Source organism: Ralstonia flaminis, assembly GCF_958415495.1.
GTDB lineage: Bacteria > Pseudomonadota > Gammaproteobacteria > Burkholderiales > Burkholderiaceae > Ralstonia > Ralstonia flaminis.
In genome coordinates, this window is the sequence record NZ_CATZLL010000001.1 from 1 (window position 1) to 57,369 (window position 57,369).

General features: G+C 62.6%; 54 protein-coding genes (1 of these 54 only partly in view). 24 read left to right on the top strand and 30 right to left on the bottom strand.

Going from position 1 to position 57,369, the window contains the following annotated elements; all coding sequences use genetic code 11:
* A partial coding sequence (locus R2N11_RS00005) for a VgrG-related protein (RefSeq protein WP_488281384.1) occupies positions 1-797 on the top strand: 797 nt, incomplete at its 5' end.
* Positions 781-1,410 (top strand): hypothetical protein, encoded by a 630-nt coding sequence (locus R2N11_RS00010; protein WP_316679710.1) that lies wholly within the window; start codon positions 781-783, stop codon positions 1,408-1,410. The genes R2N11_RS00005 and R2N11_RS00010, both read left to right, overlap by 17 nt.
* 53 nt (positions 1,411-1,463) lie before the next feature.
* Here the strand turns inward: R2N11_RS00010 and R2N11_RS00015 are convergent, their stop codons facing one another.
* Entirely contained in the window at positions 1,464-3,779 is a 2,316-nt protein-coding gene (locus tag R2N11_RS00015) for an AAA family ATPase (RefSeq protein ID WP_199030244.1), read from the bottom strand.
* A gap of 544 nt (positions 3,780-4,323) precedes the next feature.
* Here R2N11_RS00015 and R2N11_RS00020 point away from each other — a divergent pair.
* From R2N11_RS00020 to hemP, 5 genes are all read left to right on the top strand, one after another.
* Complete coding sequence (locus tag R2N11_RS00020) at positions 4,324-4,980, top strand: energy transducer TonB (protein WP_199030245.1); 657 nt, start codon at positions 4,324-4,326, stop codon at positions 4,978-4,980.
* A 45-nt stretch (positions 4,981-5,025) separates the two neighbouring features.
* The gene (locus R2N11_RS00025; protein ID WP_316679711.1) at positions 5,026-5,754 is read left to right on the top strand and encodes a MotA/TolQ/ExbB proton channel family protein; all 729 of its coding nucleotides are present in this window, start codon (positions 5,026-5,028) and stop codon (positions 5,752-5,754) included.
* A 23-nt stretch (positions 5,755-5,777) separates the two neighbouring features.
* Positions 5,778-6,191, top strand: a complete 414-nt coding sequence (locus R2N11_RS00030) for an ExbD/TolR family protein (RefSeq protein WP_199030247.1) — start codon at positions 5,778-5,780, stop codon at positions 6,189-6,191.
* 140 nt (positions 6,192-6,331) lie between these two features.
* Positions 6,332-8,347 (top strand): BCCT family transporter, encoded by a 2,016-nt coding sequence (locus R2N11_RS00035; protein ID WP_316679712.1) that lies wholly within the window; start codon positions 6,332-6,334, stop codon positions 8,345-8,347.
* Positions 8,348-8,516: 169 nt separating this feature from the next.
* On the top strand, positions 8,517-8,792 hold the full coding sequence (hemP, locus tag R2N11_RS00040) for a hemin uptake protein HemP (RefSeq protein ID WP_316679713.1): 276 nt from the start codon (positions 8,517-8,519) through the stop codon (positions 8,790-8,792).
* A 224-nt stretch (positions 8,793-9,016) separates the two neighbouring features.
* Here hemP and R2N11_RS00045 read toward each other — a convergent pair whose 3' ends face one another.
* The 4 genes from R2N11_RS00045 to R2N11_RS00060 all read right to left on the bottom strand — a co-directional run bounded on the left by R2N11_RS00045 (position 9,017) and on the right by R2N11_RS00060 (position 11,297).
* A complete protein-coding gene (locus tag R2N11_RS00045) occupies positions 9,017-9,430 on the bottom strand; it encodes a GlcG/HbpS family heme-binding protein (protein ID WP_199030250.1) in 414 nt (137 codons plus the stop codon).
* A 387-nt stretch (positions 9,431-9,817) separates the two neighbouring features.
* On the bottom strand, positions 9,818-10,144 hold the full coding sequence (locus R2N11_RS00050; protein ID WP_316679714.1) for a hypothetical protein: 327 nt from the start codon (positions 10,142-10,144) through the stop codon (positions 9,818-9,820).
* A gap of 152 nt (positions 10,145-10,296) precedes the next feature.
* Positions 10,297-10,536 carry a hypothetical protein gene (locus tag R2N11_RS00055; RefSeq protein WP_199030252.1) on the bottom strand — a complete coding sequence of 80 codons (240 nt, stop codon included), beginning with the start codon at positions 10,534-10,536 and terminating at the stop codon, positions 10,297-10,299.
* Between the two features lie 263 nt (positions 10,537-10,799).
* The gene (locus tag R2N11_RS00060) at positions 10,800-11,297 is read right to left on the bottom strand and encodes a phasin family protein (protein ID WP_316679715.1); all 498 of its coding nucleotides are present in this window, start codon (positions 11,295-11,297) and stop codon (positions 10,800-10,802) included.
* 253 nt (positions 11,298-11,550) lie between these two features.
* Between R2N11_RS00060 and R2N11_RS00065 the strand changes: the two genes are divergently transcribed.
* From R2N11_RS00065 to R2N11_RS00080, 4 genes are all read left to right on the top strand, one after another.
* Positions 11,551-11,733, top strand: a complete 183-nt coding sequence (locus R2N11_RS00065) for a CsbD family protein (RefSeq protein WP_048932735.1) — start codon at positions 11,551-11,553, stop codon at positions 11,731-11,733.
* A 149-nt stretch (positions 11,734-11,882) separates the two neighbouring features.
* Positions 11,883-12,083 (top strand): YMGG-like glycine zipper-containing protein, encoded by a 201-nt coding sequence (locus R2N11_RS00070; RefSeq protein ID WP_199030253.1) that lies wholly within the window; start codon positions 11,883-11,885, stop codon positions 12,081-12,083.
* 156 nt (positions 12,084-12,239) lie between these two features.
* On the top strand, positions 12,240-13,202 hold the full coding sequence (gene nodI, locus R2N11_RS00075) for a nodulation factor ABC transporter ATP-binding protein NodI (protein WP_316679716.1): 963 nt from the start codon (positions 12,240-12,242) through the stop codon (positions 13,200-13,202).
* A 40-nt stretch (positions 13,203-13,242) separates the two neighbouring features.
* Entirely contained in the window at positions 13,243-14,064 is an 822-nt protein-coding gene (locus tag R2N11_RS00080; RefSeq protein WP_199030255.1) for an ABC transporter permease, read from the top strand.
* Positions 14,065-14,138: 74 nt separating this feature from the next.
* Here R2N11_RS00080 and purF read toward each other — a convergent pair whose 3' ends face one another.
* From purF to R2N11_RS00190, 22 genes are all read right to left on the bottom strand, one after another.
* A complete protein-coding gene (gene purF / locus R2N11_RS00085; RefSeq protein ID WP_316679717.1) occupies positions 14,139-15,674 on the bottom strand; it encodes an amidophosphoribosyltransferase in 1,536 nt (511 codons plus the stop codon).
* 97 nt (positions 15,675-15,771) lie between these two features.
* A complete protein-coding gene (locus R2N11_RS00090; protein ID WP_316679718.1) occupies positions 15,772-16,269 on the bottom strand; it encodes a CvpA family protein in 498 nt (165 codons plus the stop codon).
* 81 nt (positions 16,270-16,350) lie between these two features.
* Complete coding sequence (locus tag R2N11_RS00095; protein ID WP_316679719.1) at positions 16,351-17,229, bottom strand: SPOR domain-containing protein; 879 nt, start codon at positions 17,227-17,229, stop codon at positions 16,351-16,353.
* A 103-nt stretch (positions 17,230-17,332) separates the two neighbouring features.
* Positions 17,333-18,643 carry a bifunctional tetrahydrofolate synthase/dihydrofolate synthase gene (gene folC, locus R2N11_RS00100; protein WP_316679720.1) on the bottom strand — a complete coding sequence of 437 codons (1,311 nt, stop codon included), beginning with the start codon at positions 18,641-18,643 and terminating at the stop codon, positions 17,333-17,335.
* Between the two features lie 95 nt (positions 18,644-18,738).
* The gene (gene accD, locus R2N11_RS00105) at positions 18,739-19,611 is read right to left on the bottom strand and encodes an acetyl-CoA carboxylase, carboxyltransferase subunit beta (RefSeq protein WP_316679721.1); all 873 of its coding nucleotides are present in this window, start codon (positions 19,609-19,611) and stop codon (positions 18,739-18,741) included.
* A gap of 37 nt (positions 19,612-19,648) precedes the next feature.
* Positions 19,649-20,446, bottom strand: coding sequence for a tryptophan synthase subunit alpha (gene trpA / locus R2N11_RS00110; protein ID WP_316679722.1), 798 nt, complete (start codon positions 20,444-20,446; stop codon positions 19,649-19,651).
* 15 nt (positions 20,447-20,461) lie between these two features.
* The gene (locus R2N11_RS00115) at positions 20,462-21,280 is read right to left on the bottom strand and encodes a DNA-methyltransferase (protein ID WP_316679723.1); all 819 of its coding nucleotides are present in this window, start codon (positions 21,278-21,280) and stop codon (positions 20,462-20,464) included.
* A 16-nt stretch (positions 21,281-21,296) separates the two neighbouring features.
* Positions 21,297-22,490 carry a tryptophan synthase subunit beta gene (gene trpB, locus R2N11_RS00120; RefSeq protein WP_316679724.1) on the bottom strand — a complete coding sequence of 398 codons (1,194 nt, stop codon included), beginning with the start codon at positions 22,488-22,490 and terminating at the stop codon, positions 21,297-21,299.
* A gap of 94 nt (positions 22,491-22,584) precedes the next feature.
* Positions 22,585-23,286, bottom strand: coding sequence for a phosphoribosylanthranilate isomerase (locus tag R2N11_RS00125; protein WP_316679725.1), 702 nt, complete (start codon positions 23,284-23,286; stop codon positions 22,585-22,587).
* A gap of 14 nt (positions 23,287-23,300) precedes the next feature.
* Positions 23,301-24,125 (bottom strand): tRNA pseudouridine(38-40) synthase TruA, encoded by an 825-nt coding sequence (truA, locus tag R2N11_RS00130; RefSeq protein ID WP_316679726.1) that lies wholly within the window; start codon positions 24,123-24,125, stop codon positions 23,301-23,303.
* 82 nt (positions 24,126-24,207) lie between these two features.
* Positions 24,208-27,135, bottom strand: coding sequence for a FimV/HubP family polar landmark-like protein TapV (tapV, locus tag R2N11_RS00135; protein WP_316679727.1), 2,928 nt, complete (start codon positions 27,133-27,135; stop codon positions 24,208-24,210).
* Positions 27,136-27,536: 401 nt separating this feature from the next.
* Positions 27,537-28,640, bottom strand: coding sequence for an aspartate-semialdehyde dehydrogenase (gene asd, locus R2N11_RS00140; protein WP_316679728.1), 1,104 nt, complete (start codon positions 28,638-28,640; stop codon positions 27,537-27,539).
* A 333-nt stretch (positions 28,641-28,973) separates the two neighbouring features.
* A complete protein-coding gene (leuB, locus tag R2N11_RS00145) occupies positions 28,974-30,044 on the bottom strand; it encodes a 3-isopropylmalate dehydrogenase (RefSeq protein ID WP_316679729.1) in 1,071 nt (356 codons plus the stop codon).
* A gap of 29 nt (positions 30,045-30,073) precedes the next feature.
* The gene (gene leuD / locus R2N11_RS00150; protein WP_316679730.1) at positions 30,074-30,724 is read right to left on the bottom strand and encodes a 3-isopropylmalate dehydratase small subunit; all 651 of its coding nucleotides are present in this window, start codon (positions 30,722-30,724) and stop codon (positions 30,074-30,076) included.
* Between the two features lie 24 nt (positions 30,725-30,748).
* Entirely contained in the window at positions 30,749-32,158 is a 1,410-nt protein-coding gene (leuC, locus tag R2N11_RS00155; RefSeq protein ID WP_316679731.1) for a 3-isopropylmalate dehydratase large subunit, read from the bottom strand.
* Positions 32,159-32,383: 225 nt separating this feature from the next.
* Positions 32,384-33,685 (bottom strand): citrate synthase, encoded by a 1,302-nt coding sequence (gltA, locus tag R2N11_RS00160; protein ID WP_316679732.1) that lies wholly within the window; start codon positions 33,683-33,685, stop codon positions 32,384-32,386.
* 121 nt (positions 33,686-33,806) lie between these two features.
* Complete coding sequence (locus tag R2N11_RS00165; RefSeq protein WP_199030269.1) at positions 33,807-34,094, bottom strand: FAD assembly factor SdhE; 288 nt, start codon at positions 34,092-34,094, stop codon at positions 33,807-33,809.
* Between the two features lie 58 nt (positions 34,095-34,152).
* Positions 34,153-34,854 (bottom strand): succinate dehydrogenase iron-sulfur subunit, encoded by a 702-nt coding sequence (locus R2N11_RS00170; RefSeq protein WP_199030270.1) that lies wholly within the window; start codon positions 34,852-34,854, stop codon positions 34,153-34,155.
* Between the two features lie 18 nt (positions 34,855-34,872).
* Positions 34,873-36,651 (bottom strand): succinate dehydrogenase flavoprotein subunit, encoded by a 1,779-nt coding sequence (gene sdhA / locus R2N11_RS00175; RefSeq protein ID WP_199030271.1) that lies wholly within the window; start codon positions 36,649-36,651, stop codon positions 34,873-34,875.
* Between the two features lie 3 nt (positions 36,652-36,654).
* Positions 36,655-37,020: a succinate dehydrogenase, hydrophobic membrane anchor protein gene (gene sdhD / locus R2N11_RS00180; RefSeq protein WP_252684109.1), complete on the bottom strand. Its 366-nt coding sequence runs from the start codon at positions 37,018-37,020 to the stop codon at positions 36,655-36,657.
* Positions 37,021-37,030: 10 nt separating this feature from the next.
* Positions 37,031-37,441 carry a succinate dehydrogenase, cytochrome b556 subunit gene (gene sdhC / locus R2N11_RS00185; RefSeq protein ID WP_199030272.1) on the bottom strand — a complete coding sequence of 137 codons (411 nt, stop codon included), beginning with the start codon at positions 37,439-37,441 and terminating at the stop codon, positions 37,031-37,033.
* A 257-nt stretch (positions 37,442-37,698) separates the two neighbouring features.
* Positions 37,699-38,511: a GntR family transcriptional regulator gene (locus R2N11_RS00190; protein WP_199030273.1), complete on the bottom strand. Its 813-nt coding sequence runs from the start codon at positions 38,509-38,511 to the stop codon at positions 37,699-37,701.
* 355 nt (positions 38,512-38,866) lie between these two features.
* On the opposite strand from R2N11_RS00190, the gene R2N11_RS00195 reads away from it, so the two are divergent.
* The 10 genes from R2N11_RS00195 (at position 38,867) to R2N11_RS00240 (ending at position 51,445) form a co-directional block, all read left to right on the top strand.
* Positions 38,867-39,856 carry a malate dehydrogenase gene (locus tag R2N11_RS00195; RefSeq protein WP_021194926.1) on the top strand — a complete coding sequence of 330 codons (990 nt, stop codon included), beginning with the start codon at positions 38,867-38,869 and terminating at the stop codon, positions 39,854-39,856.
* Positions 39,857-39,967: 111 nt separating this feature from the next.
* A complete protein-coding gene (locus R2N11_RS00200; RefSeq protein WP_199033054.1) occupies positions 39,968-40,948 on the top strand; it encodes an HpcH/HpaI aldolase/citrate lyase family protein in 981 nt (326 codons plus the stop codon).
* 13 nt (positions 40,949-40,961) lie between these two features.
* Positions 40,962-41,858, top strand: coding sequence for a methylisocitrate lyase (gene prpB, locus R2N11_RS00205; RefSeq protein ID WP_199033055.1), 897 nt, complete (start codon positions 40,962-40,964; stop codon positions 41,856-41,858).
* A 257-nt stretch (positions 41,859-42,115) separates the two neighbouring features.
* Positions 42,116-42,661, top strand: coding sequence for a hypothetical protein (locus R2N11_RS00210; protein WP_199033056.1), 546 nt, complete (start codon positions 42,116-42,118; stop codon positions 42,659-42,661).
* A 35-nt stretch (positions 42,662-42,696) separates the two neighbouring features.
* Entirely contained in the window at positions 42,697-44,148 is a 1,452-nt protein-coding gene (locus tag R2N11_RS00215; protein WP_316679733.1) for a bifunctional 2-methylcitrate dehydratase/aconitate hydratase, read from the top strand.
* A 76-nt stretch (positions 44,149-44,224) separates the two neighbouring features.
* A complete protein-coding gene (gene acnA, locus R2N11_RS00220; protein ID WP_316679734.1) occupies positions 44,225-46,930 on the top strand; it encodes an aconitate hydratase AcnA in 2,706 nt (901 codons plus the stop codon).
* 190 nt (positions 46,931-47,120) lie between these two features.
* On the top strand, positions 47,121-47,408 hold the full coding sequence (locus tag R2N11_RS00225) for a hypothetical protein (RefSeq protein ID WP_316679735.1): 288 nt from the start codon (positions 47,121-47,123) through the stop codon (positions 47,406-47,408).
* Positions 47,409-47,491: 83 nt separating this feature from the next.
* Positions 47,492-48,703: a DUF2863 family protein gene (locus R2N11_RS00230; protein ID WP_316679736.1), complete on the top strand. Its 1,212-nt coding sequence runs from the start codon at positions 47,492-47,494 to the stop codon at positions 48,701-48,703.
* Between the two features lie 171 nt (positions 48,704-48,874).
* Positions 48,875-50,461, top strand: a complete 1,587-nt coding sequence (locus tag R2N11_RS00235; protein ID WP_316679737.1) for an ABC transporter substrate-binding protein — start codon at positions 48,875-48,877, stop codon at positions 50,459-50,461.
* Between the two features lie 147 nt (positions 50,462-50,608).
* Positions 50,609-51,445, top strand: coding sequence for a BspC domain-containing protein (locus tag R2N11_RS00240; RefSeq protein WP_316679738.1), 837 nt, complete (start codon positions 50,609-50,611; stop codon positions 51,443-51,445).
* Positions 51,446-51,517: 72 nt separating this feature from the next.
* Here the strand turns inward: R2N11_RS00240 and R2N11_RS00245 are convergent, their stop codons facing one another.
* Together R2N11_RS00245 and yaaA are read right to left on the bottom strand one after the other, a co-directional pair.
* Positions 51,518-52,663 carry a M14 family metallopeptidase gene (locus R2N11_RS00245; protein WP_316679739.1) on the bottom strand — a complete coding sequence of 382 codons (1,146 nt, stop codon included), beginning with the start codon at positions 52,661-52,663 and terminating at the stop codon, positions 51,518-51,520.
* A gap of 48 nt (positions 52,664-52,711) precedes the next feature.
* Positions 52,712-53,485, bottom strand: coding sequence for a peroxide stress protein YaaA (gene yaaA / locus R2N11_RS00250; RefSeq protein WP_199033289.1), 774 nt, complete (start codon positions 53,483-53,485; stop codon positions 52,712-52,714).
* 37 nt (positions 53,486-53,522) lie between these two features.
* Between yaaA and R2N11_RS00255 the strand changes: the two genes are divergently transcribed.
* Together R2N11_RS00255 and R2N11_RS00260 are read left to right on the top strand one after the other, a co-directional pair.
* Positions 53,523-54,038, top strand: a complete 516-nt coding sequence (locus R2N11_RS00255) for a putative toxin-antitoxin system toxin component, PIN family (RefSeq protein ID WP_199033290.1) — start codon at positions 53,523-53,525, stop codon at positions 54,036-54,038.
* Between the two features lie 12 nt (positions 54,039-54,050).
* Complete coding sequence (locus tag R2N11_RS00260) at positions 54,051-55,247, top strand: pyridoxal phosphate-dependent aminotransferase (protein ID WP_316679740.1); 1,197 nt, start codon at positions 54,051-54,053, stop codon at positions 55,245-55,247.
* A 15-nt stretch (positions 55,248-55,262) separates the two neighbouring features.
* On the opposite strand, the gene R2N11_RS00265 is transcribed toward R2N11_RS00260, so the two are convergent.
* Entirely contained in the window at positions 55,263-55,916 is a 654-nt protein-coding gene (locus R2N11_RS00265; RefSeq protein WP_316679741.1) for a glutathione S-transferase, read from the bottom strand.
* A gap of 120 nt (positions 55,917-56,036) precedes the next feature.
* Between R2N11_RS00265 and R2N11_RS00270 the strand changes: the two genes are divergently transcribed.
* Positions 56,037-57,369, top strand: partial view of a 3-hydroxyacyl-CoA dehydrogenase gene (locus tag R2N11_RS00270; protein ID WP_316679742.1) — the 5' portion only. 176 nt of this gene lie beyond the right edge of the window; only the first 1,333 of its 1,509 coding nucleotides appear in the window; its start codon is at positions 56,037-56,039; the stop codon falls past the right edge of the window.

Consider the following 57,369-nt stretch of genomic DNA (forward strand, 5'->3'; position numbering starts at 1 on the left):
GGATTGAGAGGCTTATGTGGTGGGAGGCGGTGAAGGCCAACCTGCCCAGCCTGCCGGACTCGGATGTATTTCATATTCATCCGGGGGCGTTGGTGGGGAATTTCCTTATCCCACGCTTTCGAAGAAGAAGGGACTACGACCTCGGGAAGCTATCAAGCCACTACGAAACGGGGGGCAAAGGCCCAATTACGGTCTCCGGTGGTCAGGGCGACCCCGGCGGAGTCTCCTATGGGTCATATCAAATGACTAGCAAAACACGGCTACCAAATGGGACATTCGTCATTGGCGGCACCGTGCTCAAATTTATTTCAACATCAGACTTCCCTTGGAAAGATGATTTCATTGGACTAACTCCTGGCACCACTGCTTTTTCACAGAAGTGGAAAAGCATTGTGACGCAAAATACAGAAGAATTCTCAAGAATCGAACATGAATACATTCGAAGAACACATTTCGACGTTTTGGTTACGAAAATATTACAAAACACCCAAGTTGACATTAGATATCACTCGCACGCCATAAACGACGTTACATGGTCCACATCCGTTCATCATGGACCAACGACCGACGTTATAATTAAATCAATTCAATCATTAAACATCACCCCAAGCGAAACAAAAGAATATGACAGACTCCTCATTGAGGCGATTTACAAAGAAAGAGGAAAGAAAAACCCAGAAGGCAAGTTGATTCGCTTCATCAACTCAACAACAGCCATTCAGAACGGAATATCTCAAAGATTTCTCTCAGAAAGCGAAAAAGCACTCAAAGAACTTGACAATGAAAAAGATTATTAACATACTAACGATCACCGCCCTAATCATCAGCGCACCAATTCTGGCGGCAGATCATATAAAAGCATACAAAGGAAATCACGGGATAGCGCTAATGATCGAATCCAATGATCATAGAACTTTCATTATCTTTGGCGGAGCGATACCAAACGGCAGCGCCACAGCCGCCGGCTGTCTTGCAAAAATAAACCTAACAAAACACGAAACACCGAATTATTTTGAAGGAAACCTATCCCCGACAAACAACAAAATATCCAACACAGATGAATCAGATATCGAAAGCAAGTTAGGCGGACTATACATTCTCAAAAACAAAATCCAGGTCGGAGGCATCGATACATCAGGAATTTGCGCAGACGGCATTGATTTTCACGGAAACTACAACGAACTCAAGACAGAAGACAAGCAATACACCAATACATTTACTTATTTTCTCGATTTAATCAACCAAGACGTTATAAATTCAGCCAAAGAACAAAGAAAGAGCAAGGCAATTCAAGAACTCGAACCATTCATCCTGAACAAACCGAAAAATTGCAACGACGATGCGCAATGCAAAGAAATTTTTGGGTCGGCGAAGAGGAACTACATGGAATTGATCAATTCCCAGAAATAACGCGCCCCACCTCGAACCCAAAGCCCGGCACTCAGACGCGCGAGCTCCGCGAGTCAACGCGGCACAAACCCAATCGACCGACGCTCCCGCAACTCCGGCTTGATGGAATGCTCTTGCCGCAGCTGCGCGAGAAACGCCTCCGGCTCCAGCGCCTCGCCCAACAGTAGCGACTGCTGCTTGACCACCGCAAAATCCCCCGGCGTGAGCATATCGAGCGAGGCCAGAATCTCGCGCCACACCGGCTTGAGCGCATCCGCATTGCCACCCAGCGCCTCGGCAATGAACATCTGCTCGCGCTGTGCCCGCATCAGCGGCCTGAAGCGGATCTTGAACGCAAAGCGCCGCAGCGCCGCCTCATCCAACCGATCGAACAAGTTGGTCGTGCAAATGAAGATGCCGTCAAAGCGCTCCATGCCCTGCAGCATCTCGTTGACTTCTGACACCTCGTAGTTGCGCACAGCAGCCTGGCGGCTCTGCATGAAGCTGTCGGCTTCGTCGAGCAACAGGAGCGCACGCTCTTCTTCGGCGCGCGAGAACATGGCGGCAATCTGCTGCTCTGTCTCGCCCACGTACTTGCTCATCAGGTCTGACGCACGACGGATCATCAGTGGCACGTCGAGCTGGCTAGCGATGTGCTCGGCCAGTACGGTCTTGCCCGTGCCCGGCGGCCCGAAGAAACACAGCGTGCCGCGCTTACGTGCGCGCAGCGCTTCGATCACGCGCTCCACGGGAAACCGTGTCTCCAGGTTCAGATAGTCGAGCTTGTATTCGGTCACGACACGGTGCGCCGGCACTTCGGGGCGCAAGCCCATGGCCTGATCCGCATGATCGAGCTGGCGCACGATCAACGATTCCGCCGACTCCTCCATCGTCGGCTGCGTCAGACGTGCGAAGCGCGCCGCGGAATCGATCTGCGCAGGCGTGAGTGTCTTGCGCGCGGCCAGCTTGGCCATGAAGGCATCCGACACCTCCAGCCCTTCCAGGTGCTTGCGGATGATGCTCTCGCGCACCGTGGGCGGCGGCACCTTCAGTTCCAGATGGAACTGGAAGCGGCGCAAGTACGCCGGGTCAATCTGCCGAATCGAGTTCGACACCCAGATCACTGGCACCGGGTTCTGCTCCAGTGTCTGGTTGACCCACGCCTTGCCGTTGACGGAGCCGCGCGGCTCTTCATGCCCGAACAGGCTCATCAGCTCGCGCGTCGGGCCGGGGAACACGTCTTCCACTTCGTCAAACAACAGCACAGCGCCAGGCCGCCCCCGCAGGAAGGCCTGCGAGACCTGCAACGAGCGGTAGCGGTCTTTGCCGGAGAGGCTGTTGCCATCTTTGTCGAGGCAATCCACCTCATACAACTCGCAGCCGGCATCGCGCGCCAGCACGCGCGCCAGTTCGGTCTTACCGGTGCCAGGCGCACCGTACAGCAAGATGTTCACGCCCACAGCACGCGTCTGCGAAGCGTTCTCCAGCAAGGCGCTCAGGTAACGGGCATCGGTCTCGACGTGTGGATAGTCGGTTTGCGCCAGCGTGGTCGGCGGCGCGGGGCGCGTGAAGACGGCCATCATCTCCGCCTCGCTCGCGTAATCACCCAGCAGCACATGCAGCAGACGATCGGAGATGCGCATCAAGTCGCCCAGATCGGTCACGCTGTTCTCGGGCAACGGCGGCTCGATCAGGCCAAGTGTTTCCAGCCGCGAACCAGGGCGCAGGGAGCCAGCCACTTCGGCGATGCTCGCGCCTGCCAAACCCGCCAGCAACTGGAAGGCCTCCTGGCTGTGAGCGACCTTGCAATCGACCATCACCGCCCGCAGGTCACGCTTGTACTTCACCAGCGACGCGAACAACAGCAACGCACGCTCATGCGGCGGCAGGCCCAGCACGCGCGCCAGCATGTCGATGTTGCCGACCAGCAGCACGCGCTCGCTGGATAGTCGTTCACCCAGTGCATCGCATGAAGCACCAAACACGGTGAACATGTCCTTGGCGTGATGCTTGACGTACTCGTCGAGGTAGTAGAACAGCGAGCTTTCATCAAAAGCGCTGCTCCACTGGCCATGGCGGTCCATGAAGGTAGGCAGATCCAGCTTGCCGACGGCGCGCCAGCCCGGCATATCAGCACAACGCGCTGCCAGGAAGCGCTGCAAGCGCTGGATGACCGTCACGGGCCAGATCAGCTCCGGGGCGCAGACCGTGAGGATGTCATTGATGTTGGTGCGCAGATTGAAGCGCAGACCCATCGCGCACACGGTACGCAGCGCAAATTGCGCGCACATGGAGTCCAGTGACGACAACAGCGACTGAGGCTGCCTGCCGCCCGTGGGGACGAACGTACCATCGTCGGCGTCGTCCAGGCTGAGGTTGGCTTCATCCATGGTCGCCCCCTATTCACCGCTTCCCCGTTCACGGTTGGCCGGCCGGTCACCGTGTTTGAATGCTTTTTATCCTAGCGTGTTTGCGCTCACTGCGTACCCGGGTCGACCCCCAATGGCCGCAAGTTGCGGGCCCGCAGAGCCCATGGGACCAAAGCGCCTGGGCAGGCAGTTCTCCGCTATCCGTCATCTGGATGTGCAGCCCACCCCACGAAAGACGCGGAAGGAAGTATGGGATTCCTCGCAAATAGGAATCATTATCGTTTATACTTTTTCCTATCGCTGCAATAGGCTGAAACAAAGTCGCACCCCGACTGTCGCAACACTGTTGCATGTTGCGGGCCTAAAATACCTGTCATGCCGTCGGCGACCCCGCCGGCACCAACGCTAGGCACCATGGAACTGCTCCTGAGTCTGCTCATCAGCATCGGGGTTTCGCTGATCGTCTTCGGCAAGCGCTGAAGCCGAGCCTTGTTGAACGGTTGCCCTCCCAACACCCATTGCCGCGCTCCGCCCTACTTTTTCCGCTCTCGATTCCCGGTCGTTGATGATTCACCCTCGTACTCTCAAGATTCTGGTGGTCGTGCTGTTGCTGCACGCGGGCGTGCTGATGCTGATTCAGCTTGGCCTGATCCAGTCGCCACTGAGCAAGGAGGAGCCGCCTGAGCTGCAGGTCAACCTCATCCCCGCCACGCCGCAACCCATCAAGCAGCCGGAGCCGCCCAAGCAGCAGCCGGTCAAGCAGGAGGCGCCCAAGCAGGTGAACATCGTCAAGCCGGTGGCGCAACCCAAGCCAACACCGATGCCGACGCCCAACCTGCCACCGTCAGACAACGCGCCCGTAGCACCAGCCACGCCGCCTGCGCCGCCGGCTCCACCCGCTGAACCTGCGCCCGCGCCTGCTGCCGCACCCAGCGGCCCGATCAGCGTCGGGATCAACGACATCCAGTGCAGCGATCCGCAGCCGGTGTATCCGTCGATGTCGCAAAAGATGGGCGAGGAAGGCCGTGCTATGGTCAAACTCTCCATCGGCACGGCGGGTGAAGTCACCAATGTGGCGCTCACGTCGTCTTCCGGTTCACCGCGTCTGGACCGCGCGGCCACCGAGGCTGCCCGCTCCATCAAGTGCACCCCGTACAAGCAAAACGGCCATGCCGTGCCCGTCGTGGCAAGCAAGCCGTATGTCTTCAAGCTCGATAATTAATCCATTCCGACTCTCGCTTCATCAGGACAACTCAGGAAACCCATCATGCAGGAACTCGGTCTTTCCCATCTCTGGACACAAGGCGATATCGTCGCGCGCGGCACGGCCATTCTGCTGCTGATCATGTCGCTCGCCTCGTGGATCGTCATCCTCACCAAGGCGTGGGACATCGTGCGCCTCAAGTCGATGGCGCAAGGCGCTGAAAAGCGCTTCTGGCACTCCGACGACTTCGATCATGCCATGCAGACGCTCGGCAGCCCCAAGGACAATCCGTTCTACGCACTCGCGCAAACCGGCCGTGAAGCCGCGCAGCACCATCGCGCCAGCCAGCCGCAACTGCATGATGTGATGGACATCTCCGACTGGCTCACGCGCTCGCTCAAGAGCGCGATCGACGAGTCGGTCGGCCAGATGCAATCGGGCCTGGCCGTGCTGGCCTCGGTGGGTTCGACGGCACCGTTCGTCGGCCTGTTCGGTACGGTATGGGGCATCTATCACGCCCTGCTGGGTATCGGCGCATCGGGCGTGCCGACCATCGACAAGGTAGCCGGCCCCGTGGGCGAATCGCTCATCATGACGGCCTTCGGTCTGGCTGTGGCCATTCCGGCAGTGCTGGGCTACAACGCGCTTACGCGTGGCAACAAGTCCATCATCGCCAAGCTCAACCGCTTCGCGCATGACCTGCACGCCTACTTCGTGACCGGCGCGCGCCTGCGTCCGGGCACCTCGCGTGACGATGCCAGCGTCCGCCTGGCCGCGGTCAAGCAGCAATAATTCAGCCGAATCAGGGAGCCCCCATGGCCTTCGGTACCTTCGACAACGATGACGAGGTGATGAACGAGATCAACATGACGCCGCTGGTCGACGTCATGCTGGTGCTGCTCATCATCTTCATCATCACCATTCCCGTGATCAACCACGCGGTGAAGATCGATCTGCCACGCGCATCGAACAAACCCGACGACGCCAAGCCGCAAAGCGTGAATGTCGAGATTGACGCGCAGGGTCAGGCGTTCTGGAACAACCAGCCGGTGGATGAAGCCACGCTGCAAGCCAACATTGCCCAGGCCGCGCAACAGCAACCGCAGCCGGAGATGCACCTGCGTGCCGATCGCAACGTCCGCTACGAGCGCGTCGCTCAGGTGATGGCGGCCATCCAGCGCGGAGGCCTGGCGCGCATCGGCTTCGTGACAGAGCCTGAGCGCAACTAGGACAGTTGACGCAACATCCGCTACATCGCCTCGAACCCCCGTCCTTGCACGGGGGTTTGTCATTTCTGGCACCCTCCATTTGCATTGGAGCGGCGCTGGCGGTACTTTTGCGGCCATCCCCGCAATCAGAAGGATCCTACATGGCCAGTTCTCCCGCCCCTTCCGACATCGCGCCGCCGCGCACCACCCTCGTTCCACAGGTCGTTGTGCCATCGCTGGTCGTGCTGGTCCTGCTGCTCGTGCTGTGCACCGTACAGCCCGAGCTGGCTGACCGCGCGTTCGGCATCGCACAACGCTGGGTCACGGGGCACTTCGACTGGTTCTACATGCTGGCGGTCACGGGCTTCCTCGTGTTTCTGATCGTCGTGGCGGCCAGCCGCTTCGGCGACATCCGCCTGGGCCCCGATGAGGCCGAACCGGAGTTCAGCTTCGTCTCCTGGACGGCGATGCTCTTCGCGGCCGGCATGGGCATCGGGCTGATGTACTTCGGCGTGGGCGAGCCGATGCAGCACTACCTGCAACCGCCGACCGTCGCACCGCAAACCGCCCTTGCCGCGCGCGAAGCGATGCTCTCCACCTTCTTCCACTGGGGCCTGCACGCATGGGCCATCTACGGTGTGATGGGCCTGGCGCTGGCGTACTTCGCTTTCCGCTACAACCTGCCGCTCACCATGCGCTCGGGCCTGTATCCGATCCTGCGTGAGCGCATCAACGGTGTGCTGGGCCACGGGGTGGATGCCTTCGCCCTGATCGGCACGATTGCCGGCATTGCAACCACGCTCGGCTACGGCGTGCTGCAACTCGGCGCGGGCCTGCATCAGGTGGCGGGCTGGCAAACCGATTCCGACACCTTCCGCGTGGGCCTCATTTGCGTGGTGGTGGTACTGGCCGGTGCGTCGGCCGCATCGGGGCTCGGCAACGGCGTGCGCCGGCTCTCGGAGCTGAACCTGACGCTGGCCTTCCTGCTGCTGGCCTTCGTCATCATCGCTGGCCCCACCGTCTTCCTGCTGCGGGCCTTTAGCGAGAACGTCGGCAACTACCTGTCGAACCTGGTCAACCTGTCCTTCCGCACCTTTGCCTACACGCCTCCCAACTCGTCCGGCTGGTTCAGCGGCTGGACGATTCTCTACTGGGCATGGTGGGTATCGTGGTCGCCGTTCGTCGGCATGTTCATTGCGCGCATCTCGCGCGGGCGCACGGTGCGGCAATTCGTGATCGGCGTGCTGATCGTGCCGACCGCGTTCAACCTGCTGTGGATGACCGCCTTCGGCAACAGCGCCATCTGGCTCGACACACATCAGGCGGCCGGCGACCTCGCTCGCACCGCTGGCAATGTCGATGCCCTGCTCTTCCACTTCTTCGATTACTTTCCCGGCACTACGGCACTGTCGTGGTTGGCCATCGTGCTGATCGCCGTGTTCTTCGTGACCTCGGCCGATTCCGGCGCGTTCGTGATCGACACGATTGCTTCGCGCGGCGCAGAGCGCTCACCCGTATGGCAGCGACTGTTCTGGGCGGTGGTGCTCGGGGCGACCGCCGCCATCCTGATGTTGGCGGGCGGCCTCAAGGCCTTGCAAGCGATGACACTGGTCGCAGCCCTGCCGGTGGCGATCATCATGGCGCTGCTCTGTTACGGCCTGTGGCGCGGCATGTCGGCTGACCGCGCGCACTACTCGCGCGAACTGGCCCCCGCCACATCCTTCTGGAGCGGTCAGCGCTGGCGCCAGCGTCTTGCGCAGATGGTGAACCCATCCACCGACGCCGATGTGCGCACGTTCCTCGCCAAGCAAGTGCTGCCGGCCATGAACGATGTGGTGAAAGAACTGAGCCGGCGCGGCATCGAGGCGCACGTGCTTGAAGCCGAAGACAGCGTGCGCCTGGTCATTCCCGACCCGTCGGACCGCGATTTCGTCTACGGCGTGCGCAGCGCGAGCAAGGCGCTTCCCGTCGCGACGCCAAGCCAGGCAGCGGCCCCCGACCACGCACTCACCCACGAGCCCGTCACCTTCTTCGAAGACGGTCGCGAGGGCTACGACATCGAGTACCTGCGCGGTGAAGAGATCATCGCCGACATCCTGCGCCACTACGAGCGCTACCGCGTCCAACGCACAGACGAGCGCACGACCCTCCTGCGCGAAGCGCCAGGACATACCTGATCCGACACACAACCGGGCCGTGCGCCCGGTTTCTTTTTTAAGGGCTGGCGGGCAGCCATCAGCACATCCTCAGATGCCGCTTGTAATGATAACGATTCTCATTTAGACTGCCTGGCATTCGCTGGAACCCTTGCCAGCCAACGCTTTTCCGCCAGCCAGGACCTTCACCATGAATGCTGCCGAACACCAAGATGCAGGACGCACCGTGACCCGTCGTCGCCACGTCATCGTGGCCCGTCAGCGCCCGGCGAGCCTCAATGCCGCACCGGCCACCGCGCCTGCAGCAGCACCAGCCGTAGAAGCCACCACCGCGACTATCGGTGATACGCGGATCATGACCTCCGAACAATTGTTTGCTGGCCAGGGCGCTGTCGCCATCCGCCACAACGGGGCGATCTACACGCTGCGCGTGACACGCTTCGGCAAGCTGATCCTGACCAAGTAACACGCAACACGTACCGACTTTTGTGGGGACGTCTCTCTCAGGAGACATTCGGCACTAGCCAGCCATCGTCATTTCGCGTTGGCAGACATCAGACCCGTCTGCCGGACGACCGCCAGCCAAGCCGTTCTTTCCCGCCGGCGCCCATCCGGGCGAGCACGCAAAGCAAAAGGGCGCGACCTGCGCCGCGCCCCTCTCCTTCGATTCGCGTCTTCGCGATCGGCAACTCAGCAGATCACGTGCACCGCGGCAATGCCCGCCTTGGCGATCTGCACGTCTTCCGACGACTTCACGCCCGACACACCGACAGCACCCGCGCATACGCCTTCCACCAGCACGGGCACACCGCCTTCGAGCATGCCTTGCAGATGCGGCGCCGACAGGAACGAGATGCGGCCGTTGTTGATGATGTCTTCGTAGACCTTCGATTCACGGCGGCCCAGTGCAGCCGTACGAGCCTTCTCCGGTGCGATGTACGACGAGATGGTCGCGCAGCCGTCCATACGGCGCAGGCCCATCAGGTGGCCGCCATCGTCAACCACGGCAATCGTCACGGCCCACTGGTGCGCGCGTGCTTCCTTCTCGGCGGCATCCAGGATCTTGGTGACATCGTCCTGGCACAGGCAGGGCTTGGTTTTCATGACTCGTTCTCCTTGGTTGTGTTGAAGCAAGTGCGCGAAGGCTGCGTCGAGCGCGCATAGGGCGAAAGTATGCCACTGGCCTGCGTCGCTGCTACAGCGCAATCCTGACTACCTGACGCAAATGAGCCGATACATCTAGTGCCTCCAGTATCGTCGCGTATGCGCCGCGCGCCAGTTCTTCGTGCCGACCTTAGCATGCGCTGCACACACGGAAGATGTGCAAAGAAAAAGCCCGGGAATAGCCCGGGCTTGATGTTGCGATGCGACAGAAGATCCCACCATCTCATTACGGTTCATGATTGCCATAGAGGCACGCGTGAACGGATCCATTGCGCATGCGCAAAGAAAAAGGCTCCCGAAGGAGCCTTCCTCTATCCCGCAGCCTCATTAACGCCAACGCCCCCAGTGACGGCCGTCATACCACCGATAACGCGGCCCCCAACGGTACCAACCTGACACACCGACCACAACTGCCGGAGGCGGGCCATAGTATGCGGGTGCAGGAGCGTAGTACACCGGCCCGGGAGGCGGCGCGTAGTAACCCGGCGGCGGAGGCGGCGGCGGATAATAAACCGGAGCGGGTGCGACATACACCGGTGCCACCGGCACACCAATCCCAATGCCGACGCTTACGTGCGCCGACGCCATCTGCGGCACTGCCAGCACAGCCAGTGCGGCCGCGCCTGCAATCAACAGCCCATTACGTCGATCCATTGTCTTCACCTGCTGCTTAAGGCACCGGGTAGAACCGCACCAGCGCCGATTACGGTATCTGTATTGTATTCAGGGCCTTAGACACAGGTGATACGGTGCTAACGATTTGGTAACAGAACGTAACGCCACATGGCTGCGGTAATCCGCGCGACTCAGTTCCACGCAGGGCTGCAGTCGAACTGCCCCGCGGCGATCATTGCTTCTGCATAGGCCCGCGCGGCTTCAAGTGCAGTGCCTGCATTCGAATAGGTATTGACCGACTCGCGCACAGTGGTACGCGGCAACAGGATTTCTCCGTCGCTCACGCGCAGGATGCTGACTTCTGCGCGCCAGGCGTTGGGGGAAATTTCATAGGCGGAGACTTCGATCTTGCAATCGCCTCGGAAGGTCATACGTCCTCCGGTTCGCGTTGAGTTATCGGGTCGCGCGCATCAATGCACGAACAACCACATCAGCAGCAACACGAACGCGGGAAGGCCCAGGAACCATGCAACCAGGTAGGGCACAACCACCTCCTTCATGTTGATGGACATGTAGGAAGTGTAGAGATCGGCGCTTGGCGCGCGTATCGAAGCCTGCCCGCAACGCCCTGTAGGACTGCGCCGAAATCCATGTCGGCCCACTGCCGACGAACCTCCCCCGTATGGAGGAGCACTCAATGTGCGGTATCGCGCTTGTCGACAACGCCACTTGCTTCGGATACAGCCACCTCTGCCGCTTCTGCGGCAGCGACCTCCAGCCCGACAGATGCCTTGAGAAACTTCACGGCCGCCTCAGCGCCCGGCGGCGCAGCGTCGGCCAAGTTTTCTGCGACGAAGCCCCATTGACGACGCACCTCATCACCATGACGCTGCAGCGCGCGAGTGATGCCGTTCTGCGTCTGCACACCGATCTCGATGAAGTTGCATGTGTAGCCGGAAACACGCTCTCCGGCGGGTTGCAGAAACCGCGCCTGCGCACCGAACCACTGCCCGGCATCCTGCGCACCTGCCGCCTGGTGCAGACACTGTTCCGTCTCTCCAAAACCGGCCTTGAGCGCCTGGAGATTGAGCCCAATCAGGCGGTTGACGCCGTCAACCGCTTCTTCCGTAACGGCCAGCCACGCCTCGATTTGCGATCGGTGCAGGATGCCGAGTTGCTCCAGAGTCATCATGTCGCTTTCTCCCTTGGGGATCGTGAGAATGGTGGATGAATGGATCCGGCGCGTGCCGATATGGCCGGGCGTTTCAGTGTAGCCATCGTGCAAGCCTATTTCTGTGACATCCCCGTTTGTCCTACAGGTCTTTCGGACAACGTCACCTGGGCACGAAAACCACACGCTGTAAGCTGCAACGGTGGCATCGCGCCACTCGTCAATGCCGGTGGGCGACCCCCTGCACCGGCCGACCAACAGAGGGATCGACACCATGAATAAAGACCAAGTGAAGGGCCGTCTGCAAGAAGCGAAAGGCAAGATCAAGGAAGTGGCCGGCAAGGTGACCGGCGATGAAAAGACGCAGGTCAAGGGCAATATCGAAAAGAACATCGGCAAGGCACGCGCCACCATGGGCGATGTTCGTGAAGATGTGAAGAAGACGCTGGACCGTTAGCAACGCGCAAGAATGGGGCGGAACTTCCGCGCCAGCATCCGCGTTCAATGTGTGGGAATCGGCTGACACGGTTTTCAGGCATCGGCCCCTGCACATCATGGCCTGCACGGCCTTTAATGCAGGCATACGAACGATAAAAGGAGTGTGCTATGCGTGCCTTCGTATCCTTGTTACTGGCGGCCGCGTTGGCATCCGTCAGCGGATGCGCGGACATGACGCCCAAGCAGCGCAATACCGCGTTGGGCGCGGCCGCAGGTGGTGTCGCCGGGGCGGCCATCTGGGGCGGCCCGGGCGCAACGCTGGGTGGCGCGGCGCTGGGTGGCGTGATCGGTAACGCCGCCACCAGGTAATCCGCCACATTCGCAGCGGTCGTGCGCTGCAAGGCAGGGGCCAGACAGTGTTGTCTGGCCCTTTTTGCTGCCTGAGCGCAACCAGACCATCGCGCATTCCCCTCATACGCATATGCCTACGCAAGCGCATAATCAGCGTTTTGCAACGGAGGCGATGTGCGATACGAGCAACAGGGCTTTAGCGTGAGCAGCACACCGATCCTGAGCGTCGAAGGCTTGCGCAAGCGCTATGGCGATCAAACCGTCGTCGACAACCTGAGCTTTTCCGTACGGCGCGGCCAGTGCTTTGGCTTGCTGGGGCCCAACGGTGCCGGCAAGACCACCACGCTGCGCATGCTGCTCGGCATGACGATGCCCGATGCGGGTGCGCTTCAACTGTGCGGTGAGGCGGTTCCCGAATTTGCGCACCGTGCACGCATGCGCGTAGGTGTGGTGCCGCAGTTCGACAACCTCGACCCCGATTTCACCGTCTCGGAAAACCTGCGCATCTTCGGGCGCTACTTCGGCTTGTCCTCCGCGGCCATCCGCGAGCGCATCCCTGCCCTGCTGGAATTCGCGCGGCTCGAACAGAAGGCCGATGCACCGGTACGCGCGCTTTCCGGCGGCATGAAGCGCCGGCTGACCGTGGCACGCGCACTCATCAACGACCCAGACATCCTCGTGATGGATGAGCCCACGACCGGGCTCGATCCGCAAGCCCGCCACCTGATCTGGGAGCGCCTGCGTTCACTGCTGGCCGGTGGCAAGACCATCCTGCTGACCACGCACTTCATGGAAGAGGCCGAGCGCCTGTGCGATGAGCTGTGCGTGATCGACAACGGCCGCAAGATCGCGCAAGGCAAACCGCACGAACTCATCGCACGCGAGATCGGCTGCGATGTGGTGGAAGTCTACGGCGACGATCTCTCCGCCCTGCGCACGTTGCTCGAACCCCTTGCCGAGCGCGTGGAAACCAGCGGCGAAACCCTCTTCTGCTACGCACGCGATCCACAACCACTGGTAGCCGCCCTGCGCGCGCAGACCGAAACGCACACCATGCCTGGCCTGCGCTACCTGCACCGTCCCGCCAACCTTGAAGACGTGTTCCTGCGTCTGACGGGCCGCGAGATGCGTGATTGATGCGGCGTGACAAATGCGACGCGATTGAACGAGCCGACCCATGTCCAACGAAGCCACCCTGATCGCAGCCCCACGACAGGCGTATCCGCAATCGCTGCGGCCGCTCAATTTCCGGAACTGGCAGACCATCTGGCTGCGTAACTTCATGGTTTGGCGCAAGCTCGCCATCCCCTCGCTCGCCGGCAACCTGGCCGATCCGATGATCTACCTGTTCGGTCTCGGGCTCGGCCTGGGCCTGCTGGTCGGGCATATCGACGGAGTGTCGTACATCGCGTTCCTGGCCGCCGGCACGGTGGCTTCCAGCACGATGATGTCGGCGAGCTTCGAGGCGATGTACTCGGCGTTCTCGCGCATGCACGTGCAGCGTACGTGGGAGGCCATCCTTTATGCGCCGCTCACCCTGGGTGACGTGGTGCTCGGTGAGCTGATCTGGGCGGCCAGCAAGTCCGTGCTCTCGGGTCTGGCGATCATGCTGGTGGCGGGCGTTCTCGGCTATGCATCGATGCCGCAGGCGTTGCTCGCGTTGCCGGTCATCGTGCTCACGGGTTTTACGTTCGCCTGCCTGGCGATGAACATGACGGCGCTCGCGCCCAACTACGACTTCTTCATGTTCTATCAGACGCTGGTGATCACGCCGATGATGCTGCTCTCGGGCGTGTTCTTCCCGCTGTCGCAACTGCCGGCACCCGTGCGCGCGATCACGAACGTGCTGCCGCTGCCGCACGCGGTGGAGCTGATCCGCCCGTTGATGCTGGGCCGCACACCAGACAATGTTCTGCTGCACCTGGGTGTGCTGCTGCTCTATGCCGCTGTCGCGCTCGTGCTGTGCCTGTGGCTGCTGCGCCGTCGCATGCTCAAGTAACGCGGCCAACCAAGCGCCCAGCAAAAAGCCCGTCTTACGAAGACGGGCTTTTTGCTGGCGGCGACTGCAGTCGCTTACTCGTTCACAGCCGAGCGCTGCAGGTGCAGCTGCGTGCGCGGGTCATCGTTCTGCGCGTTGTCGCGATCTGCGCTGGCGGCCGAGTTGTTGCGCGCGGTCTCCAGACGATCGAGATACGCGTCGTCGATGTCGCCCGTCACGTACTTGCCGTCAAAGCACGACGCGTCAAAGTCCTTGAGCGCCGGGTTGACGTCGCGCACGGCACGCTTCATGTCTTCCACGTCCTGATACACAAGCTGGTCTGCACCGATGATCTTGGCGATCTCTTCGTGCGTGCGGCCATAGGCCACCAGTTCACCGCGCGTCGGCATGTCGATGCCGTACACGTTCGGGAACTTCACCGGCGGCGCCGCCGAAGCGAAGATCACCTTCTTCGCGCCCGCGTCACGCGCCATCTGCACGATCTCCGACGACGTCGTGCCGCGCACGATGGAGTCGTCGACGATCAGGACGTTCTTGCCCTTGAACTCGATCGCCATGGCGTTGAGCTTCTGGCGCACCGATTTCTTGCGCACCGCCTGGCCCGGCATGATGAAGGTGCGGCCCACGTAGCGGTTCTTGAAGAAGCCCTCGCGGTACGGCACGCCCAGGTGGTTGGCGACCTGCATGGCGGCCGGACGCGACGAATCCGGAATCGGCATCACCACGTCAATCTTGTCCGTCACCTCGCGCTTGATCTTCTCGGCCAGGTAATCGCCCATGCGCAGACGCGCGTCGTACACCGATACGCCATCCATGCGCGAGTCCGGACGCGCCAGGTACACGTATTCGAAAATGCACGGCGAGAGCACCGGGTTCTCGGCGCATTGCTTGGTGTGCAGCTTGCCTTCGAGGTCGATGAAGATGGCTTCGCCGGGCGCCACGTCGCGCTCGAACTTGAAGCCGATGCCTTCCAGCGCCACCGATTCGGAGGCGACCATGTACTCCGGGCCATCCGGCGTTTCCTGGCTGCCCAGCGCCAGCGGGCGGATGCCGAACGGATCGCGCACGGCCACCAGGCCATAGCCGGAGATCTCGGCCACGATGGCGTACGAGCCGCGCACGCGGCGGTGCAGGCCAGCCACAGCGGTGAAGATGGAATCCCGATCCAGCGGGATGTCGTTGCTGGCGCGCTGCAGTTCGTCAGCCAGCACGTTCAGCAGGACTTCAGAGTCCGACTGCGTGTTGATGTGACGGCGATCGCGTCGGAACATCTCTTCACGCAGCTGATCGGAGTTGGTCAGGTTGCCGTTGTGTGCCAGCACGATGCCGAACGGCGCGTTGACGTAGAACGGCTGGGCCTCTTCCTCGCTGGAAGAGCCAGCGGTCGGATAGCGCACCTGGCCGATGCCGCTCGTGCCCGGCAAGCCGCGCATGTTGCGCGTGCGGAACACGTCACGCACCATGCCATTGGCCTTGTGCATATGGAAGGTGTTGCCTGCCGCAGTGGCAATGCCAGCCGCGTCCTGCCCCCGGTGTTGCAGAAGCAGCAGGCTGTCATAGATCAGCTGATTGACGGGCGTGGCCGAAACCACCCCAACGATACCGCACATGTCGATCTCCAGCGAGAGCGTATTGGTGGCGCCCGCACCCGTTGCCGGCGCCGAAAAAGCTTCCCAGATCGTCTAGCTGGTGGCCAGACGCTCCAGATCAATAGTGAACATACTTCGCGACGTCAGGCGGCAACAGCGGCTTGGCAGCACGTGCCGCCTCCTCCGCATACGGCCGGCTGATCGCATCGCGCCAGAACGGTTGCTCGGGCAGGCTGGTAAAGCCAGCCACCGTCATCAGCACGAGGATGATCACACCACCACGTGCCAGCCCGAACACCATGCCCAGGCCGCGATCCGCGGGCTTGAGCCCAGCGCTTGCCAATGCCGCCGAGAGCAGCGCTCCCACCAGCGACGTCGCAATCACCGTCACGATAAACAGTAGGACGAAACCGAGAATGGTGCGCGCCACCGGTCCACCCGGCAGCGACTCTGGCATCCAGCCTGCGGCTACACCCGAAAACGTATACGCCACCCACGCGGCAAACAACCACCCAAGCAACGCCAGCACTTCGCGAATCAGCCCGCGAAACAACCCGATCAGCGCAGACGCGACGACGATGAACAGCACGCCATAGTCAAAGAAAGTCGGTTGCATCGGGCAGCGGCTTGGATTGACTTTGACTGAGGGTGGCGTGACAGGTCAGTGAATCTGGCGAGTGCACGTTGTCCAGCATCGTTATTGCTGAACAAGCTTGGGCGTCAGGCCGATCTGCTCGGCACGCTTCTGCGCAGCTTCCGCTGCGGCACGATCGCTGAACGGACCCGCACGCAGCAGCGCCAGATCGCCCTTCTCGGGCACCTTCTTGTGTTCGATGTAGCCGGGAATCTTCTCGGCCTTGAGCTTGCCCAGCCAGTTGCGCGCGCGGTCTTCGGACGCGAAGGCGCCAATCAGCAGGACGAACTTGTTGCCGCTGGCATCCGCACTGGACGCGGTGGCTTGTTGTGTGGGCTGAGCCGGTTTGGCAGCAGGCTTGGAGTCAGCGGGCGGCGTCAGGCTGGCAACCGTCTTGGGCGGGGTCGGCTTGGCCGACGGCGTGTTCTGTGCAGGCGCCGGAGCAGGTGCAGGCGTGCTGGGTGACGGCGCATCCGCAGAAGCAACCACCTCTTCGCCCTGATCCAACGCCTGCGGTTGATCCGCCGACGAGCCCGGTGCGCGCGGTGCAGAACGACGGCTCGCCACCTTGGGTTCATCGGTGGACGCCTTGGCGCCTCGGTCGATCGGTTGACCCTGAATCTGCACGGCCACCGCATCCGTCACGGGGCGCGGCTTGGCGTCGAACACCAGCGGCAACACCACCACAGCGGCGCCCACCAGCACCACCGCGCCGATCAATCGACGGCGGGCGCGCTGCTTTTGCGGAAGTTCGGGGTCGAGGCCATCGTCGTCATCGTCCGTGCGACGAGCGGCGCGGCTACGGGAATTCGACGACGCGCGGGACGAGGTGCGCGATTCGTGTACCGCATCGCGGGCCACATCGGCGGCACTGCCAGCGGCGCCGCGCGAGCGTTCGCCTTCAGCGTTCTTGCGGGAGGAGAAGATGGAAAACAGTCCCATGGATTGCGCTCGGTTTGGCTCTCAGACGATGCATGCGAGGGCAGCGCCGACGCTCGGGTCGTCCTGTGACCCGGCGCTGCCCAATGTTGGCAAATGCGCTTGGCTAATGTGCGCGGCGCTTGCGCTCCGCAAGCACACCGGCAACGGTGAAGAACGATCCGAAGACCACGATTCTATCATCCTCAGTCGCACGCTCCATGGCGTTGCGATAGGCTGTGGCGGGATCGCTGAATGTGCTGACGCTCGACTCCTTGCCTGCCTGGAAGCCGGCATCCGTCAGTGCCTGCTCCAGGCGCGCGGCGCTGGCTGCACGCGGCGTCGGCAGATCGGTCAAGCACCAATGATCGACCTTATCGAGCATGTGGCCGAGTACCCCGGCGATGTCCTTGTCCTGCATGGCGCCGAACACCGCGTAGGTGTAGCGGAAGAAACCCATGTTTTCGAGGTTCTGGCCGAGCGCCGCCGCTGCGTGCGGGTTATGCGCCACATCCAGGATCACTGCTGGGCGACCAGCCATGACCTGGAAACGACCGGGCAATGCCACCTGCGACAGCCCCAAACGCACGTCCTGCGCGGAGATAGGCAACCGGTCGCGCACCGACTCCAGCGCAGCCAGCGCCGCCGAGGCATTCAGCAACTGATTCGCACCGCGCAGCGCCGGATAGCCCAGGCTCGGCCAGCGCCGCCCGCGCCCGCTGAAACCCCACTGCTGCTTGTCGCCCTGGAAGTTGAAATCGCGGCCAATCAGCCAGAGGTCTGCGCCAATGGCCTCGGCTTGCTTGACCAGGGAGATGGGCGGCACCGGATCGGAGCAGATCGCCGGCTTGCCCGGGCGGAAGATCCCGGCCTTCTCAAAGCCGATCGCCTCGCGCGTGTCACCCAGGTAGGCCATGTGGTCCAGGTCGACGCTGGTGATGATGGCGCAATCCGTGTCGATGATATTGACCGCGTCCAGCCGCCCACCCAGGCCAACTTCGAGAATGACCGCATCGAGCCCTGCGTTGGCGAACAAATGCATGATCGCCAGCGTGGTGAACTCGAAGTACGTCAGGCTGACCGGCTCGCCGCGGTCGTCACTCAGGCTGCAGCGCGCGCGCTCAACCGCTTCGAAATGCGGCAGCAGCATCGCGTCGGTGGCGATCTCGCCGTTCACGCGGGCACGTTCATTGAAGTCGATCAGGTGCGGCGACGTGTGGCAACCAACCTTGTAACCGGCGGCCAGTAGAATCGCCTCCAGCATCGAGCAGGTCGAGCCTTTGCCATTGGTCCCGCCAACCGTGAAGACGACGGATTTGAACGCCAGACCCAACGCGTCACGCACGCGGCTGACGCGGGCGAGGCCCATGTCGATGCCGACCGGGTGTGCAGTTTCCAGGTGGGCGAGCCAATCGGGAAGGTTGTCGAATGTAGGCATGCGAACGGTGTGTGGCACGGCTTTGTGGAAACCTGCCGCGCAAAAACAAGAAGCGCGGACTCTCGCCCGCGCCTCGGTTCAACAGATGTGGTGCATCAGGCCAGTGCGTCGACCGGTTGCTTTTGCAAGAGCGCCAAAAGTTCGGCGATCTCGCGGCGCATGTTGCGGCGGTCGACGATCATGTCGATGGCACCCTTCTGCAACAGGAACTCGGCACGCTGGAAGCCTTCCGGCAGCTTTTCGCGCACGGTCTGCTCGATCACGCGCGGGCCGGCAAAGCCAATCATCGCTTTGGGCTCGGCAATCACCACATCACCCATGAAGGCGAAGCTGGCGGACACACCACCCGTGGTCGGATCGGTCAGCACGCTGATGAACGGCAGCTTGGCCTCGGCCAGCTTTTGGATCATCGCCGTGGTCTTGGCCATCTGCATGAGCGACAGCAGGCTTTCCTGCATGCGCGCACCGCCCGAAGCCGTCACGCAGATGAACGGCACCTTCTGCTCCAGCGCCATCTGCGCGCCGCGTGCAAAGCGCTCACCCACCACCGAGCCCATCGAGCCGGTCATGAACTCGAACTCGAAGCAGGCCACCACCACTGGCAGCGCATGGATGGCACCACCCAGCACGACCATTGCATCGGTCTCGCCGGAGTTGTCCATGGCGGCCTTGATGCGGTCGGGGTACTTCTTGCTGTCCTTGAACTTGAGCGGGTCGACCGGGAGGATCTCCTGGCCCAGCTCAAAGCGGCCTTCCGCGTCCAGCAGCGCATCCAGACGAGCACGCGCGCCGATGCGCATGTGGTGATCGCACTTCGGGCAGACGTGCAGATTGGCTTCGACGTCGGTGCGGTACAGCACCGACTCGCAGGCCGGGCATTTGACCCACAGGCCTTCCGGAATGCCCTTGCGTTGCGACGGGTCGGTCTGTTGGATCTTGGGCGGAAGCAGTTTGTCCAGCCAGCTCATGCGTGCTCCTTGAATGCGCTCGCGCGAAGAATGTGACTCAGGCGTCCAGCGCCTGGCGGATCTCCGCGATGAAATCAGTCAAGCATTGTACCGCTTGTTCGCGCGGAGCCTCTTCAAGCAATTGCACAATGCGGGATCCGATGACCACCGCATCGGCCACGCCGCCAATGGCACGTGCTGTTGCCGCATCACGGATGCCGAAACCGACACCTACCGGCAGCCGCGCATGCTGGCGGATTTGCGGGATACGCGCGGCCACGCTGTCGAGGTCCAACGTTGCCGAGCCGGTCACGCCCTTGAGCGAGACGTAGTAGATGTAACCGCTTGCCACGCGGGCGATCTGCGCGATGCGCGCCTCGGTGGAAGTCGGTGCCAGCAGGAAGATCGGATCGATGCCGGCTTCGCGCATGGTTTTGGCAAAGCCTTCGCACTCCTCAGGCGGGTAGTCGACCACCAGCACGCCGTCCACACCAGCCTCCGACGCGGCCTTGGCAAAGGCGTCGGCACCCATGCGTTCGATCGGGTTGGCGTAGCCCATCAGCACCACGGGCGTCGTCGTATCGGTGGTGCGGAATGCACGCACGTATTCCAGCACGGTGCGCAGGCCAACCTTCTTGGCGAGTGCACGTTCCGACGCACGCTGGATGACCGGGCCGTCGGCCATCGGATCGGAAAACGGCACACCCAGTTCGATGACGTTGGCGCCGCCCTTCACCAGCGCGTGCATGAGGTCAACGGTCATCTCAGGGTACGGATCGCCCGCCGTAATGAACGGGATCAGGCCCTTGCGGCCCTGTGCGGACAACTGCGAAAAAGTTTGAGCGATGCGGGACATAGGGGGATCGGTTTGTCAGGCGACCTTGATGGTGTCAGGCGCCTCAGATTCAGTCGGTTGGGCAGCAGGCGCGGCGGCATGCACGGCAGCCACACGCTCGCGTGCTACACGGCAATAGTCAGCATTGATCTCGAAACCGGCAAAGCGGCGGCCAAGCCTTGCACACGCCGCAGCCGTGGTGCCGCTGCCCAGGAATGGGTCCAGCACCAGGCCGCCCGGCGGGCAGCTTGCCAGGATCATGCGCTCCACCAGTTCCAGCGGCTTCTGCGTCGGGTGCTCAGCACGCTCCGGGTCTTGCCGGTGCAGACGCGACACGCTCCACACGTCCTTCGGGTTGTAGCCAACTTCCAGCCACTTCTTACCCTCGAAACGCTTGCGGCTGCGCGCCTTCTTCGTCTCGGCGTCGTACGGGATGCGCACGGCGTCGACGTCGAAGTAGTAATCGCGCGAAGCAGCAAAGAAGCCGATGTTGTCGTGCACCGACGAAAACTTGCGCGTGCTGCCGCCCATGCTGGGCACGCGGCGATCCCAGATGATCTCGTTGATCATCGTGAGACGCTGCTTAAGCATCACGAACAGTTCCGGCGCGTATTGCCACGTGCAGAACAGGTAGAGCGAGCCGTTGCGCGCCAGCTTGGGAACCACCGCATCGATCCAGCGTTCGGACCAGGCCAGGTAGGCATCGCCCGACAGCTTGTCGGAGTCGTTGCCGTAGTCCTTGCCCAGCCCGTACGGCGGATCGGCGATGACGAGGTCCACGCTGCCGTCGGCCAGATGCCCGACCCCAGTAATGCAGTCCTCGTTGAAGATGCCGTCGATGGCTCGCTCGGTCATGCGTGTGCCAGTGCCTTTAGAGTTTGATACCGGAGAATTCGGCGACGGTGTGCATGTCCTTGTCGCCACGACCGGACAGGTTCACCAGCAGGATCTTGTCCTTCGGCAGCGTCGGCGCCAGCTTGCAGGCATACGCCAGCGCGTGGCTCGATTCCAGCGCGGGGATGATGCCTTCCATACGGCACAGATCGTGGAAGGACTGCAGCGCTTCCTTGTCGGTGATGGGGACGTACTCCGCGCGGTGTGCATCCTTCAACCAAGCGTGTTCCGGGCCCACGCCCGGATAGTCCAGACCCGCCGAGATCGAATGCGTTTCGATGATCTGGCCGTCGTCATCCTGCAGCAGATACGTGCGGTTGCCATGCAGCACACCCGGCGAGCCCCCGGTGAGCGATGCCGCGTGGCGGCCCGTCTCGATGCCCTCGCCCGCCGCTTCCACGCCGATCAGCTTCACGTCGGTGTGGTCGATGTACGGATAGAAGATGCCCATGGCGTTGGAGCCGCCGCCCACACAGGCGATCACGGCATCCGGCTGGCGGCCGATCATCTCGGGCATCTGCACCTTGCACTCTTCGCCGATCACAGCCTGGAAGTCGCGCACCATCATCGGATACGGGTGCGGGCCCGCCACGGTGCCGATGATGTAGAAGGTGTCGGCCACGTTGGTCACCCAGTCGCGCATCGCTTCGTTCAGCGCATCCTTGAGCGTACGGGAGCCGGACTCTACCGGCACCACGGTCGCGCCCAGCAGCTTCATGCGGTAGACGTTGGCGGCCTGACGGCGCACGTCTTCGCTGCCCATGTAGACGACGCATTCCATGCCGTAGCGTGCAGCGATCGTGGCCGTGGCCACGCCGTGCTGGCCGGCACCGGTTTCCGCAATCACGCGCGGCTTGCCCATGCGGCGTGCCAGCAGCGCCTGGCCGATGACGTTGTTCACCTTGTGCGCGCCGGTGTGGTTCAGGTCTTCGCGCTTGAGGTAGATTTGCGCGCCACCGCAGTGCTCGGTCAAACGGCGCGCGTGATAGATGGGCGACGGACGGCCGACGAAATGCTTCAGCTCGTACTCGTATTCCTTGATGAATTCGGGATCGTGCTGGTAGCGCGCATAGGCGTCGCGCAGTTCATCCAGCGCGTGGGACAGCGTTTCAGCAACGAAGGTGCCGCCGTAGGGGCCAAAGTGGCCGTGGGCGTCGGGCAGGTTGTACATGGCAATCTCTCGGGACGTCCGCCGAAGACACACAGGTCTAAGTCAGCGGAGAAATTCAGGAAGGTGCGAACCGCGAGGGACTGGCCAGAGTGGCTCAGGCTTGTACCGATGCACCCAGGGCGACATCGGCCTCGCGGACCGCACGCACGAATGCGGTCATGCGGGCGTGGTCTTTCACGCCCCGTGCGGCCTCGATCCCGCTGCTGACGTCAACAGCGTAGGGCCGCACGCGCTCAATCGCGCCAGCGACGTTTTGCGCGCTCAACCCACCACTCAAAACGAGCCGAGGAGCGGCGCTTGTTGGCAGCACGGATGGCGATTGCGGAAGCCATTGCGGGGGAATCAGGGTCCAGTCGAAGACGTGGCCGCCACCGCCATATCCCTCAACAAATGCGTCGAGCAGCAGGCCTTGGGCAGCGGCAAACCGATCCGCGAATTCTACCAAATCGGCCCCCGGCTGAACACGCAGGGCGCGCAGCCACGGCAGCCCTACCTTCCCGGCGATCTCCGCACACTGCTCGGGCGTTTCGTCGCCATGGAACTGAAGCAGCGTAAGCGGCACCTGGTCGAGCACGCGGGCGATGTCGTCCGCACTGGCATTAACGAACAAGCCCGTCACGGTGACAAAGGGACCGGCACGGCGGGCCAACTCGGCGGCACGCTCCATAGCAACGTAACGCGGGCTGGGCGGGTAGAACACCAGACCGATGGCATCCGCACCCAGCGCGACGGCGTGATCGACGTCGGCCTGCTGGGTCAGGCCACAGAGCTTGATACGGGTACGGTGCAACGACATGGCAGAAGTGGGATTCACAGGCCAGCGTGCTCGTCGAACACGCCGCGAAACAGGCTGGACGATGCCGAGGACGCCGGCAACGAGAAACCATCAGGATAGCCGACCTCTGCCAGATACAGGCCGTCGGGCATGAACGTGGGCGCAGCAGCCACGCGGCTGCGGGCGGCCAGCACATCGGCCATCCACGATGCCGGCTGACGGCCCCGGCCGATCGAGACCAGGCAGCCCATGATGTTGCGCACCATGTGATGCAGGAAGGCACTGCCGCGAATGCGTACGAACACCCACTCGCCCTCGCCTCGCACTTCCATCGAATACATCGTCTTGACCGGCGACTTCGCCTGGCATTCCGCAGCACGGAAGGAAGAAAAATCGTGCTCACCGACCAGCACCTGCGCTGCGTCGTGCATGGCAGCGACATCAAGCGACTTGCCAGGCGGCAGCATGACGTAGCCGGCCTTGCCCTCCAGCAGCGGCGCACGCGTCGGCCCGAAGGTCAACGCGTAGTAGTACGTGCGGCGATGGGCGGAGAAGCGTGCATGAAAGTCTTCCGGCATCTCCTGCGCCCAGCGCACGGCGACGGTCGACGGCAGAAAGGCGTTGGTGCCACGCACCCACGAGAACGGATCGCGTACGAGCTCGGTGTCGAGGTGCACGACCTGCCCCAGCGCATGCACGCCGGTGTCGGTGCGGCCGGCGACGGTCGTCTGCAGTGGCACGCCGGCAAACTGGCGCAATGCCGCCTCCAGCATGTCTTGCACGGTATTGCCGTGGGGCTGCGATTGCCACCCCGAAAACGCGGCACCGTCGTACTGGATGCCGAGCGCGATGCGCGTCATGCCTTGTGAATCCTCGTGCGGAAAGAAAAACGCCGGCAGGATACCACCCTGCCGGCGCTGGCGATGCTTGAGGCTGGGTCGATCAGCCGATCTGACGCATCAGAGCCTGTGCCTCGGCGTGGAACGACGGATCGCCCAGGTCCAGCACTTCCTGCAGCAGTTCGCGTGCCCCTTCCTTGTCACCGATCTCGATGTAGGCCTTGGCCAGATCGAACTTGATCTGCAGATCGCGCACGCCATCGGCACCATGCTCACCGGACAGCGTGTGCGGCAGATTGGTGTCCAGGCGGATGGCCGATTGCGGTTCATCGTTGGCGACATGTTCGTGCTCAGCGTGATGCGGCTCGGCGTCGAAGTGCATCGGTGCTTGCGACAGATCCGTCGGCTGGGCCCAGGCCGGCAGGCTTTCTTCAACCACGGCAGCCGGAGCAACCGGTGCAGCCTCGGTTGCCGGCGGCGTCGGGTTCAGGTCTAGCGACAGGTCCGACAGGTCCATGTGCATCGGCGGCGCAGACACCGGCTGGTAAGCCTCGCCAGCGTGTGCATTGAACTGCGGCAGATCGATTTCCGGCTCGGCGTGCGGCTTGAACACCTCAGCAGCGTCAGCCGATGCGGTGATCGGGTCGCCAGCGGCCGGGGCCGGGAACGACTCCAGCGGCAGGTCCAGATCGGCCAGGGCCGGGGCCTTGGTTGACGGAGCCGACGGGTCCAGATCCGGAGACAGCGTGGTCCAGTCGTCACCGCGGCGCGTGGTTTCACCCGTCACGGTCGGCTTGAAGGCTTCCGCGGCAACAGCTGCACCCACGCCTGCCAGGGCTGCAGCACCGGCAGCAGCGGCACCTGCGTGGCCGTGCTCGGCATGCACCTCAGCCGCCGGATGCGGCGTGTCACCCTGAACCGTCAGATACAGCGGATTGGCCGGATCGAACTTACGCCCCATCACAGCAGCCTCAGCCCATTCCGGAGAGGCGGCGCCGACTTGCGCCAGCATTTCTTCTGCAATGGTCTGGAAGCCGTGTGCGTCCTGACGATTTGCGTAAATTTCCATCAACTTCAAACGAATAGCTTGGCGCTCCGGATGTTGTTCAAGCGCTTCGCGCAAAATTTCCTCAGCCTGTACATCGCGACCGTAGGCGATATAGACATCGGCTTCAGCAATCGGATCAACTTCATTGCTCTCGTTGCCGCCGCCGATGCGGAAATCCGCACCGAACACGCTGTGCTGCGAGGTATCAACGCTTTGGCCGCCAGCTGCGCCGAACAGCGAGTTTGCACCCGCCATCACGGTGCTTTCCTGCGACAGCAGGCTGTCCTGGAAGCCGTGCGCTTGCTCGGGCTTCTGCTGGCGACGGCGATACACTGCCAAGCCGCCCAGGAGCGCCACCACCACCGCACCCAGGCCCAGGGCCATCGGGTTACCCAACACGGACGAGAGGAATGATTCTTCTGCAATCGGTGCCGGCGGTGCCACCACGACCGGCGCCTTCTTCGGCACAGCAGCCGGAGCCGATGCAGCAGCAACCGGTGCGCTAGCCGCTGCCTGCGGGGCCGAGGCCGCAGCCACCGGTGCAGACGCAGCCTCTGGCGCGGATGCTGCTGCGGCAGTTGCCGAGGCAGCCGGTGCGGCGTCTGCCGGTGCGGCAGTGGACGGTTGAGCGGCTTGCTGAGCCGGTGCCGGCGTGGACGATGCAGCCGCCGGAGCCGGTGCGTTGGCAGCCGCTACAGCAGGTGCCGCCGTTGCCGGCGCAGCGCCCGCAGCCGGCTTGGCTGCACTGGCGGCCTTGGCCAACTCGGCGTTCTTCAATTCCACCAGACGTTGCATGTCGGAGAGGTTCTTCTCCAATTGGGCAACGCGCGATTCCATGTCCTTGAGCGCACGCTCCTTGGCAACGAGTTCTTCGTCACGGGCGGCAGCGTTGGCTTTGCCCGTGCGATCGGCCTTCGACAGGCGCAGTTCATCACGGCCGCTGGCAGCCGGCGTCGCCTGATCCTGCACGCGGGCCGACACGCTGCCGCTTTGCTGGCGGGACGAATCGGTATCGGTGGCGGCGTTGGCTTCAGCGGCGGTTGCCAGGCGATTGCGATAGCCGGCAAAACCGGAAGTCTGCGCGACCACCTCGCGGCGTGCTTCACGCGGCGAGACCTTCTGCGCATCCGCCTGCGACGGCACCTTCAGCACCGAACCGGTACGCAGACGGTTGATGTTGCCGCCGATGAAGGCGTTGGGGTTATTGCGGTACATCGCCAGCAGCATCTGGTCGAGCGACACAGCGTCCTGGCCTTGCGAGGCGGTCGATGCGATGTCGTACAGGCTGTCGCCGCGCTGCACGGTATACGAACCGCCCGGCGTAGCATCCGGCGCCGAAGCAGCGGGAGCGGCCTGCTGCGGGCGCGCAGCCTGACGAGTTGCTGCACGCGGCTGACGTGCCGGCGCAGTTGATGCAGACGCCGTAGCCGCCGGGGCTGCAGCTTGCGGCTGAGCGGCCGGTGCGGGCGCGGCAGACTCAGCGGTGCCAGGCGTCGTAGCCTGCACCACCGGCGTCGGTGCGAAATTCTGTGCGGTATTGCTGGAGCCCACCGGGTCCAGCAGGAAGGTATAGGCGCGCGAAACGTGGCCGCTGGCCCAGTTCAGGTCGAGCAGCACATCAACAAACGGCTCGGCGACGGGCTGGGTGGAACGCAGGCGCACCACATAGTTGCCGTTCGACTGGCGCTCCAGCGATGCACGCAGCGAGGAAACGATCGGGTTGTAGGTTAGACCGGCGCGCGAATAGGCATCCGGAGCAGCCAGCTTGGCGACCAGGTTTTGCGCCTCTTCGGGCGTCACGCCGGTCAGATCGATTTCGGCCTGCAGCGGCTGACCAAGGCTGGAACGCACGTGCAGCGCGCCGAAACCGGCTGCGTGCGCTGCGGGCTGGATCAGCAGCAGGCTTGCCGCAGCAATGGCGACGGCCGACCAGCTAGGACTGCGATGGGACGATTCTCTCCGGCGGTATTGGCTCACCCTCACCTTCGACTCCGTTATCTTTTAATGTGCAAACGAACTTAACATCAACGAGTTAGCGCAGCAAGTTCACTCAAAAGGTGAAAAGCTGAAGCATCGAACCGCCGTCGATTTTTATCAAAACGACACAATTGACGAGATTCTGAAGCATTCGACGTACCCCCCGGAATGCGAATGCTTCGATGTGGCACCAACTCTTCCCCGTGCCTGTCCACCCCACGAATGGGTGGCCGGCTGTCTTGCCGCAATTCTGGCCGCTATTGTGTACCAACGTTACAGCCCGTGGGCATCCAGATGGCACAACGCCGCGCAGGCCGCGCGGCGTTGGTGGAAAAAGCGCACTTTCTGTTGTCAGGCAGCAACGACAATCGTCGTAGCCGGACCCGACAACGAATGCAAAGCCGGGGTCACTTACCCAGCAGGATGCGCAGCGTACGACGCAGCGGCTCGGCGGCACCCCACAGCAGTTGGTCGCCGATCACGAAGGCACTCACATATTCCGGCCCCATGTTCAGCTTGCGCACGCGGCCCACACCGATTTCCAGACCGCCGGTAATGGACGCCGGCGTCAGCTCCTTCTCGGTGATGCTGCGGTCGTTCGGGACCCACTTCACCCACGGATTGCCCGAGCGGATGATCTGCTCGATCTCTTCGAGCGGCAGGTCGCGCTTGAGCTTGAGCGTGAGGCCCAGGCTGTGGCAGCGCATCGCGCCGACGCGCACGCACAGGCCGTCGACCGGGATCGGCTGAGCGTTGCCCAGGATCTTGTTGACCTCGGCCTGGCCCTTCCACTCTTCCTTCGACTGGCCGTTGTCGAGCTGCTTGTCGATCCAGGGGATCAGGCCACCCGCCAGCGGCGCCGGGAAGAACTCGGTCGGCACATCTTCGCGGATGGTCTTGGCGACCTTGCGATCGATATCCAGAATGGCGGACGCCGGGTTGGCCAGTTCGTCAGCCACCGCGCCATGAATCACGCCCATGCCCTTGAGCAGTTCGCGCATGTGGTTCGCGCCACCGCCCGAAGCGGCTTGGTAGGTCATCGAGCTGACCCACTCGACCAGGCCTTCGCGGAACAGACCGCCCACGCCCATCAGCAGGATGGAGTTGGTGCAGTTGCCACCGATGAAATTCTTGGTACCCGCCGCCACCGCGTTCTTGATCAGGCCCAGGTTGACCGGGTCCAGCACGATCACCGCGTCGTCTTCCATGCGCAGCGTCGAGGCGGCGTCGATCCAATAGCCGTTCCAGCCAGCGGCGCGCAGCTTCGGGAAAACTTCGGTGGTGTAGTCACCGCCTTGGCACGTGATGATCGTGTCGCAAGCCTTGAGCGCTTCGATGTCATTGGCGTCAGCCAGGGGCGCATCCGTCTTGGCGAATGCAGGCGCCTTGCCGCCAGCGTTACTGGTGCTGAAAAACACCGTATCGATCAGGTCGAAATCCTTTTCTTCCTGCATGCGCTGCATCAGCACGCTGCCGACCATGCCGCGCCAACCGACGAGACCTACCTTCATGATGTGGAACCCTTAGTGATTTTCCCCGCCTCGTGCGCCCGGCGGTGACCGCGCGGGGAAGGCAGGCGGACACGACCGGACGATCTACGAGATCGTTTTTTTCGTAATGGTTTTGGTGGTCGTGCGAATCTCGACAGTCGCAATGCGTGCGCGTGCGGCAGCGCCCGTGGCAGCGATTGCCAGGGTGCCCAGAATGCCGAAGAGAAGCGCGGTCGAGATCATTCGTAAAAATATACACGAATTAGCGGAGTCACAATGCACTGCAACATGCGTCCGCCGAAAAAAATACAGTTGCGGCGCCTCAAGTGACGACGCCGCAACGTATCTTGCAACTTACAGGGCAGCCAGCACGGCTTCGCCCATCTCCACCGTGCCGACCTGCTTGCAGCCCGGCGTCAGGATGTCGCCCGTACGGTAGCCCTGGGCCAGCACCTTCTTGACGGCGTTCTCGATGCGGTCGGCCTGCTCAGCCTTGCCCAGCGAGTAGCGCAGCATCATCGCCGCCGACAGGATCGTCGCCAGCGGGTTGGCAATGCCCTTGCCCGCGATGTCCGGCGCCGAACCGTGCGACGGCTCGTACAGGCCCTTGTTGTTCGCATCCAGCGACGCCGACGGCAGCATGCCGATCGAACCCGTCAGCATGGCAGCCTCGTCCGACAGAATGTCGCCGAACATGTTGCCGGTGACGATCACGTCGAAGTTCTTCGGCGCCTTGACGAGTTGCATGGCCGCGTTGTCTACGTACATGTGCGACAGCTCGACTTCCGGATACTCCTTGTGCACATCGGTGACGATGTCCTTCCAGAACTGGAACGTCTCCAGCACGTTGGCCTTATCGACGCTGCACAGCTTCTTGCCGCGCTTGGCGGCGGCCTGGAAGGCGACGTGCGCGATGCGGCGGATTTCGGGCTCGCTATAGCGCATGGTGTCGAAGCCTTCGCGTGCGCCTGCGAACACGCCGTCCGGTGCTGCACGCACGCCGCGCGGCTGGCCAAAGTAGATGTCGCCGGTCAGTTCACGCACGATCAGGATGTCGAGACCGGACACGATCTCGGGCTTCAGGCTCGATGCGCCGGCCAGTTCCGGATAGCAGATCGCCGGACGGAAGTTGGCGAACAGCTGCAGGTGCTTGCGCAGGCCCAGGATGGCCTGTTCGGGGCGCAGTTCGCGCGCCAGCGTGTCGTACTTCCAGTCGCCTACGGCGCCGAACAGGATGGCATCGGCCTCCTTGGCGAGCTTGAGCGTGTCTTCCGGCAGCGGATGGCCCTGGGCTTCATAGCCGGCACCACCGACGGGCGCAAATTCCATCTCGAACGACTCGCCGAGTGCATTCAGCACCTTGACGGCCTCGGCCACGATTTCCTTACCGATGCCGTCGCCCGGCAACACTGCAATCTTGGTCATGCGTATGTCCTTGTTGTTCTGTGGTCAGCTCAGCCGACGAGCTTGTGGGCAAGCCACGGCATCTTCGCCAGGCGTTGAGCTTCGTAGGCCTTGATCTGGTCTGCATAGCGCAGGGTCAAGCCGATGTCGTCAAAGCCATTCAGCAGGCAGTACTTGCGGAACGCCGTGACGTCGAACGGATACGCCGTACCGCCCGGCGTGATGACGACCTGCTTATCCAGGTCCACCGTCAACTGATAGCCGGGGAATGCCAGTGTCTCGTTGAACAGATGGTCGACTTGCGACTCCGTCAGCACGATCGGCAGCAGGCCGTTCTTGAAGCAGTTGTTGAAGAAGATGTCCGCAAAGCTCGGCGCGATGATGGCGCGGAAGCCGTACTGCTGCAGCGCCCACGGCGCGTGCTCACGCGAGCTACCGCAACCGAAGTTCTTGCGTGCCAGCAGCACCGACGCACCGTTGTAGCGCGGCTGGTTCAGCACGAAGTCCGGGTTCAGCGGACGCTTGCTGTTGTCCTGGCCGGGCTCGCCGACATCCTTGTAGCGCCATTCGTCGAACAGGTTCGGGCCGAAGCCCGTGCGCTTGATCGATTTGAGGAATTGCTTCGGGATGATGGCGTCGGTGTCGACGTTCTCGCGGTCGAGCGGGGCCACGAGGCCGGTGTGGATGGTGAATTGTTCCATGATCGTTGTTCTCCTTCCTACCGCTCAGGCGAGCTTGCGCACGTCGACGAAGTGACCTTCCAGCGCGGCCGCAGCGGCCATCGCCGGGCTCACGAGGTGGGTGCGGCCACCTGCGCCCTGACGGCCTTCGAAGTTGCGGTTGGACGTGGATGCGCAGCGCTCGCCCGGATCGAGGCGGTCAGCATTCATCGCCAGACACATCGAGCAACCCGGCTCACGCCATTCAAAGCCTGCCGCCTTGAAAATCTTGTCGAGCCCTTCGCGCTCGGCCTGTTCCTTCACGAGGCCCGAGCCCGGCACGACCATCGCCAGTTTCACATTGGAAGCAATGCGCTTGCCCAGCTTCTGCACGACCCACGCGGCAGCGCGCATGTCTTCGATACGGCTGTTGGTGCACGAGCCGATGAAGACCTTGTCGATGTTGATGTCGCTGATGGCAACGTTCGGCTGCAGGCCCATGTATTCCAGCGCGCGCTCCATGGCGTTGCGCTTATTCGGGTCTTTTTCCTTGTCGGGGTCCGGCACGCGGTCTTCAATGCTGACCACCATTTCCGGTGACGTGCCCCAGCTCACCTGCGGGCGAATCTCTTCGGCACGCAGTTCGACCACGTGATCGAAATGGGCACCGTCATCCGAATGCAGCGTGCGCCAGTAGCCCACAGCCTGCTCCCACTCCACGCCTTGCGGCGCGAATGGACGGCCCTTGATGTATTCGAGCGTCACGTCATCCACGGCGACCATGCCGGCGCGTGCGCCGCCTTCGATCGCCATGTTGCACACGGTCATGCGCCCTTCCATCGACAGCGCGCGGATGGCCGAGCCGCCAAACTCCATGGCGTAGCCCGTACCGCCTGCGGTGCCGATCTTGCCAATGATGGCGAGCACGATGTCCTTGGCGGTGCAGCCGCGCGGCAGCGTGCCTTCCACCTTCACGAGCATGTTCTTGCTCTTCTTGGCGAGCAGCGTCTGCGTGGCAAGCACGTGTTCGACTTCCGACGTGCCGATGCCGTGCGCCAGCGCGCCGAATGCGCCGTGCGTGCTGGTGTGCGAATCACCGCAAACCACCGTCATGCCCGGCAGCGTTGCGCCCTGCTCCGGCCCGATCACGTGCACGATGCCCTGACGCTTGTCGTTCATCTTGAATTGCGTGATGCCATAGCTGTCGCAGTTGGCATCGAGCGTATCGACCTGCAGCTTGGAGACCGGATCGGCAATACCGTGCGAGCGGTCGGTGGTCGGCACGTTGTGGTCCGACACAGCCAGGTTGGCGCTGATGCGCCACACCGGACGCTGCGCAATCTTCAGGCCTTCGAACGCCTGCGGGCTCGTCACTTCGTGCAGCAGTTGGCGATCGATGTAGAGCACGGTCGTGCCGTCATCTTCGGTATGAACGACGTGATCGTCCCAGAGTTTGTCGTAGAGCGTCTTGGCCATGATGCGATCCGTGCACAACGCGCTCCGATTTGAGAGTCGAGGCGGTTACGCGAGCAGTTTCGTGGGGGAGTGATCGATTATGCCACCCGGTGCATTGCGCACCGGACGTGACTGGCGAAAGGGGGTTTCGTCATTTCGCGAAAGCTCGTCCGGGCAATCTTCAGGCGACAAAAAACCCCGCCGGTTTCCCAGGCGGGGTTTCTGCACAGCGTGTTACCGAGCAGCTTAGCGCTTATCGATCGCCGGCACTTCGCGCGTGGCGGCGCCGTTGAACAACTGACGCGGACGGCCGATCTTGTATTCCGGATCGGTGATCATCTCTTCCCACTGCGAGATCCAGCCCACCGAACGGGCCAGCGCGAAGATACAGGTGAACATCGAAGTCGGGATGCCCAGCGCGCGTTGCACGATACCCGAGTAAAAGTCGACGTTCGGGTACAGCTTACGGCTGACGAAGTACTCGTCTTCCAGCGCGATCTTTTCCAGTTCCATGGCGAGCTTGAACAGCGGGTCGTTGTGCAGGCCCAGCTCGTTCAGCACTTCGTGGCAGGTTTCGCGCATCAGCTTGGCACGCGGGTCGTAGTTCTTGTACACGCGGTGGCCAAAGCCCATCAGGCGCACGCCGCTGTTCTTGTCCTTGACCTGCTTGATGAACTCCGGAACCTTGTCGACCGTGCCGATTTCTTCCAGCATGTTCAGCGCGGCTTCGTTCGCGCCGCCGTGCGCCGGGCCCCACAGGCAAGCGATACCAGCAGCAATGGCGGCGATCGGGTTCGTGCCCGACGAGCCAGCCAGGCGCACCGTCGAGGTCGAAGCATTTTGCTCGTGGTCTGCGTGCAGGATGAAGATGCGGTCCAGTGCCTTTTCCAGCACCGGATTCACCTTGTAGTCTTCACACGGCGTGGCAAACATCATGCGCATGAAGTTGCCGGTGTACGACAGGTTGTTCTGCGGGTAGATCAGCGGTTGGCCGATGTTGTACTTGTAAGCCATGGCCACCAGCGTCGGCAGCTTGGCGATCAGGCGAATCTGCGAAATCTCGCGCTCGCGCGGGTCGTTGATGTTGGCGGCGTCGGGGTAGAACGCGCTCATTGCACCGACCAGGCCCGTCAGCACGGCCATCGGGTGAGCGTCACGGCGGAAACCGCGCAGGAAGAACTGCATCTGCTCATGCACCATGGTGTGATTCGTCACCACATGGTTGAACTCTTCCTTCTGCTTGGCGTTGGGCAGTTCGCCCTTGAGCAGCAGATAGCAGATTTCCATGAAATCGCACTTGCTAGCCAGATCGTCGATGGCGTAGCCGCGGTACAGCAACTCACCTTTATCGCCGTCGATGTAGGTGATCTTGGAATTGCACGACGCAGTCGACATGAAGCCGGGGTCGTACGTGAACTTGCCCGTCTGACCGTACAGCTTGCGGATGTCGATCACGTCGGGCCCGACCGTGCCCTTGTAGATCGGCAGCTCAACGCTGGGCGAGCCATCGGAAAACGATAGGGTGGCTTTCACTTCGGACGGCGTCATGTCGGTTTCCTTTCTGCTGTTTATGAAAATGAATACGGGAGACTCCCGCCAGACGGATCGCACTGTGCCGTGGGGGGCGGCTTGACCGATTCGTCTTGCGGCAACCTCTCGTGCGCCGGTGTCAGACCGAACGCAGCAAGGTCAGGACGTGCTGGATTTGCGGCACGTCGAGTTCGCCCTCCGGCTCCTTGCGTGCAAGCAGGAGATCCATCAGGTCGTTGTCAGGCAGATCAAACAACTGCGAGAGTGCGGCAACGTCATCATCTGACAGTTCGGTCTCATAGCGGTTGAAGAAGCGCTCGACGATGATATCGTTCTCCAGCAAACCACGTCGGGCACGCCAGCGCAGACGCGCGCGCTTATGCGGATCGGATTGGTGAGAGAACGTTGGGGTATTCACAGCGGTCATGCTTCTCAAAAGACGCGTCGCCGGAAAACCGCTCCGGCGACGCTGGGTGCCTTGCGATTTACACCGCGCGGCGCACCATCAGTTCCTTGATCTTACCGATGGCCTTGGTCGGGTTCAGACCCTTCGGACACACATCGACGCAGTTCATGATGGTGTGACAGCGGAACAGGCGATACGGGTCCTCGAGGTTGTCGAGGCGCGCGCTGGTCGCTTGGTCGCGGCTGTCGGCGATGAAGCGGTAGGCCTGCAGCAGGCCGGCCGGGCCGACGAACTTGTCCGGGTTCCACCAGAACGACGGGCACGACGTCGAGCAGCTCGCGCACAGAATGCACTCGTACAGACCGTCCAGCTCTTCACGCTCTTCCGGCGACTGCAGACGCTCCTTTTCGGGCGGCGGCTCGTCGTTGATCAGGAACGGCTTGATCGAGTGGTACTGGTTGAAGAAGTGCGTCATGTCGACGATCAGGTCGCGCACCACAGGCAGCCCCGGCAGCGGACGCAGCACGATCTTCTCGGGCAGTTCACGCATGTTGGTCAGGCAGGCCAGACCATTCTTGCCGTTGATGTTCATGGCGTCGGAGCCGCACACACCTTCGCGGCACGAACGACGGAACGCAATCGACTCATCCAGCTTTTTCAGCTTGACCAGCGCGTCGAGCAGCATACGCTCGTGACCGTCGAGTTCAACCTCGTAGGTCTGCATGCGGGGCGCTGCGTCCTTGTCCGGATCGTAGCGATAGACTTCAAAAATACGCTTCATTTTTGTGGGTCCTTCCGGTTAGAACGTACGGGCCTTGGGCGGCACGCTTTCCACCGTCAACGGCTTCATCGTCACGGGCTTATATTCCAGGCGGTTGCCTTCGCTGTAGAACAGCGTGTGCTTGAGCCAGTTTTCGTCGTCGCGGTTCGGGAAATCGCTGTGGGCGTGTGCGCCGCGCGATTCCTTACGGGCAGCAGCCGACACCATCGTGGCCTTGGCCACTTCCACCAGATTGGCCACTTCCAGCGCTTCGACGCGCGCGGTGTTGAACACCTTGGACTTGTCCTTCAGGTGGATGTTGGCGCCACGCTCAGCCACTTCCATGATGCGCTGGACGCCTTCGTCCATCAGGGCTTGTGTACGGAACACGCCGGCGTGCGACTGCATGTTGCGGCGGATGTCGTTGGCAACGTCCTGTGCGTACTCGCCCGAGCTCGACGAATCCAGCTTGGCCAGGCGCGACAGCGCACGGTCTGCAGCGTCTGCCGGCAGCGGCTTGTGCTCGCGGTTCTTCAGGTTCTGCGCAACGATGTGGTTACCTGCCGAACGACCGAACACCACCAGATCCAGCAGCGAGTTCGTGCCCAAACGGTTGGCGCCGTGCACCGACACGCAAGAGCATTCGCCGATCGCGTAGAAGCCGTTGATGACTTCGTTCGGATTGCCGTTCTTCGGTGCCACAACCTGACCGTGATAGTTGGTCGGGATACCGCCCATCTGGTAGTGGATGGTCGGCACAACCGGAATCGGTTCCTTGATGGCGTCCACGTTAGCGAACTTCAGGCCAATTTCGCGAATGGACGGCAGACGCTTCATGATGGTCTCGGCACCGACGTGCGTCAGGTCGAGCAACACGTAGTCGCCGTTCGGGCCACAGCCGCGGCCTTCCTTGATTTCCTGGTCCATCGAGCGCGACACGAAGTCACGCGGTGCCAGATCCTTTAGCGTCGGAGCGTAACGCTCCATGAAGCGCTCGCCATCCTTGTTACGCAGGATGCCGCCTTCGCCACGCACGCCTTCCGTAATCAGCACGCCCGCGCCGGCCACGCCAGTCGGGTGGAACTGCCAGAATTCCATGTCTTCCAGCGGCACGCCAGCGCGCGCTGCCATGCCCAGACCGTCACCCGTGTTGATGAAGGCGTTGGTGGAAGCGGCGTAAATACGGCCAGCACCGCCTGTGGCGAACAGCGTCGTCTTGGCTTCGAGGATGTAGACCTCGCCAGTTTCCATTTCCAGCGCGGTCACGCCCAGCACGTCGCCATCCTGGTCGCGGATCAGATCCAGCGCCATCCATTCGACGAAGAAGTGGGTCTTGGCACGCACGTTACGCTGATACAGCGTGTGCAGCAGCGCGTGGCCGGTACGGTCAGCAGCAGCGCAAGCACGTTGCACCGGCTTCTCGCCGTAGTTCGACGTGTGACCGCCGAACGGACGCTGGTAGATGGTGCCATCCGCGTTGCGGTCGAACGGCATGCCAAAGTGTTCCAACTCATAGACCACGTTCGGCGCCTGGCGGCACATGAACTCGATCGCATCCTGGTCGCCGAGCCAGTCGGAACCCTTGATGGTGTCGTAGAAGTGATAGTGCCAGTTGTCTTCGCTCATGTTGCCCAGCGAAGCACCGATACCGCCCTGCGCCGCCACGGTGTGCGAGCGGGTGGGGAAAACCTTCGAGAGCACGGCCACCGAGAGGCCGGCTTCTGCGAGTTGCAGCGATGCGCGCATGCCCGCGCCGCCTGCACCGACGATCACGACGTCGAACTTGCGACGCGGCAGACCCGTCTTGACTGCGACCATGACTTAAACCCTCCAGAGAATCTGAGCTGCGTAGCCCGCACAACCGACGAGCCACAGAATCGTCAACACTTGCAGCGTCAAACGCACTGCCACGGGCTTCACGTAGTCCATCCAGATGTCACGCACGCCAATCCAGGCGTGATACGTGAGCGACAGGAAGGCCAGGAACGTCAGCAGCTTCATCCACTGGTTGGCGAACAGGCCAGCCCAGCTTTGGTACGACGTGTCTTTCGACAGCAGGAACGCGGCCAGCAGCACGATGGTGTAGACCGCCATGATCACGGCGGTGACGCGCTGCGCGAGGAAATCCTTCAGGCCGTAGTGCGCGCCAACGACGAGGCGCTTGGGACCAATATTGTTATTTGCCATCTGGAGCTCCTCAGAACAGGCCGAACAGCTTGGCGCCGAACACGACGGTCAGCAGCAGGCTGACGATCAGCACGCTCACGGCCGACTTGGCCGAAGTGGCCTTGTCGATGCCGACATGCAAATCGAGGAGCAGATAGCGGATGCCGGCACAGAAGTGGTGCAGGTAAGCCCAGATCAGCGCGAGGACGACCACCTTGGCGAAGCCGCTAGACAGAAGCGCCGTGAATTTGGCGAAACTGATTTCCGACGTGAGACTTTGCTCGAGCAAATACAACACGAACGGAAGAAGAAGGAACATCAGTGCACCGCTGGCACGATGCAGGATGGATACCTTACCGGCCCAGGGCAAGCGGTAGCGGGCGAGATCGCCCAAACCGATGTTCCTGAATTCCGGTCTGGCTTTCTTGACGGCTTCTGCCATGTCAGACCCCATTGGCTAATCAACTAACAAAACTGCTTTGCACAAATCCGCACGATTCTATCGCGCTTTTGTTGCGCAGCGCACCAATAATTCCACTCGGCGCGCTCCACTTTTGTGCTTCCTGCCCTCGCCTGCCAGTGGCGTGATGCGCGGGCGATTATCCTTTGTACACAGCCCTCGTGACGCGCAATACGCCGTTGCGCGCCCCACAAATCAATACGCCGCCGGCCTGCAGAAGCAGTCCCGACGGCGCGTCGTCAACTCAGCTCGTTCTGGTAGTAGTGCCGCGTCGTGACGTACAGGCCACGGCGTAGCTCCACCGGCTTATCGCCGAACGTATGCGACACACGCTCCACCGACAGCAGCGGCGATCCGGCTTGCACCGACAGCAGCTCGCCCGTGGCCGCATCGGCCGCCACGGCACGAATGCGCTCGGTCGCGCGCAACATGCGCACGCCAAATTCCGCCTCGAAGAACGCGTACATCGGCCCCTTCCATTCGGTCAGCTTTTCAGCCGTCAACCCCTTGAAGCTTGCGCCCGGCAGCCAGATCTCTTCAAACACGGTCGGCTCGCTGGAGAAGAACAGCACGCGGCGGATCTGCACAACACTGTCGCCAGCCTTGAGATCGAGCAGACGGGCAATCTCGGCGGGTGCGCGCATGCGCTTGCACTCCAGCACGCGACTGCTCGGGTAGTGCTGCTCGCCCTGCTCCGGCATCAAACGCAGGAAGCGGAACTGCACACCCTCTTCATAATGCGTGGTGACGAACGTACCCTTGCCCTGCCGGCGCGCCACTAGGTTCTCGGCAGCCAGCTCGTCGATCGCCTTGCGCACGGTGCCCTGGCTCACCTTGTAGCGGGCGGCCAATTCCATTTCGCTGGGGATCATTTCGCCCGGCTTCCATTCACCGGCTTGCAGGCTCTGCAGGATCAGCGTCTTGATCTGCTGATACAGCGGGCTGAACGTGGGCGATCCAGCCCCAGCGCCCGCAGACGCGGGCTGCGTGCCAGCCTCGCCGCCATTGGATGGCGGCACGACGGCGGATTGAGGGCTGGATGTACTCGACATAACTGGCGATTTCACCACAAAAGCCTCAAACGCGTCCAGCCCGTTTATAGAATGTCTTATGTCTTATATAAGACAGAAGATTAATTGACTTTCGAACGAGGCCAGCCCTACACTCGCGCCTGTTCCGGACGACGGGCTTCGCACTTGCGTCGGCAGGCTTCAAGATCCATCGCAAGGGTGTTTCCACTTCGTCATGCGGACGCAGTAAACTGCGAGGCTCTTGCCTAATCCGAGCCGACCGCCCACGAGGCGCCGACCGTTGCCGGCAATGCCTGCGAGGCTGCACCGACATCCCGCCAGGATGCCCCGCCGCGCGCAGTGCGATCCGCTTTTCACACCCATTTGGAGAGTTCTCATGGCAAAAGCACCCATGCGCGTCGCAGTGACCGGCGCCGCTGGTCAGATCGGTTACGCCCTGCTGTTCCGTATCGCGTCCGGCGAAATGCTGGGCAAGGATCAGCCCGTCATCCTGCAACTGCTGGAAATTCCCGATGAGAAGGCCCAGAAGGCGCTCAAGGGCGTGATGATGGAGCTCGACGACTGCGCGTTCCCCCTGCTGGCCGGCATGGAAGCCCACTCCGACCCGATGACCGCGTTCAAGGACGTGGACGTGGCCCTGCTGGTGGGCGCCCGCCCCCGCGGCCCGGGCATGGAGCGCGCGGACCTGCTGTCGGCCAACGCCCAGATCTTCACGGCGCAGGGCAAGGCACTGAACGCCGTCGCCTCGCGCAACGTCAAGGTGCTGGTGGTCGGCAACCCGGCCAACACCAACGCCTACATCGCCATGAAGTCGGCGCCGGACCTGCCGCGCGAGAACTTCACCGCCATGCTGCGCCTGGACCACAACCGCGCCCTGTCGCAGATCGCCGCCAAGACCGGCAAGCCGGTGTCGAGCATCGAGAAGCTGTTCGTGTGGGGCAACCACAGCCCGACGATGTACGCCGACTACCGCTACGCCACGATCGACGGCAAGAGCGTCAAGGACATGATCAACGATCCGGTGTGGAACAACGATGTGTTCCTGCCGACCGTTGGCAAGCGCGGCGCCGCCATCATTGAAGCGCGTGGCCTGTCGTCGGCTGCCTCGGCAGCTGGCGCCGCCATCGACCACGTGCGTGACTGGCTGCTGGGTTCGAACGGCAAGATCGTCACGATGGGCATCCCTTCGAACGGCGACTACGGCATCCCGCAAGACGTGATGTTCGGTTTCCCGGTCACGACCGCCAACGGCAAGTACGAAGTGGTCAAGGGTCTGGAGATCGACGAGTACAGCCAAGGCAAGATCAAGATCACGCTCGACGAGCTGGAAGGCGAGCGCGCAGGCGTGCAGCACCTGCTGGGCTGAAACGCATGATCTGACGAAAAACCGGAGTGGATCGGCAACGAACCCTCCGGTTTTTTTGCACCTAAAATCACGGCGCAGTGCAGTAAGCGCCACTCAAACCGGTACCACGCAGTGCACCCCACCGAGGTTTTGTTCCAGGACGACGACGCTCCGGCGCAATTGCCGGTTTGCGACCACTATGCGGGCGCAGAGAAGCTGATGCGCAAGTCGCTTGCTCTGCAACAAGCCCTTGGCCCTGTCTTCGATATCACGTTCGACTGTGAGGATGGCGCCGCAGTCGGCCAGGAACGCGCCCATGCCGAACTGGCCGCCGCGCTCATCAACAGCGACGACAACCGCTTCAACCGCGTGGGTGTCCGCATCCACGATCCGAGCCACGACGCGTGGATGCAGGATGTCGACATCCTCGTCGGCCTTGCCGGCAGCCGCCTCGCCTACGTGACCGTGCCCAAGGTGCGCGACGTGGTGGAGGTGGCCCGCGTGACCGATCGCGTCAATCAGGCCGCGCGTGCAGCCGGCATCGCGCGACACCTGCCGATCCACGTACTGATCGAAACGCACGGCGCGCTGGCGCAGGTGTTCGACATTGCCTCGTTGGTGCAGGTGGAATGCCTGAGTTTCGGGCTGATGGATTTCGTGTCTGCGCACAACGGTGCAATTCCGGGCGCGGCGATGGGCTCTCCGGAGCAGTTCGAACATCCGCTGATCCGCCGCGCGCTGACCGATATTTCCGCCGCGTGCCATGCCCACGGCAAAGTCCCGTCGCACAACGTCAGCACAGACATCAAGCGCCCGGACCGCGCCGGCGCTGATGCCGCGCATGCCCGCAATGCATTCGGCTATCTGCGCAAGTGGAGCATCCATCCGGATCAGATCGGGCCCATCGTTTCTGCGTTCCGGCCGTCGCACGAAGAAGTGACACAGGCAGCCGCCATTCTTGCGGCGGCACAGGACGCGTCATGGGGCCCGATCCAGCACGACGGCCGCCTGCATGACCGCGCAAGCTACCGCTACTGGTGGACTGTGCTGCAACGTGCGCACACGACCGGCGTCGACATACCGCCTGAAGCTGCCGCGCGCTTCTTCGGCTAAGAGGAGATTCGCCATGACCGACACCGCCCAAGCCAGCGCAGGCGCCCGCTTCCGCCAGGCCCTGATCGAAGAATCGCCGCTGCAAGTCGTCGGCGCCATCAATGCCAACCATGCGCTGCTGGCCAAACGTGCCGGCTATCGCGCGATCTACCTGTCGGGCGGCGGCGTGGCAGCCGGCTCGCTAGGTCTGCCGGACCTGGGCATTTCCGGCCTGGATGACGTCCTGACCGACGTGCGCCGTATCACCGACGTGTGCGACGTACCGCTGTTGGTGGACGTTGACACGGGTTTTGGCGCTTCTGCCTTCAACGTGGCGCGCACGACCAAGTCGCTCATCAAGTTTGGCGCCGCGGCCATGCATATCGAAGACCAGGTCGGCGCCAAGCGCTGCGGCCATCGCCCCAACAAGGAGATCGTCTCCCAGGACGAGATGGTCGACCGCATCAAGGCCGCCGTTGACGCGCGCACCGATGCCAGTTTCGTCGTCATGGCCCGCACAGACGCGCTGGCCGTCGAAGGTTTTGACCGGGCGCTCGAACGCGCCGTGGCCTGTGTAGAAGCGGGCGCGGATGCGATCTTTCCCGAGGCGATGACCGATCTGTCGATGTACCGCAGGTTCGTTGACGCTGTGAAGGTACCGGTGCTCGCGAACATCACTGAATTTGGCCAGACGCCGCTGTTCACGCGCGACGAGCTGGCCTCGGTAGGCGTGTCGATGATCCTGTATCCACTGTCGGCCTTCCGTGCGATGAACAAGGCAGCAGAACATGTCTACGCAGCAATTCGCCGCGACGGGACGCAGAAGAACGTGGTCGACACGATGCAGACGCGCATGGAACTGTACGACAGCATTGGTTACCACGAGTACGAAGCCAAGCTGGACGCGCTGTTTGCGCAGAATCGCGGCTGACGATCGCAAACCTGACCCAATCAACACCAACACACCGACAAGGAGAACGGCCGAGACGAAGAAGCGAGAGGTGAGCTGCACGAAACCGGGCGGCACGAAGCCGACACCCCCCGTTTGGGCGAAGGCTGGCGTTGCCGTATAACAGAACGTTGGGCGCCGCGACCAAATCGGTCAAAATACCGGCCGGTGCGCGCAAAGCCCTGGCATTCCTGGCCACGGCAACCGCCTCCCCACTCCGTCTTACCGAAGGAAACTCTATGAACAAGTTCATCGTGGGCGCCTGCGCCGGCGTTCTTTCGCTGGCCGCGTCGCAATACGCAGCCGCCCAGACCGCCACGCCCGCCAAGCCGGCAGCCAAGAAGGCACCGGCCAAGAAGAAGACCACCAAGAAGGCAACCCCTGTTGCCGCAGTCAAGCCGGATGGCGTGCAATGGAAGTGCGAACTCGGCAACGAGTTCTACATCGCCGGCGACATGACGCGCGATCAGATCATCAAGCTGCACTGGAAGGGCAAGAACTACGATCTGCCGCGCCAGCTGACCCACACCGGTGCCGACCGCTACTTCGACCAGAAGACCGGCTTCGACCTGGTGGTCATTCCCGCCAAGGCCATGCTGTTCGACCGCAACGAAGGCCACCGCTTGGCCGACGAGTGCCAGACCGCCGAAATGGCCGCTGGCGCACCGGCACCGACGCAAGCTGGCGCCCTGCGCGCTCCAGCCGGCCTGCCGCTGATGCTGCAAGACAACGCCGCACCGGCACCGGCCCCCGCGCCGGGCGTTGCCCAGCCGGCCAAGCAGTAACGCGAGTCAACGCGAGAGGCCCGCAGGAGCCACCCATGTCCGCACCGGTTGCGAACATTCGCCCGAAACCTGACAAGGTCATCGTCGACATCGTCGACTACGTGACCAAGTCCAAGCTCACCAGCAAGACGGCCTATGAAACGGCCCGTCATTGCCTGCTGGACACCTTGGGCTGCGGGCTGGAGGCGCTGTCGTATCCAGCGTGTACCAAGCTCCTGGGGCCCATCGTGCCGGGAACCATCGTGCCCAACGGCGCGAAGGTCCCGGGCACGCAATTCCAGCTCGATCCAGTGCAGGCGGCGTTCAACATCGGCGCCATGATCCGCTGGCTGGATTTCAACGACACCTGGCTGGCTGCTGAATGGGGCCACCCGTCGGACAACCTCGGCGGCATCCTAGCCGTGGCGGACTGGTTGTCCCGCACGAACCTCGCCAATGGCAAAAAGCCGCTGGTGATGCGTGACGTGCTGACCGCGATGATCCGCGCCCATGAGATCCAGGGCTGCATCGCGCTCGAGAATGCATTCAATAAGGTGGGGCTTGACCACGTTGTGCTGGTCAAGGTCGCCACCACCGCGGTGGTCGGGCAGTTGCTCGGGCTATCGCGCGACGAGATCATCAATGCCGTGTCGCTGGCGTGGGTTGATGGCCAATCGCTGCGCACCTACCGCCACGCGCCCAATACGGGCAGCCGTAAATCGTGGGCAGCGGGTGATGCGACCAGCCGCGGCGTGCGCCTGGCGCTGATGGCCAAAACGGGTGAGATGGGCTACCCCTCTGCCCTCACCGCCAAGGAATGGGGCTTCTACGATGTGTCCTTCAAGGGACAGCCGTTCAAGTTCCAGCGCAAGTACGGCACGTACGTGATGGAAAACGTGCTGTTCAAGATCAGCTTTCCGGCCGAATTCCATGCACAGACTGCTGCCGAAGCGGCCATCACGCTGCACAAGGCACTTGCGAAGGCCGGCAAGACCATCGACGACATCGATAGGATCACGATTCGCACGCACGAAGCGGCGCTGCGTATCATCGACAAGCAAGGCCCTCTGAATAACCCGGCGGATCGCGACCATTGCATCCAGTACATGGTCGCCGTGCCCATCATCTTCGGCCGGCTGACGGCGGAAGACTACGAAGACAATGTCGCCCGCGACCCGCGCATTGACGCGTTGCGCAAGAAGATTGCGTGCGTGGAAGACAAGCGGTTCACCCAGGATTACCACGATCCCGAGAAGCGTTCGATCGCCAATGCGATCACCGTTCAGTTCAAGGACGGCAAGACGCTCAAGGAAGTTGTGGTGGAGTACCCGATTGGCCATAAGCGGCGGCGCAAGGAAAGCATGCCACTATTGGTCGAGAAGTTCAGGACCAACCTGGCCCGCCGTTTTCCGGCCAGGCAGCAGGACGCGATCCTGGCGGTATCGCTGAACCAGCAGACGCTGGAAGCGATGCCGGTCAATGCGTATGTCGATTTGTACGTGATTTGAATTGGATTTGATTGACTTGATGTATCCGCAAGGGACACTCTGGTGCCCCGCGCATCCTTAAGCCTGGAGTCATGCCATGCCCCACAACCTGAAAAAAACACTCAAGGAATTCAAGATCAACGGCGGTCAGACCGGCAAGTTCCATTCCCTGCCGCAGCTGGGCAAGGAGCTGGGCGTGGCGATCGAGCGCCTGCCGGTATCGATCCGTATTGTGCTGGAATCGGTGCTGCGCAACTGCGACGGCAAGAAAGTGACCGAAGAGCACGTTGCGCAACTGGCCAACTGGAAGCCCAACGCCGAGCGCGTTGACGAAATCCCGTTCTTGGTCGCCCGCGTGGTGCTGCAAGACTTTACCGGCGTGCCACTGTTGGCCGACCTGGCCGCCATGCGCAACGTGGCCGAGCGCATGGGCAAGAACCCCAAGAAGATCGAGCCGCTGGTGCCGGTCGACCTGGTGGTGGACCACTCGGTGCAGATCGACCACTTCCGCGAGAAGAAGGCGCTGGACCTGAACATGAAGCTGGAATTCTCGCGCAACAACGAGCGCTACCAGTTCATGAAGTGGGGCATGCAGGCATTCGACACGTTTGGCGTGGTGCAGCCGGGCTTCGGCATCGTCCACCAGGTCAACCTGGAATACCTGGCCCGCGGCGTCCATAAGAAGGGCGGCGTGTACTACCCGGATACGCTGGTCGGCACGGACAGCCACACCACCATGATCAACGGTATTGGCGTGGTGGGCTGGGGCGTGGGCGGCATTGAAGCCGAAGCCGGCATGCTCGGTCAGCCGGTGTATTTCCTGACGCCGGACGTGGTAGGCGTGGAACTGAAGGGCCGCCTGCGTGAGGGCGTGACCGCCACCGACCTGGTGCTCACCATCACCGAAATGCTGCGCAAGGAAAAGGTCGTCGGCAAGTTCGTCGAGTTCTTTGGTGAAGGCACGGCCAGCCTGTCGCTGCCGGACCGCGCCACCATCGGCAACATGGCACCGGAATACGGCGCCACGATGGGCTTCTTCCCGGTGGACGAAAAGACCGTCGACTACTTCAAGGGCACGGGCCGCACCAAAGAAGAAATCAACGCGTTCGAAAGCTACTTCAAGGCACAGAAACTGTTCGGCATCCCGAAGGCCGGCGAGATCGACTACACCAAGACGCTCACGCTGGACCTGGGCACCGTCGCCCCGTCGCTGGCCGGCCCGAAGCGCCCGCAAGACCGTATCGAGATCGGCAACGTGAAGTCGACCTTCTCGTCGTTGTTCGCAAAGCCCGTGGCCGAAAACGGCTTCAACAAGAAGTCGGAAGACCTCGACAAGACCTTCACGACCAGCAACGGCGTGGACGTGAAGAGCGGTGACGTGCTGATCGCTGCCATCACTTCGTGCACGAACACCTCGAACCCGAGCGTGCTGCTGGCTGCTGGCCTGCTGGCCAAGAAGGCAGTGGAAGCCGGTCTGCAGGTGGCACCGCACATCAAGACCTCGCTCGCCCCGGGAAGCCGCGTGGTGACGAAGTACCTGGAAGCTGCCGGCCTGCTGCCTTACCTGGAAAAGCTGGGCTTTGGCGTGACGGCTTACGGCTGCACGACCTGTATCGGCAACGCTGGCGACCTGACGCCGGAGCTGAACGAAACCATCGTCAAGAACGACATCGTGGCCGCTGCCGTGCTGTCGGGCAACCGCAACTTTGAAGCGCGCATCCACCCGAACATCCGCGCCAACTTCCTGGCATCGCCGCCGCTGGTCGTTGCTTATGCGATTGCCGGCAACGTGACGCGCGACCTGATGACCCAGCCCGTTGGCCAGGGCAACGACGGCCGCGACATTTACCTGGGCGACATCTGGCCGACCTCGGACGAGATCGCCAAGTTGATGAAGTTCGCCATGAACGCCGACACGTTCCGCACGAACTACGAGCAGGTCAAGAAGCCGTCCAAGCTGTGGGCCAACGTCAAGGGCACGAAGGGCCAAGTCTACGATTGGCCGAAGTCGACTTATATTGCCGAGCCGCCGTTCTTCGAAGGCTTTGGCATGACGCCGGCCGTAGCTTCGGCATCGGTTTCGGGCGCCCGTGCACTGGGCGTGTTTGGGGATTCCGTGACGACCGATCACATCTCCCCGGCCGGCTCGATCAAGGAAACGTCGCCCGCCGGCAAGTATCTGCTGGCCAACGGCGTGCTCAAGGCCGACTTCAACAGCTACGGCTCGCGCCGCGGCAACCATGAGGTGATGATGCGCGGTACGTTCGCCAACGTGCGCATCAAGAACCTGATGATCCCGGCCAAGGCCGACGGTTCGCGCGTGGAAGGCGGCGAGACGCTGTTCCAGCCGAGCGGCGAGCAAATGTCGATTTACGATGCGGCCATGAAGTACATCGCCGAAGGCACGCCGACGGTCGTGTTCGGTGGCGAAGAGTACGGCACGGGCAGCTCGCGTGATTGGGCTGCCAAGGGCACGCAACTGCTAGGCGTGAAGGCTGTGATTGCACGCAGCTTCGAGCGTATCCACCGCTCGAACCTGGTCGGCATGGGTGTGTTGCCGCTGCAGTTCAAGGGCAATGACTCGGTGCAATCGCTGGGCATCGTCGGCGACGAAACCTTCGACATCGAAGGCCTGGACGGCGAGATCAAGCCGCAACAGGACGTCACCCTGGTGATCAAGCGCGCCAACGGCGAGACCACGCGTGCACAAGTGCTGCTGCGCATCGACACGCCGATCGAAGTCGACTACTACAAGCACGGCGGGATCCTGCCGTTCGTGCTGCGTCAGCTGCTGGCCGCTTAAGCCAACCCGCTGCGCTGTAGCAGATCGGAAGCCGGCTCTTTGGAGCCGGCTTTTTTATTGCCAGCCAAATCAAACAAGGTGACGATGTTCCAACGAGTGGGCGTGCTTTGGTAGAGTGTGCCGAATAGGCCGCGTGGCGTCCCATGTCCGGCCATCGCCCGATCGTTTCATACGCAGGAGCTTCACACCCATGGCCAAAGTGGTCCTCGCTCTACTCGTCGTGGCGGCCGCCGTGTTTTACATTCTGTTCAAGGCGCCACAGACCGATGCCCAGGCACCGACTGCCGCCGCGACAACCCCACCCGCCGTAACGGCTGCGCCCGTGCCGCCGCCTCCACCCATGGAGGCGCCCGCTTCCGCCGTCGCACCAACGGCCTCCGCGAGCATGCCGGTGGCATCAGAACCCGCTGCGGCATCCGCCCCGGCTGCGACCCATGACGTGGCGACTGAAGCGTCGGCGCCCGCCGTCAAGCCTTAGGGGTTTCGCTGACAAAGCATCACGCGGCAGCGACCAAGGGTAAAATAACGCCCCTTCTTTCCAATCGACCGGTACGGCACAGCATGGCAGGATTCCGCTCCAAGGCCCCCCAACGTCTTTCCCCCGATGCAGAACGGCTCGTCGCCGATGCGCTGGCGCTCGATGCGTCAGGCAGTCGCATCGAAGACGTCTACTGGGAACAACGGCTGTCCGAACGTCTTTCCCGGCTGCTCAAGAACGGCAGCCAGACCGCACTCGACGCGGCACTCGACCACCTCTTCAAGCACAACGAGGAAGCCTCCGACGTGCTGGCCGAACAGGCCGAGACGTTGGCCGAGTCGGCGGTGCTCACTTCGGGTGGCATTGAATACGATGCGCTGCTGATTGCGGCGCCCATCCTGGCCCACACGCGCTACATGATTCCTTCGGGCACCATCAAGCCCGAACTGGCGCAGACGCTGCAGGTGCACCTGCAGGCGCACGTCATGGCGTCCAGCGCGCGCGTGGCGCTCGCTCCATACCTGTACAGCATCGACCAGCTCCCGCGCACGCACTCCGACACCTTTGCGCTCACGCACAAACTGGCGGCGTATGCGCTATCGGGCCAGCCGCCCAAGGTAGACCTGCGCGACATGCCCGAAACGGCGCCCATCCTGGCCGATCCGCGCTACCTGGTCGCCATCGTCGTCGCCCAGCATGGCCAACCGCTGTTCCGCTGGCAGGAAGATGCCAAGGAGCATCACGCCGAGCGCTCCACCTGCCTGGAGCAATGGCGTGAGCAGGTCACGCCGACCATCTCCACGCTGATGCCTGGCTGCGAGTTCGAACTGCTGCTGCCGGATGCCTTCTTCCTGTCCTGCCGCGAATCCGACAAGCAGATCCGCCCGCTCACCGTGCGCGCTGCCGTCAACTACCTGCAGGGTGCGCTCGACATGCCGGCCAACCGCTTCGGGGCCATCATTGGCGCGTTCGGGGAAGAGCAAATCGAGGAGTACCGCGTGGCCTTTACCGTGCGCGGCGAAAAAGAATTGATCTACGGCATCGTCTGGCCCGTCTACGGCCGCGACGGCGGTGCCACGGATGTCGCCGCTGAAGGCGAGCCCGGCAGCCCGCTGGAGCAGATCTGCGATGAGTTGCGCGCGTGCGGCATCGAAGACATCTTCCGCCACGGCCAGCTCTTCGAACCGGAATATTGCGAAGACTGCGGCGCCCCGCTATACGCGGACCGCGCTGCGGAAATCGTCCACGCCGAGATGCCCGAAGACGCACCGACGCAGCAACCGCTCTTCCATTGACGCACTGACCGATCGCACAGATCGCCAAGGCCACCTTCGGGTGGCTTTTTTATTGCTGCGCCATCGGTCATATTGATTGTCAGTTTGCGTCGCACGCGGTTTGGCAGCCTGCGGCACAATGACGGCCTATCGCCACTTGGCATCACCGCTCGAAACCAAGGAGCTCCCCCGATGGCCTATCGCCCCTTCCTTCGCGCCCTGATCCGCAATCTTGCCGCATGCGCACTGGCTGCCACTGCCGCAGCACCGTTGGCCGCGCAAGCTGACGACCTGCGCATCGGCCTGTCTGCCGACGTCACGTCGATGGACCCGCAATGGAACAACGCCGGCCCCAACAACGCCATGGCGCTGCACGTCTTCGAATCGTTGGTCTTCCTGGACAAGAATGGCCGCTACACGCCGGGCCTCGCCACTTCGTGGAAGGCCATCGACGCCAACACGTGGGAGATCAAGCTGCGCCCGAACGTGAAATGGAGCGACGGCACGCCCTTCACCGGTGAAGACGTCAAAGCCTCCATCGAGCGCCCGGCACGCCTGACCAACAGCCCGGGCCCGTTCACGAGCTACACCAAGTCGATCACTGAGGTGCAGGTTGTCGATCCGCTCACCGTGCGGCTGAAGGTGTCGATTCCGAACTACGCCAGCATCCCGAACGACCTGAACAGCTTGCCGATCATCCCCAAGAAGGTCGCAGAGGCTTCACAGGCAGATTTCGATGCCGGCCGCGCCATGATCGGCACGGGCCCGTTCCTGTTCGACCACTTCACGCGCGGGCAGGAAATCGTGCTGAAGAAAAACCCGAACTACTGGGGCCGTGTGCCACAGTGGGACAAGGTGACCTTCAAGATCATCACCGACAACGCCGCACGTACGGCTGCCCTGCTCTCTGGCGATGTGGACGTCGTGGAAGCCGTGCCCGCCGCGGATGTGCCGCGCATCAAGCAGAGCCCGAAGTTCCACCTGGAGCAGCAGGTTTCGTGGCGCACGATCTTCTGGCAGATGGACCAGAGCCGCGACGTGTCGCCATTCATCACAGACAAGGCCGGCAAGCCGCTTGCCAAGAACCCGTTCAAGGACCGCCGCGTGCGTGAGGCCGTGGCACTCGCCATCAATCGCGACGCAATCGTCTCGCGCGTGCTGGAGGGCCAGGGCGTCGCGGCGTCGAGCATCGTGTCACCGCAGATCTTCGGGCACCCGGGCGGCAAACCGATTCCGTATGACGCGGAGCGCGCGAAGAAACTGCTGGCCGAGGCAGGCTATCCGAATGGTTTCGGGCTCACGCTGCACGCCACCAATAACCGCTACCTGAACGACGCGCAGGTTGCGCAAACCACCGCGCAACTGCTCACGCGCATTGGCATTCAGACCAAGGTGGAAACGCTGCCAGTGGCGGCCTACTTTACGCGTGCGCGCCAGGGTGAGTTCTCGTTCATGATGCTGGGCTGGGGCTCGGTGGCAGCAGACGTGGCACTGCGCAGCATCCTCGGCACACCCAACCCACAAACCGGCTATGGCACCTGGAACTGGGGCCGTTACAGCAATCCGGAACTGGACAAGCTGGTGCAGACATCGCTCTCGACAGTATCGAGCGAACAAGCCCACGAGCAGGCCGCCAAGACCGCCGCACGCTTTGCGCAGACCGACTACGCGATCATTCCATCGCACCACCAGCTCGCCACATGGGCAATGCGCAAGGGCATTCGCTACGAGGCGCGCACCGACGAATGGTCGCTGGCGTGGTTGTTCACCAAGCAATGATGATCACTTCGTAACCGACGCCATGCCGTAACGCGCTGTTACAGCAAAATCGCTTGATGCGCCGCATTGGGGAAAGCCGCAGGAACTTTCAGCGCGAGCTTTCCTCTATCATGGCGATTTCCACGCCGACACCCTGTAACACTCGTGATGTTGCGACCCAAACTACTCTGTCTCGGCGTCGTCGCTTTGCTGGCCGCCTGCTCCAACTTGCAGACCGAACCGACTGATACGTCGGCCCTGGCCACCAACGCCACGTCGAGCCCCCCGGCCGCGCAAGCCAAGCCGGCCGTCCAGCCAGTACCGACCACGCCGCCGATCGTCTTCGGCTCGACCGATGCCAGCGGGACCACCACGGTCAACCTGCCGGCCAAGGACAAGATGAGCCTGTCCGAGTACCGCGCCCAAACCCGTGATCGCCTGATCCAATCCGAAGGTGCCCGCCCCGACGTGGCCGACTGCGCCGCGCACGCGAGCTGGATCATCCCTCGCTCAACCAACTTCGATCAGTTCCGCCTGCCGACAGGCGCGCTGTCCAACGAGCAGGCCAAGGTCGAGCCGTGGGACTCGCGTTTCTCGTCCAGCAAGCAAGGCGCGGTCAAGGTTTCGAGCGTCGTCAGCTTCAATGCCGCTGTGCACAAGCGCGGCACAGGCAATGACCAGTGGGAGTCGGTGCGCGTACGCTGCGGCTATGACGAAGGGATGATGCTGGCGTACGAACTGCTCGACGCCAACGGTCAGCCGTTTGCGGCCCCGGCCGCCGCACCATCATCGTCGACGGCACGTACGCACTGCCGCCGCGGCCATCGCTGCACGACCTCGGCTGTGCATGGCAAGAGCACCGCCAAGGGCAAGGCCTCGACGAAATCCACGGCCAAGTCTGCGAAGAGCAATGGCACGGCCAAGACCAAGTCGACATCGACTGGCAAATCCACCGCCAAGTCGACGGCCAAGAAGACGACGAAAAGATCGACCTCCGGCCAATAAAGACAAACGCGCCGCCAGAACCCTGGCGGCGCGTTTTGCATTGGTGACCTCGGCGCGATCCCTCAGGATCGTTCAGTCCAGATATTCCAGAATCGCCTGCAGCATTGCCGCGCCCAGTGCAGCGCTGCGGGCACCGTCCCAGCCTACCCGTGCGTCAGGCAAATCGGCGTTGTCCTTGAACGGCATTTCCAGCGTCAGCGACAGGCAACCATATGTGTGGCCGATGTACTTCGAGGCGAGCTTGAGCGCGTCTTCGTTGTACTTGCTGGCCTCGTAGCCGTATTGCGTCTGGAAGTCCGGTGATGCACGCAAAAAGGCCGCAACAAAGCGGTCCTGGTCGGCACGCTGCGCATCGGTAAAGCCCGGCAGCATCTCGCTGCCCGCCACGAATACGTAGGGCAATGCTTCATCACCGTGAATGTCGAAGAACAGGTCAACGCCCGTCTGCTCGATGGCCTGACGCACGCACAGCACTTCGGGGCTGCGCTCGGCGTCGGGTTCCATCCACTCGCGGTTCAGGTTGGCGCCGGCGGCGTTGGTGCGCAGGTTGCCGAGCGAGGCGCCATCCGGGTTCATGTTCGGCACGATGTGGAAGACAGCACGTTCGGCGAGCACGCGGCCAATCGGATCACCGCTCCAGACACCTTGACGCGTCAGGCGCGCGAGCAAGCCCTCAACGAACCACTCGGCCATCGTTTCGCCTGGATGCTGGCGGGCAATGATCCACACGTTCTTCTTGCCTGGGCCAGGTTCTCCGACGGTGATGCTCGTCATGTCGCGACCCTGTACCGTGCTGCCAAGACGTTGGGTACGCACACCGGGCCGGGTCTGCGCGGCGGCCACCAGCGACAGGTGGCGCTCGTCCGAGTACGGCTCGAAGTAGGCAAACCAGATGCTGTCGTGCTCGGGCGTCACTTCGATGGTCATCGTCTTGCCGTCATAGCGCGTCGGCACACGGAACCAGTGCTCGCGGTCGTACGAGGCGACGGCCTGGTAGTCCTTCCAGCCGGCGGCGTACGTGCATTCCCCGGCGTTTTCCAGCGCGAGCTTGCACGCCTGGCCCTGCACGCCCTGCAGGCGGAAGTGGAACCACTGCGTGAAGTCGGCGTGCGAATCGCGGCGAATGCGCAGGCGGATGGCATCCGCGCGCGCGGCATCGACAATCTCGATGGCGCCGCTGTCGAACGAACTGGAGATGTACGGTTGGGTGGATGTCATATCGAGTCCTGTCAGTGCCTATCGTTACATTAAGACAGCGAATTCAGTTCAGGCGAGCTTGCGGCGGAAAACCCAGCGCTCGTCGTCGGAGTCTGTGGCATCAAACGCGTAGCCGTCCACGTCGAACGCCTTGAGTTTGCGCGGATCGGTGATGCGGTGTTCGATCGCATAGCGCGCCATCAGCCCACGCGCACGCTTGGCATAGAACGAGATGATCTTGTACTGGCCGTTCTTCCAGTCTTCAAAGACGGGCGTGACGATGCGCGCCTTGAGCACCTTGGCCCGCACCACCTTGAAATACTCCTCCGACGCAAGATTGACGAGCACGGGGTCGTCGTCCTGCTTGAAGAGCTTGTTGAGCGCGAGCGTCACATCGTCGCCCCAGAAGGCGTAGAGATCCTTGCCGTGCGGGTTGGCCAGGCGCGTGCCCATTTCCAGGCGGTACGGCTGCATCCAGTCGAGCGGGCGCAGCACGCCGTACAGACCCGACAGAATCCGCAGATGCTTCTGCGCAAACTGCAGATCATCGGCCGACAGCGAATTCGCATCGAGCCCACCATAGACGTCGCCATCGAAGGCCAGCACGGCCTGCTTGCTGTTGTCGGCGGTGAAGTCGGTGGACCAATCCCCATAACGGGTGGCATTGAGCACTGCCAGCGGGTCGGAGATCTTCATCAGCGTACCGATCTGGGCCGGCGACAGCTTGCGAAGCACATCAATCAGTTCTGCGGAGCGCCCGATGAAATCGGGCAGCGTATGGGTCTTGGTGCGCGGCGGCGTGTCGTAGTCGAGCGACTTGGCCGGCGAGAGGACGATGATCATGTCAGAATCGCGGTTCACAAGTCTGGAATTGTATCGAATGGCAGACGCTGCCGCCCCGACCCCAACCCTGTGCACGCCGCAGCGTCCACGTGTTGTGCTGGACTCCAACATCTGGGTCGACATTCTCATCTTCGACGACGCCGTTGCTCGCCCCATCCGTGCCGCGCTGGAAGCCGGCCGGCTGGACGCCATCATCAGCCCCGCATGCCGCGAAGAACTGCGCCGCGTGCTGGACTATCCGCAGTTCGCGCACTATGCCGTCGACGCTGCTATCGCCCTCGCCTGGGTCGATCGCGTGACCCGCTCGGTGGCCGATCCGGAAGATGCGGCGCGCGCGCACGGCGAAACGTTCGTCCCACGCTGCAAGGATCGCGACGACCAGAAATTCCTGGTGCTGGCCGATGCCGCCAACGCCACCTATCTCGTCTCCAAGGACAAGGCTGTGCTCAAGCTCAAGCGCCGCATGGCTAAGTACTGCGATGTGGCGGTGCTCCCGCCCAAGCAGTTTGTCGCGCAAGTCCAGTTGGAAACCGCTCTCCTCGCCCAAGCCTGATCCCGTATTGCCATGACCACCGCCATCGCCGTGTCCGCTGCATCGCTCGCGCCCATCGCTTCCATCCCCCCCTTGCCCTCGCGGCTGCCGAACGTGGGCACCACCATCTTCACCGTGATGTCTGCACTGGCAGCGGAAAAGCAGGCCGTCAACCTGGGCCAGGGCTTTCCGGATTTCGACTGCGACCCGCGCATCGTTGATGCGGTATCCGACGCCATGCGCGCCGGCCTGAATCAATACCCGCCAATGACCGGCGTGCCCGCCCTGCGCCAGGCCATCGCCGCGAAGGTCGCCACGCTATACGGCCATACCTACGATGCCGACCGCGAAATCACCATCACCGCGGGCGCCACGCAGGCACTGCTGACCACCGTGCTGTGCTGCGTGCATCCGGGCGACGAAGTCATCGTCTTCGAGCCGACGTACGACAGCTATATCCCGTCGATTGAGCTGGCCGGCGGCAAGGTCGTGCCGATCACACTGAATGCACCGGATTTCCGCATCCCATTCGACACGCTGGCGGCAGCCATCACGCCGCGCACACGCCTCATCATGCTCAACACGCCGCACAACCCGACTGGCACGGTCTGGCATGCGGACGACATGCAGAAGCTGGCCGAGATCCTGGCGCCCACCAACGTGCTGCTGCTCTCCGACGAGGTGTACGAGCACATGGTGTACGACGGCGTGCCGCATGCATCGGTCGCGCGCATTCCGGAGCTGGCGCGGCGGGCCTTCGTGGTGTCGAGCTTTGGCAAGACGTATCACGTGACGGGCTGGAAGGTCGGCTACGTGGCCGCGCCCGCAGCGCTATCGGCAGAATTCCGCAAGGTGCACCAGTTCAACGTGTTCACGGTCAACACGCCCGTGCAGCATGGGTTGGCAAACTACATGGTCGATCCGCGCCCGTATCTGGATCTGTCGGCGTTCTACCAGCACAAGCGCGATCTGTTCCGCGCGGGGCTGGAGAAGACACGCTTCAAGCTGCTGCCCTGCCAGGGCACATACTTCCAGTGCGTGGACTACAGCGCCATCTCCGATCTGCCTGAGGCCGAGTTTGCCAAGTGGCTGACGAGCGAGATTGGCGTGGCGGCGATCCCCGTGTCGGCGTTCTACTCGCAGCCGCACGAGTCGGGCGTGGTGCGCTTCTGCTTCGCCAAGAAAGACGAAACGCTCCAACTTGCGCTGGAGCGTTTGTCGAAGGTGTAAGACCGAGGCGGCCGATCAGCGCTTGCTGGCGTAGTGCGCCAGCATCGCCTCCAGGTTGGCCTTGCTGTCTGCCCGCATCTTCTGCACGTTGGGGTTCTCGGCCATCTTGGCAAGGTACGGCTTGACGCCCTCGATGGGCGCCAGCAAGTCTTCGCCGTAGATGATCTTGGTGGCCGAACTCACAAGCGGGAAGTGCACGATGGCCGCACAGTCCGCAATGGTGAACGTATCGCCCGCCACGTACGGTGCAAACTTGAACAGCTTGGCCGCCGCCGGAATGTTCTTCTGCAACTGCTCACGGGTTTTCACCTTCAGGTTGTCGCTCACCTTGCCGCCAAAGAACGCCTCGGGAAACAGCTGACGCGCCACCAGCTCCAGATGCAGTTCCAGGAAGGTCACGACCTCACGCACCTTGGCCGCCTTGAACAGATCGGCCGGAACCAGCGGATGCTGCGGGTAGCGCGCTTCCAGGTAATCCAGGATGACCTGCGATTCACACAACCCACCGTCCTCACCCACCAAGTACGGCACCTTGTGCAGCGGCGAGATCTCGCCGTCGGTCTGATCGGGCCAGCGCAGCGCTTCTTCGAACGGAATCCCCTTCTCCATCAGCGCGAGCTTGACCTTGTTGTAGTAGTTGCTCGCGGCAAAACCGTATAGCGTCAGCATGAAGCTCTCTCCTTGGGTGGCGCTGTGTGATGGAAGCGCGCATTATGGTCGGCGCGGATGCCTAAAATCGCACGCTCGTGCTATTTTAGCCAGACTTCTTTCGATCGAAGCGGATTTCATATGCAGACTATCGGGATTGTAGGGACCGGCGCCATGGGGCGTGGCATTGCGCAGATCGCGGCCCAGGCCGGCCTGCGCGTCAAGCTGTTCGACGCCAACCCGCCCGCCGTGGACGCGGCGCGCACAGCACTGGCCGACACGTTGGCCAAGCTCGCAGCCAAGGGCAAGCTCACAGCGGATGAAGCTGACGCCACAATCGCGCGGTTGATTCCCGCAGACACCCTCGCCGACTTGGCGGACTGCGATCTCGTGGTCGAGGCCATCGTCGAGAAACTGGAGGTCAAGCGCGACCTCTTCCGCCAGCTTGAAGACATCGTCCGCGCCGACGCGATCCTGGCGTCGAACACGTCGTCGCTGTCGATCACGGCCATTGCCACAGCCTGCAAGCACCCGGAGCGCGTTGCCGGCTTCCACTTCTTCAACCCTGTGCCGCTGATGAAGGTGGTCGAGGTGATCGACGGCCTGCGCAGCGCGCCAGCCACTGGTGACGCCTTGGCCACGCTCGCCAAGCGCATGGGCCACACGGCGGTGCGCTGCATCGACATGCCCGGCTTCATCGTCAACCACGCCGGGCGCGGCATGAACACCGAAGGCCTGCGCGTGGCGCAGGAAAGCGTGGCCGCCTATGCCGACATCGATGCCATCATGCGCGAGCAGGCGGGCTTCCGCATGGGTCCGTTCGAGCTGATGGACCTGACGGGGCTGGACGTCTCGCACCCGGTCATGGAATCGGTCTATCGCCAGTTCTACGACGAGCCACGCTACCGCCCCTCGCAGATCACGGCCGTGCGCTTTGCCGGCGGTATCCTGGGTCGCAAGACAGGCGAAGGGTTCTATCGCTACCCGGAAGGACAGAAGCAGGTGCCGGCAGAAGCACCTGTGCCAACCGCGCGCCCGACGTCCGTATGGATCAGCCGAGCACATGAGGCGGGCCATGCCGCTGCACAGCGCCTGATGCTCGATCTGGGTATCACGCCTGAGGCCGGCTCCAAGCCGTCTGCCGATGCGCTCATCATCGTCACGCCGCGCGGGCTGGATGCCACCGCATGTGTGGCCGCAGAAGGGCTCGATGCGCGCCGTACCGTGGCGCTCGACACGCTCTATCCGTTTGCCGCAACCAAGCGCCGCACGCTGATGACCACGCCCGCCACCGACCCCGCCTACCGCGGCGCCGCACACGGCCTGCTCGCGTCCGACGGCGTGCCCGTTACGGTGATCCGCGATTCGGGTGGCTTTGTCGCGCAGCGCATCGTCGCGTGCATCGTCAACATCGCGTGCGATATTGCCCAGCAGCGCATCGCCACGCCAACCGACATCGACCTCGCCGTCACGC

Bases quoted from the DNA above. Each gene is read 5' to 3' on its own strand.
- R2N11_RS00035 (WP_316679712.1), top strand. From the start codon at position 6,332: ATGGCCAGTTCTCCCGCCCCTTCCGACATCGCGCCGCCGCGCACCACC.
- leuD (WP_316679730.1), bottom strand. From the start codon at position 30,724: ATGGAACAATTCACCATCCACACCGGCCTCGTGGCCCCGCTCGACCGC.
- R2N11_RS00060 (WP_316679715.1), bottom strand. From the start codon at position 11,297: ATGATGACTCTGGAGCAACTCGGCATCCTGCACCGATCGCAAATCGAG.
- purF (WP_316679717.1), bottom strand. From the start codon at position 15,674: ATGTGCGGTATCGTTGGGGTGGTTTCGGCCACGCCCGTCAATCAGCTG.
- gltA (WP_316679732.1), bottom strand. From the start codon at position 33,685: ATGACGCCGTCCGAAGTGAAAGCCACCCTATCGTTTTCCGATGGCTCG.
- R2N11_RS00195 (WP_021194926.1), top strand. From the start codon at position 38,867: ATGGCAAAAGCACCCATGCGCGTCGCAGTGACCGGCGCCGCTGGTCAG.
- trpA (WP_316679722.1), bottom strand. From the start codon at position 20,446: ATGTCCCGCATCGCTCAAACTTTTTCGCAGTTGTCCGCACAGGGCCGC.
- sdhD (WP_252684109.1), bottom strand. From the start codon at position 37,020: ATGGCAAATAACAATATTGGTCCCAAGCGCCTCGTCGTTGGCGCGCAC.
- R2N11_RS00190 (WP_199030273.1), bottom strand. From the start codon at position 38,511: ATGTCGAGTACATCCAGCCCTCAATCCGCCGTCGTGCCGCCATCCAAT.
- hemP (WP_316679713.1), top strand. From the start codon at position 8,517: ATGAATGCTGCCGAACACCAAGATGCAGGACGCACCGTGACCCGTCGT.
- R2N11_RS00215 (WP_316679733.1), top strand. From the start codon at position 42,697: ATGTCCGCACCGGTTGCGAACATTCGCCCGAAACCTGACAAGGTCATC.
- R2N11_RS00055 (WP_199030252.1), bottom strand. From the start codon at position 10,536: ATGACCTTCCGAGGCGATTGCAAGATCGAAGTCTCCGCCTATGAAATT.
- sdhA (WP_199030271.1), bottom strand. From the start codon at position 36,651: ATGGTCGCAGTCAAGACGGGTCTGCCGCGTCGCAAGTTCGACGTCGTG.
- leuB (WP_316679729.1), bottom strand. From the start codon at position 30,044: ATGACCAAGATTGCAGTGTTGCCGGGCGACGGCATCGGTAAGGAAATC.
- R2N11_RS00235 (WP_316679737.1), top strand. From the start codon at position 48,875: ATGGCCTATCGCCCCTTCCTTCGCGCCCTGATCCGCAATCTTGCCGCA.
- R2N11_RS00020 (WP_199030245.1), top strand. From the start codon at position 4,324: ATGATTCACCCTCGTACTCTCAAGATTCTGGTGGTCGTGCTGTTGCTG.
- R2N11_RS00025 (WP_316679711.1), top strand. From the start codon at position 5,026: ATGCAGGAACTCGGTCTTTCCCATCTCTGGACACAAGGCGATATCGTC.
- folC (WP_316679720.1), bottom strand. From the start codon at position 18,643: ATGCCTACATTCGACAACCTTCCCGATTGGCTCGCCCACCTGGAAACT.
- accD (WP_316679721.1), bottom strand. From the start codon at position 19,611: ATGAGCTGGCTGGACAAACTGCTTCCGCCCAAGATCCAACAGACCGAC.
- R2N11_RS00260 (WP_316679740.1), top strand. From the start codon at position 54,051: ATGACCACCGCCATCGCCGTGTCCGCTGCATCGCTCGCGCCCATCGCT.
- R2N11_RS00065 (WP_048932735.1), top strand. From the start codon at position 11,551: ATGAATAAAGACCAAGTGAAGGGCCGTCTGCAAGAAGCGAAAGGCAAG.
- sdhC (WP_199030272.1), bottom strand. From the start codon at position 37,441: ATGGCAGAAGCCGTCAAGAAAGCCAGACCGGAATTCAGGAACATCGGT.
- prpB (WP_199033055.1), top strand. From the start codon at position 40,962: ATGACCGACACCGCCCAAGCCAGCGCAGGCGCCCGCTTCCGCCAGGCC.
- R2N11_RS00045 (WP_199030250.1), bottom strand. From the start codon at position 9,430: ATGAAAACCAAGCCCTGCCTGTGCCAGGACGATGTCACCAAGATCCTG.
- R2N11_RS00255 (WP_199033290.1), top strand. From the start codon at position 53,523: ATGGCAGACGCTGCCGCCCCGACCCCAACCCTGTGCACGCCGCAGCGT.
- R2N11_RS00230 (WP_316679736.1), top strand. From the start codon at position 47,492: ATGGCAGGATTCCGCTCCAAGGCCCCCCAACGTCTTTCCCCCGATGCA.
- R2N11_RS00015 (WP_199030244.1), bottom strand. From the start codon at position 3,779: ATGGATGAAGCCAACCTCAGCCTGGACGACGCCGACGATGGTACGTTC.
- R2N11_RS00010 (WP_316679710.1), top strand. From the start codon at position 781: ATGAAAAAGATTATTAACATACTAACGATCACCGCCCTAATCATCAGC.
- R2N11_RS00225 (WP_316679735.1), top strand. From the start codon at position 47,121: ATGGCCAAAGTGGTCCTCGCTCTACTCGTCGTGGCGGCCGCCGTGTTT.
- R2N11_RS00090 (WP_316679718.1), bottom strand. From the start codon at position 16,269: ATGCAACCGACTTTCTTTGACTATGGCGTGCTGTTCATCGTCGTCGCG.
- R2N11_RS00050 (WP_316679714.1), bottom strand. From the start codon at position 10,144: ATGGATCGACGTAATGGGCTGTTGATTGCAGGCGCGGCCGCACTGGCT.
- R2N11_RS00080 (WP_199030255.1), top strand. From the start codon at position 13,243: ATGTCCAACGAAGCCACCCTGATCGCAGCCCCACGACAGGCGTATCCG.
- R2N11_RS00095 (WP_316679719.1), bottom strand. From the start codon at position 17,229: ATGGGACTGTTTTCCATCTTCTCCTCCCGCAAGAACGCTGAAGGCGAA.
- acnA (WP_316679734.1), top strand. From the start codon at position 44,225: ATGCCCCACAACCTGAAAAAAACACTCAAGGAATTCAAGATCAACGGC.
- leuC (WP_316679731.1), bottom strand. From the start codon at position 32,158: ATGGCCAAGACGCTCTACGACAAACTCTGGGACGATCACGTCGTTCAT.
- trpB (WP_316679724.1), bottom strand. From the start codon at position 22,490: ATGTACAACCTGCCCGACGCCCACGGCCACTTTGGCCCCTACGGCGGC.
- R2N11_RS00265 (WP_316679741.1), bottom strand. From the start codon at position 55,916: ATGCTGACGCTATACGGTTTTGCCGCGAGCAACTACTACAACAAGGTC.
- R2N11_RS00070 (WP_199030253.1), top strand. From the start codon at position 11,883: ATGCGTGCCTTCGTATCCTTGTTACTGGCGGCCGCGTTGGCATCCGTC.
- R2N11_RS00165 (WP_199030269.1), bottom strand. From the start codon at position 34,094: ATGACCGCTGTGAATACCCCAACGTTCTCTCACCAATCCGATCCGCAT.
- R2N11_RS00030 (WP_199030247.1), top strand. From the start codon at position 5,778: ATGGCCTTCGGTACCTTCGACAACGATGACGAGGTGATGAACGAGATC.
- R2N11_RS00115 (WP_316679723.1), bottom strand. From the start codon at position 21,280: ATGACCGAGCGAGCCATCGACGGCATCTTCAACGAGGACTGCATTACT.
- R2N11_RS00210 (WP_199033056.1), top strand. From the start codon at position 42,116: ATGAACAAGTTCATCGTGGGCGCCTGCGCCGGCGTTCTTTCGCTGGCC.
- yaaA (WP_199033289.1), bottom strand. From the start codon at position 53,485: ATGATCATCGTCCTCTCGCCGGCCAAGTCGCTCGACTACGACACGCCG.
- R2N11_RS00240 (WP_316679738.1), top strand. From the start codon at position 50,609: ATGTTGCGACCCAAACTACTCTGTCTCGGCGTCGTCGCTTTGCTGGCC.
- asd (WP_316679728.1), bottom strand. From the start codon at position 28,640: ATGAAGGTAGGTCTCGTCGGTTGGCGCGGCATGGTCGGCAGCGTGCTG.
- R2N11_RS00170 (WP_199030270.1), bottom strand. From the start codon at position 34,854: ATGAAGCGTATTTTTGAAGTCTATCGCTACGATCCGGACAAGGACGCA.
- truA (WP_316679726.1), bottom strand. From the start codon at position 24,125: ATGACGCGCATCGCGCTCGGCATCCAGTACGACGGTGCCGCGTTTTCG.
- R2N11_RS00125 (WP_316679725.1), bottom strand. From the start codon at position 23,286: ATGTCGTTGCACCGTACCCGTATCAAGCTCTGTGGCCTGACCCAGCAG.
- R2N11_RS00245 (WP_316679739.1), bottom strand. From the start codon at position 52,663: ATGACATCCACCCAACCGTACATCTCCAGTTCGTTCGACAGCGGCGCC.